The sequence below is a fragment of the Streptomyces sp. NPDC048389 genome (assembly GCF_040706335.1).
Taxonomy (GTDB): Bacteria; Actinomycetota; Actinomycetes; order Streptomycetales; family Streptomycetaceae; genus Streptomyces.
Map to the genome: position 1 here is coordinate 1 of NZ_JBEZKP010000047.1, position 57,671 is coordinate 57,671.

At 72.1% G+C, this 57,671-nt stretch carries 42 protein-coding genes and 1 pseudogene (1 of these 43 running past the window's edge); 25 read left to right on the forward strand and 18 right to left on the reverse strand.

Annotation, left to right across the window (positions count from 1 at the left end; translation table 11 throughout):
- Positions 1-124 precede the first annotated feature (124 nt).
- The 10 genes from AB0903_RS26165 to AB0903_RS26210 all read right to left on the reverse strand — a co-directional run bounded on the left by AB0903_RS26165 (position 125) and on the right by AB0903_RS26210 (position 11,398).
- Complete coding sequence (locus tag AB0903_RS26165; protein WP_366706784.1) at positions 125-1,651, reverse strand: ATP-binding cassette domain-containing protein; 1,527 nt, start codon at positions 1,649-1,651, stop codon at positions 125-127.
- The gene (locus AB0903_RS26170) at positions 1,648-2,433 is read right to left on the reverse strand and encodes an ABC transporter permease subunit (RefSeq protein WP_366706786.1); all 786 of its coding nucleotides are present in this window, start codon (positions 2,431-2,433) and stop codon (positions 1,648-1,650) included. The genes AB0903_RS26165 and AB0903_RS26170 overlap by 4 nt, the downstream gene beginning before the upstream one ends.
- Positions 2,430-3,383, reverse strand: a complete 954-nt coding sequence (locus AB0903_RS26175) for an ABC transporter permease (protein ID WP_366706788.1) — start codon at positions 3,381-3,383, stop codon at positions 2,430-2,432. Before AB0903_RS26175 ends, AB0903_RS26170 begins: the two co-directional genes overlap by 4 nt.
- The gene (locus AB0903_RS26180) at positions 3,380-4,984 is read right to left on the reverse strand and encodes an ABC transporter substrate-binding protein (protein WP_366706790.1); all 1,605 of its coding nucleotides are present in this window, start codon (positions 4,982-4,984) and stop codon (positions 3,380-3,382) included. The genes AB0903_RS26175 and AB0903_RS26180 overlap by 4 nt, the downstream gene beginning before the upstream one ends.
- A 68-nt stretch (positions 4,985-5,052) precedes the next feature.
- Complete coding sequence (locus AB0903_RS26185; protein WP_366706792.1) at positions 5,053-5,859, reverse strand: class I SAM-dependent methyltransferase; 807 nt, start codon at positions 5,857-5,859, stop codon at positions 5,053-5,055.
- An 11-nt stretch (positions 5,860-5,870) separates the two neighbouring features.
- Positions 5,871-7,130 carry an MFS transporter gene (locus tag AB0903_RS26190; protein ID WP_366706794.1) on the reverse strand — a complete coding sequence of 420 codons (1,260 nt, stop codon included), beginning with the start codon at positions 7,128-7,130 and terminating at the stop codon, positions 5,871-5,873.
- Positions 7,127-8,188, reverse strand: coding sequence for a dipeptide epimerase (locus tag AB0903_RS26195; RefSeq protein ID WP_366706796.1), 1,062 nt, complete (start codon positions 8,186-8,188; stop codon positions 7,127-7,129). The genes AB0903_RS26190 and AB0903_RS26195 overlap by 4 nt, the downstream gene beginning before the upstream one ends.
- Positions 8,185-9,282 carry a cysteine synthase family protein gene (locus AB0903_RS26200; protein WP_366706798.1) on the reverse strand — a complete coding sequence of 366 codons (1,098 nt, stop codon included), beginning with the start codon at positions 9,280-9,282 and terminating at the stop codon, positions 8,185-8,187. Before AB0903_RS26200 ends, AB0903_RS26195 begins: the two co-directional genes overlap by 4 nt.
- Positions 9,279-10,145, reverse strand: a complete 867-nt coding sequence (locus tag AB0903_RS26205; RefSeq protein ID WP_366706800.1) for a DUF364 domain-containing protein — start codon at positions 10,143-10,145, stop codon at positions 9,279-9,281. Before AB0903_RS26205 ends, AB0903_RS26200 begins: the two co-directional genes overlap by 4 nt.
- Positions 10,142-11,398, reverse strand: a complete 1,257-nt coding sequence (locus AB0903_RS26210; RefSeq protein WP_366706802.1) for an ATP-grasp domain-containing protein — start codon at positions 11,396-11,398, stop codon at positions 10,142-10,144. Before AB0903_RS26210 ends, AB0903_RS26205 begins: the two co-directional genes overlap by 4 nt.
- Positions 11,399-11,725: 327 nt before the next feature.
- Here AB0903_RS26210 and AB0903_RS26215 point away from each other — a divergent pair, with 327 nt between their 5' ends.
- Entirely contained in the window at positions 11,726-12,280 is a 555-nt protein-coding gene (locus AB0903_RS26215; RefSeq protein ID WP_366706804.1) for a GNAT family N-acetyltransferase, read from the forward strand.
- Positions 12,281-12,586: 306 nt separating this feature from the next.
- Here the strand turns inward: AB0903_RS26215 and AB0903_RS26220 are convergent, their stop codons facing one another.
- On the reverse strand, positions 12,587-14,473 hold the full coding sequence (locus AB0903_RS26220; protein ID WP_366706806.1) for an AMP-dependent synthetase/ligase: 1,887 nt from the start codon (positions 14,471-14,473) through the stop codon (positions 12,587-12,589).
- Positions 14,474-14,651: 178 nt separating this feature from the next.
- Entirely contained in the window at positions 14,652-15,626 is a 975-nt protein-coding gene (locus AB0903_RS26225; protein WP_366706808.1) for a helix-turn-helix transcriptional regulator, read from the reverse strand.
- A 223-nt stretch (positions 15,627-15,849) separates the two neighbouring features.
- On the opposite strand from AB0903_RS26225, the gene AB0903_RS26230 reads away from it, so the two are divergent.
- From AB0903_RS26230 to AB0903_RS26240, 3 genes are all read left to right on the forward strand, one after another.
- Positions 15,850-16,755 carry an NADP-dependent oxidoreductase gene (locus AB0903_RS26230; RefSeq protein ID WP_366706810.1) on the forward strand — a complete coding sequence of 302 codons (906 nt, stop codon included), beginning with the start codon at positions 15,850-15,852 and terminating at the stop codon, positions 16,753-16,755.
- A 767-nt stretch (positions 16,756-17,522) separates the two neighbouring features.
- Positions 17,523-18,866, forward strand: coding sequence for a jacalin-like lectin (locus tag AB0903_RS26235; protein WP_366706812.1), 1,344 nt, complete (start codon positions 17,523-17,525; stop codon positions 18,864-18,866).
- An 81-nt stretch (positions 18,867-18,947) separates the two neighbouring features.
- Entirely contained in the window at positions 18,948-19,499 is a 552-nt protein-coding gene (locus AB0903_RS26240; protein WP_366706814.1) for a retropepsin-like aspartic protease, read from the forward strand.
- Positions 19,500-19,789: 290 nt separating this feature from the next.
- Here AB0903_RS26240 and xdhC read toward each other — a convergent pair whose 3' ends face one another.
- From xdhC to AB0903_RS26255, 3 genes are read right to left on the reverse strand one after another with little or no spacing between them, the layout of a single operon-like run.
- The gene (gene xdhC, locus AB0903_RS26245; RefSeq protein WP_366706816.1) at positions 19,790-20,599 is read right to left on the reverse strand and encodes a xanthine dehydrogenase accessory protein XdhC; all 810 of its coding nucleotides are present in this window, start codon (positions 20,597-20,599) and stop codon (positions 19,790-19,792) included.
- A gap of 1 nt (position 20,600) precedes the next feature.
- Positions 20,601-23,045 carry a xanthine dehydrogenase molybdopterin binding subunit gene (gene xdhB, locus AB0903_RS26250; protein ID WP_366706818.1) on the reverse strand — a complete coding sequence of 815 codons (2,445 nt, stop codon included), beginning with the start codon at positions 23,043-23,045 and terminating at the stop codon, positions 20,601-20,603.
- Positions 23,042-24,505: an FAD binding domain-containing protein gene (locus AB0903_RS26255; protein WP_366706820.1), complete on the reverse strand. Its 1,464-nt coding sequence runs from the start codon at positions 24,503-24,505 to the stop codon at positions 23,042-23,044. Before AB0903_RS26255 ends, xdhB begins: the two co-directional genes overlap by 4 nt.
- A gap of 1,286 nt (positions 24,506-25,791) precedes the next feature.
- Here AB0903_RS26255 and AB0903_RS26260 point away from each other — a divergent pair.
- The 21 genes from AB0903_RS26260 (at position 25,792) to AB0903_RS26360 (ending at position 53,525) form a co-directional block, all read left to right on the forward strand.
- Entirely contained in the window at positions 25,792-27,270 is a 1,479-nt protein-coding gene (locus AB0903_RS26260) for a sugar transferase (protein ID WP_366706822.1), read from the forward strand.
- An 82-nt stretch (positions 27,271-27,352) separates the two neighbouring features.
- Positions 27,353-28,669 (forward strand): nucleotide sugar dehydrogenase, encoded by a 1,317-nt coding sequence (locus tag AB0903_RS26265; RefSeq protein ID WP_366706824.1) that lies wholly within the window; start codon positions 27,353-27,355, stop codon positions 28,667-28,669.
- On the forward strand, positions 28,659-29,954 hold the full coding sequence (locus tag AB0903_RS26270) for a glycosyltransferase family 4 protein (RefSeq protein ID WP_366706826.1): 1,296 nt from the start codon (positions 28,659-28,661) through the stop codon (positions 29,952-29,954). Before AB0903_RS26265 ends, AB0903_RS26270 begins: the two co-directional genes overlap by 11 nt.
- On the forward strand, positions 29,951-31,348 hold the full coding sequence (locus tag AB0903_RS26275; protein WP_366706828.1) for a Wzz/FepE/Etk N-terminal domain-containing protein: 1,398 nt from the start codon (positions 29,951-29,953) through the stop codon (positions 31,346-31,348). The genes AB0903_RS26270 and AB0903_RS26275 overlap by 4 nt, the downstream gene beginning before the upstream one ends.
- Positions 31,345-32,874, forward strand: coding sequence for a Wzz/FepE/Etk N-terminal domain-containing protein (locus AB0903_RS26280; RefSeq protein WP_366706830.1), 1,530 nt, complete (start codon positions 31,345-31,347; stop codon positions 32,872-32,874). Before AB0903_RS26275 ends, AB0903_RS26280 begins: the two co-directional genes overlap by 4 nt.
- Positions 32,875-32,877: 3 nt before the next feature.
- Positions 32,878-34,821: an asparagine synthase (glutamine-hydrolyzing) gene (asnB, locus tag AB0903_RS26285; protein ID WP_366706832.1), complete on the forward strand. Its 1,944-nt coding sequence runs from the start codon at positions 32,878-32,880 to the stop codon at positions 34,819-34,821.
- A 17-nt stretch (positions 34,822-34,838) separates the two neighbouring features.
- Positions 34,839-37,028, forward strand: coding sequence for a bi-domain-containing oxidoreductase (locus AB0903_RS26290; protein ID WP_366706834.1), 2,190 nt, complete (start codon positions 34,839-34,841; stop codon positions 37,026-37,028).
- Entirely contained in the window at positions 37,025-38,992 is a 1,968-nt protein-coding gene (locus AB0903_RS26295) for an alginate lyase family protein (RefSeq protein ID WP_366706836.1), read from the forward strand. Before AB0903_RS26290 ends, AB0903_RS26295 begins: the two co-directional genes overlap by 4 nt.
- Positions 38,993-39,000: 8 nt before the next feature.
- Positions 39,001-40,527, forward strand: coding sequence for a right-handed parallel beta-helix repeat-containing protein (locus AB0903_RS26300; RefSeq protein ID WP_366706838.1), 1,527 nt, complete (start codon positions 39,001-39,003; stop codon positions 40,525-40,527).
- Between the two features lies 1 nt (position 40,528).
- Positions 40,529-41,923 carry an O-antigen ligase domain-containing protein gene (locus AB0903_RS26305; protein ID WP_366706840.1) on the forward strand — a complete coding sequence of 465 codons (1,395 nt, stop codon included), beginning with the start codon at positions 40,529-40,531 and terminating at the stop codon, positions 41,921-41,923.
- 2 nt (positions 41,924-41,925) lie between these two features.
- Positions 41,926-43,137, forward strand: coding sequence for a glycosyltransferase (locus AB0903_RS26310; protein ID WP_366706842.1), 1,212 nt, complete (start codon positions 41,926-41,928; stop codon positions 43,135-43,137).
- Positions 43,134-44,369, forward strand: a complete 1,236-nt coding sequence (locus AB0903_RS26315; protein ID WP_366706844.1) for a class I SAM-dependent methyltransferase — start codon at positions 43,134-43,136, stop codon at positions 44,367-44,369. Before AB0903_RS26310 ends, AB0903_RS26315 begins: the two co-directional genes overlap by 4 nt.
- The gene (locus tag AB0903_RS26320; protein ID WP_366706846.1) at positions 44,366-45,172 is read left to right on the forward strand and encodes a glucose-1-phosphate cytidylyltransferase; all 807 of its coding nucleotides are present in this window, start codon (positions 44,366-44,368) and stop codon (positions 45,170-45,172) included. Before AB0903_RS26315 ends, AB0903_RS26320 begins: the two co-directional genes overlap by 4 nt.
- On the forward strand, positions 45,169-45,816 hold the full coding sequence (locus AB0903_RS26325; RefSeq protein ID WP_366706848.1) for a PIG-L deacetylase family protein: 648 nt from the start codon (positions 45,169-45,171) through the stop codon (positions 45,814-45,816). Before AB0903_RS26320 ends, AB0903_RS26325 begins: the two co-directional genes overlap by 4 nt.
- Positions 45,817-45,819: 3 nt before the next feature.
- The gene (locus AB0903_RS26330) at positions 45,820-46,854 is read left to right on the forward strand and encodes an NAD-dependent epimerase/dehydratase (protein WP_366706850.1); all 1,035 of its coding nucleotides are present in this window, start codon (positions 45,820-45,822) and stop codon (positions 46,852-46,854) included.
- 41 nt (positions 46,855-46,895) lie between these two features.
- Positions 46,896-48,149 (forward strand): DUF4910 domain-containing protein, encoded by a 1,254-nt coding sequence (locus tag AB0903_RS26335; protein ID WP_366706868.1) that lies wholly within the window; start codon positions 46,896-46,898, stop codon positions 48,147-48,149.
- A gap of 5 nt (positions 48,150-48,154) precedes the next feature.
- Entirely contained in the window at positions 48,155-49,465 is a 1,311-nt protein-coding gene (locus tag AB0903_RS26340; RefSeq protein WP_366706852.1) for a hypothetical protein, read from the forward strand.
- A complete protein-coding gene (locus tag AB0903_RS26345; RefSeq protein WP_366706854.1) occupies positions 49,462-50,409 on the forward strand; it encodes a glycosyltransferase family 2 protein in 948 nt (315 codons plus the stop codon). The genes AB0903_RS26340 and AB0903_RS26345 overlap by 4 nt, the downstream gene beginning before the upstream one ends.
- Positions 50,406-51,644: a polysaccharide pyruvyl transferase family protein gene (locus AB0903_RS26350; protein ID WP_366706856.1), complete on the forward strand. Its 1,239-nt coding sequence runs from the start codon at positions 50,406-50,408 to the stop codon at positions 51,642-51,644. Before AB0903_RS26345 ends, AB0903_RS26350 begins: the two co-directional genes overlap by 4 nt.
- Positions 51,641-52,192 (forward strand): dTDP-4-dehydrorhamnose 3,5-epimerase, encoded by a 552-nt coding sequence (gene rfbC, locus AB0903_RS26355; protein ID WP_366706858.1) that lies wholly within the window; start codon positions 51,641-51,643, stop codon positions 52,190-52,192. The genes AB0903_RS26350 and rfbC overlap by 4 nt, the downstream gene beginning before the upstream one ends.
- 7 nt (positions 52,193-52,199) lie before the next feature.
- Positions 52,200-53,525 (forward strand): glutamate-1-semialdehyde 2,1-aminomutase, encoded by a 1,326-nt coding sequence (locus tag AB0903_RS26360; protein ID WP_366706860.1) that lies wholly within the window; start codon positions 52,200-52,202, stop codon positions 53,523-53,525.
- Between the two features lie 91 nt (positions 53,526-53,616).
- Here the strand turns inward: AB0903_RS26360 and AB0903_RS26365 are convergent, their stop codons facing one another.
- From AB0903_RS26365 to AB0903_RS26375, 3 genes and pseudogenes are all read right to left on the reverse strand, one after another.
- Positions 53,617-54,300, reverse strand: a complete 684-nt coding sequence (locus tag AB0903_RS26365; RefSeq protein WP_366706862.1) for a phosphatase PAP2 family protein — start codon at positions 54,298-54,300, stop codon at positions 53,617-53,619.
- An 896-nt stretch (positions 54,301-55,196) separates the two neighbouring features.
- Positions 55,197-55,500: pseudogene (locus AB0903_RS26370) on the reverse strand (SDR family oxidoreductase); the annotation flags it as partial.
- 317 nt (positions 55,501-55,817) lie between these two features.
- Positions 55,818-57,671 carry the 3' portion of a glycoside hydrolase family 15 protein gene (locus tag AB0903_RS26375; RefSeq protein WP_366706864.1) on the reverse strand. 6 nt of this gene lie beyond the right edge of the window, so the window shows 1,854 of its 1,860 coding nt (coding positions 7-1,860); its start codon lies off the right edge, out of view; its stop codon occupies positions 55,818-55,820.

Consider the following 57,671-nt stretch of genomic DNA (forward strand, 5'->3'; position numbering starts at 1 on the left):
TCCCCGCTCCGGCTAACGCACCCCGAAACTCTTTCTACCTACTTTACTTCCCCCCCCCCCCCGCTGCCCCGCCGGCGCGGTTGCACCCCCCCCGGGCCCCCCTTCCGGTGGCAATCGACCGGCCTCAGGCGCGTGTCCTCTCCGTCAGCCGCGCCGACGTCTCCGTGAGGGAGACCGTGAACGGATGCCGCGGCGTGGTCAGCACCTCGCGGGCCGGCCCCTGCTCGACGAGTTCCCCGCCGTTCAGTACGGCGATACGCGTCGCCACGGCCGCCACGTCCAGGTCATGGGTGATCAGAACGACGGACAGCTCCGGCCGTTCGCCCCGCAGAGCGGTGAGCAGGTCCAGGAGGGCGCGCCGGGTCACCGCGTCGAGACCGGAGGTGATCTCGTCGCAGACCAGAACCCTCGGCCGTGCCAGCACGGCCCGGGCGAGCGCGGCCCGCTGGAGCTCACCGCCGGACAGCTCCCCCGGCCTGCGCCGCACCAGTTCCTCCGTCAGGCCGAGGCCGGTGAGGGTGTCCAGCGCCTCGGTCCGGGCATCGTCCGGGGCGGCACCGCGCAGCCGTACCGCCGTACGGGCCACCTGGCCCAGCACCGGGCGGTGCTCGTCGAAGGCGGCCCGCGCGTCCTGGAAGACGTACTGCACGGCCGCCAGTTGGTCGCGGGTGCGGGTGCGCAGACTGCGGGGCAGCGGGGTACCGTCCAGCAGGATGTCACCGTCGTGGTCGCGATGGAGTCCGGCCAGGCAGCGCGCGAGTGTGGTCTTGCCGCTGCCGGAACGGCCGACCACGGCAAGGCACTCCCCGGCGCCGAGCGTGAGGGCGTCGGCGCGCAGCACCACGGTCCGGTCGTGCCGGGCGGTGAGGTCACGTACCTCGAGGACGACGTCGCCCGGTCCGTCGCCTTCGCGCTCGGGCAACCGGGGCTCCGCGGACAGGAGTTCGCGGGTCCACGGGTGCCGCGGTGCGAGCCGGATCCGTTCCGCCGGACCCGACTCCACCACCTGGCCGCCGCGCATGACCAGGACGTCGTCGGCGAGAGCGCGTACGACGTCGAGGTCGTGGCTGAGCAGCACCACCGCGATGCCCTGCCGGGCGACCTCCGCCAGCTGGTCGACGATGCGCCGCTTCGTCAGCGCGTCCTGCCCGGTGGTCGGCTCGTCCGCGACCACCACCCTGGCTCCGAGCAGCAGTGCCTGCGCCAGCACGACACGCTGCTGCTGACCGCCGGAAAGCTGATGGGGGTAGCGCCGCAGCAGTTCCTCGCCCTCCGGGAGCTGAGCCAGACTCAGGGCGCGCACGATGCGTTCCCGGGCGGCGGCCCGGCGCTCGGCCCGAGGCAGTGTCCGGACCCGGGCACGGGCGATGTCGCGCAGCAGCGCGCCCACCCGGCGTGCGGGGTTGAGGACCGAGCCGGGGTGCTGGGGGACGTATCCGACAAGGCCCTCGGGCACACGGACGTCACCGGACAGCCGTGCGCCCGGCGGGTACTCGCCGAGCAGCGCGAGCCCCGTGGTGGTCTTGCCGCTGCCGGACGCGCCGACCAGCGCGGTGATCTTCCCCGGCACGACCGTCAGGTTCACTCCGTCGACGATCGCCCGGCCACCGATCTCGACCCGCAGACTCCTGATCTCGGCGACCGCGTTCATGTTCGCTTCCTCTTCTCCAGCAGGGCGTCGAAGAGCAGGTTGCCGCCCATGGTCAGGCCGACGATCAGCAGGGCGGGCACCACAACGGCCCAGGGCTGCACGAACAGGCCCGTGCGGTTGCGGTCCACCATCACGGCCCAGTCGGAGGCGTCCGGTGCCACACCGACCCCCAGGAACGCGGCGGTCGCCACCAGGTAGAGCACCCCGGTCAGCCGTACGCCCGCGTCGGCGGCGAGCGTCCGGGTGAGGGACCTGACGACATAGCCGACGGCCATGCGCCACCACGTCTCGCCCTGCATGCGCAGTGCCTCGACCGCCGGGCGCGACGCCACCTCGGCCGCCGCCGCCCGGACGATCCGGGCGGCGTCCGGGATGTTGACCAGCGCGACGAGCAGGGCGAGGCCGACCGGACCGGGAGTGAGAACCGAGGCCACGAGCAGGATCATCAGCAGCGACGGCACGGCCAGCAGCACGTCCAGCGGCCGCATCAGCACCTCCTCGAGCCATGTCCGGTCGGTGAGCGCGCTGATCAGCCCGAGGGGCAGCGCCACCAGGTAGGCGAGCAGTGTCGCCGCGAGCGCGACGAGCACCACCGAGCGCCCGCCGAGCAGGATCTCCCGCCACACGTCCCGTCCGGTGAAGTCCGTTCCGAGCCAGTGCCCGCCGCCGAGGGTGAACGACGCGGCGCGTGGCCCGGGTTCGCCCGCGAACAGCGGCCCCAGCAGGGCCAGGACGAGCGGCACACCCACGACGAGCGCGCCGAGCGCGAAGCGCGATCTCATGCAGCCGCCTCCGCCCGGGGAGCGAATCGGCGGGTGACCAGGTCGGCGCCGATGTTGAGGACGACTGTGGTCAGCCCGAAGAGCACCGCGAGGCCCTGCACCACGGGCACGTCACGCTCGGCGACCGCGTTGATCAGTACGGTGCCCAGTCCGGGGATCACGTACAGCGCCTCCACGACGATGACCCCGCCCAGCAGCCAGTCGATCGTGCGGGCCAGTTGCTGGGCGGCCGGCGCGACCGCGCCCGGCAGTGCGTGGGTGTACCGGACACGGGCGCCGGTGATTCCGTAGCGGCGGGCGTGGGCCACGTACGGCGAGGCCAGGGCCTCGATCATGCCGGCCCGTACGAGGCGGGCCATGGAGCACACCGGCCGGGACAGCAGGACGACGACGGGCAGCACCAGCGCTGCCGGGTGGGCGAGCAGGTCCGTTCCGTAGCCGACGGCGGTCGGCGGCAGCCAGCCCAGGCGCAGCGCGAACACCGTGATCAGCAGCACCCCGAACGCGAACTCCGGTACCGCGTAGACGCCCAGCGTCGTCGAGCTGACGAGCCGGTCCACGAGCCGCCCCTCGTGGCGGGCCGCCAGCACCCCGAGGCCCACCCCGACCGGCACCAGCAGGACCACCGTCAGCGCGGCGAGCAGCAGGGTCGGTCCGAGGCCGTCCGCGATGTACGTGGTGACGGGCCGCCCGGACGCCAGGGAGGTGCCGAAGTCGCCGTGCAGCAGTCCGGCCACCCAGTCCGCGAGCCTTTCGTGGGCGGGCCGGTCCAGATCCATGGCCTCGCGGATGGCGGCGATCCGCTCCGGGTCCGGCTGGTCGCCGGCGAGCGCCACGGCGGCGTCGCCCGGCAGCGCCTCGGTCAGGGCGAAGACGAGCAGCACGACGGCTGCCGTCTGGCCGAGACCGAGCAGCAGCCGCCGGGCGATCCAGGAGCGGAGTCCGCTCACGCCAGCCACACCTTGTCGAAGCGCGCCCAGTCGAGGGAGTTGGCGGGCGCCTTCGTCTCGACGCCGCGGACGTTGCGGGCGGTGCCGATGATCCAGTCGCCGAAGCCCCAGATCAGGAAGCCGCCTTCGGCATGCAGCCTGCGCTGCATACGCTCGTAGACGGTCGCGCGCTCCTTCTCGTCCTTGGTGGACTGGGCCTGCCGGTAGAGGGCGTCGAAGTCCTTGTGATGCCACTTGGTGGCGTTGGTGGTGGAGTCCGTGAGCAGCCGCTGGGAGATGTGGGCCTCGATGGGCATGGCGCCGGAGCGGTAGGAGCAGAGCGTGCCGGAATCCAGGATGTCCTTCCAGTAGCTGTCCTTGCTGCCGGTCTTGACCCTGATGGTGACACCGGCCTTCGCCGCCTGGTCGCGGAAGATGGTCGCGGCCTCGGTGAACCCGGCGGCGACGGGCGAGGTGTCGAGGGTGACCTCGAGCTTCTCCGCGCCGGCTTCCTTGAGCAGCGCCTTGGCCCGGTCGATGTCCTGCTCACGCTGGGGCAGGCCGGCGGCGTAGTACTCGTAGCCCTTGCCGAAGAGGTCGTTGCCGATTTCACCCGCGCCGGAGAGGGCGCCGTCGACCAGTTCCTTGCGGTCGGCGATGAGGAAGAACGCCTGGCGGACCCGCTTGTCGTCGAAGGGCGGCCGGTCGGTCTTCATGGCGAAGGACTGCATGGCGCTGTTCCGCAGGCGGACGATCTGGATCCGGTCCCCGCTCTCGTGCGCGCGGGCGGTGGTGGGGTTGAGTTCGTGGGCGTACTCCACCTGTCCGCCGAGGAGGGCGTTGACCCTGGCGGATTCCTCGTTGGCGACGACGAACTCCAGCTCGTCGAGGTGGGGGGCGCCGTCCCAGTAGGCGTCGTTGCGCTTGAACACGGCCGACCGGCCGGGCGCGAAGGACACGAAGCGGAACGGCCCGCTGCCCACGGGCTTGTCGTCGAAGTCCTGTGCGCCGTCGGGCACGATGTACGCGCCGAACGCGGCGAGCACGTTGGGGAACTCGGCGCTGGGACGCTTGAGGACGAACTCGACGGTGCGCGCGTCGAGGGCACGACTGGCCTTCAGGTCGATGGGCTCCAGCGACGCCTTGGCACGGAACGCCTTCTCGGGATCCGTGATGCGGCGGTAGCTGTAGAGGACGTCCTGGGCGGTGACGGGCTTGCCGTCGTGGAAGGCCGCCTCGCGCAGGGTGACCTTCCAGCGCGTCAGGCCGGCGTCGGGCTCCCATGACGTGGCCAGGCGCGGCTGGGCGGAGAGGTCCGGTCCGTAGTCGGCGAGCTTGTCGAAGAGTGCCTTGGCGCGGGCCACGTCGGCGAACAGGCTGCTCAGGTGCGGGTCGAGGGTCTCGCTGGCGCCCCCGCCGGCGAAGGCGGCGCGCAGCCGCCCTCCGCGCTGGGGCCTGCCGTCCCCCTTGGCCGCGGTGTCCGAGGGGTCGGAGGTGCCCGCGCAGCCGGTGAGCGTGAGGGCCCCGAGGCCGGCCACTCCACCGGCGGCGGCGAGGAAGCCGCGGCGGCGCAGCCCCGGGAAACGGGATTCGTTGACGGGAGAGACGGAGGTTTCCTGCATGGCGGTGTCCTTGCCGTACGAGCGGATATCTGGCCGTGGGGGGCGGCAGCGAGCGGGTGGGGGGGTGATCAGTGGTCGTGCCGGAGGCGGGCGACGAGGTGCAGCCGGTCCGCGTCGGCGGTCCCGGCGGGGAGGTCGCCCTCGCGCCACGGCGGGTCTGTGCGGGGGCCCGGCCGGTCGTACAGGCCGAGTACCTCGAAGCCGTGGGCGGTCAGGAAGTGGCGCAGCTCCTGCGGCAGCAGCAGCCGCCACGCGGAGCGCTGCTCGACCGGCGGGGACCCGTCGTCGGAGGTCCAGACCCGGACGCGGCGCAGCAGTTGGGCGCCCCGGTCCACGGACAGCGTGGTGGTGGAGCGGTAGGCGACGCCCTCCCAGGTGAAGCCGTTGACAGCGGGGGCGTCGAGGAGCTCCGTACGGCCGAGGAAGAAGGCGCCGTTGCGCATCTCCGCGACGAGGAGGCCGCCGGGCCGCAGGGAGCGGCGGCAGGAGTCGAGGAAGCCGTCGAGTTCGTCGTTGGTGTGGCAGTACAGCAGGGAGCTGTCAAGGCACACCACGGCGTCGAAGTCGTCCTCCTCGAGGTCGAAGCGGCGCAGGTCGGCGAGGACGTACCTGGGGCCGGGGTGATGGACGCGGGCGTATGCGAGCATCGCCTCCGACAGGTCGGCGCCCGTGACCGTGCGCCCCGCCCGGTGCAGGTAGGCGGCGTCACGGCCGGTGCCGCAGCCGGCGTCCAGGACCCCGGGCCCGGCTCCGTGGCGCCGCAGGCAGTCCTCGGCCCAGCGCCCGGCGAGCCGTTCCGGGTCGGGGAAGCGGGCCTCGTACAGGGCGGGGTTGTCCGTCAGCAGGTTGGCGCCGCCGGTGCCGTCGGTGTTCATCGGGTGTCTCCTCATGCTGTCGCCGCGACTGTGACGGGGCGGCCGGGCAGGGCACGCAGGCGGTGCAGCCAGGCGACGCCGGCCGCGGAGGTGAGCCCGAAGGCGACGCAGCAGGCCCAGGGCAGCCAGGGCGTCCCGCCCCGCTCGCCGGTGTCCATGGCCCAGCCGACGACCGTGTTGCCCACTGCCGCGGCGATGCCCGAGACCACGTAGAACACTCCGAAGTAGGTGCCGGTGAGTTCAGGGCGGCCGAATCGGGGAATCAGCTCCATCACGAACGGCTGGGCGACCATGACGCCCACGTAGAGGAGCAGCGCGCCGGCGAGCACGGGCAGCGCGCGGAGTACGGCCTCGCCGAGGCCACCGTGCGACGGTGCGCCGCCCGCCACGGCCATCGGCGGCAGGAACGAGAGTCCCATCAGCGCCAGCCCCACGGCGATCCAGCGCGCCCGGCTGCCCCGCGCCTTCAGCCTGCGTGTGATGCGCAGTTGCAGCCACAGGTTGGCGAGCGTGCCGGTGAGGAAGACGATGCCCGCCGCGCCGTCCCAGCCGGTGGCCCGGCGGGCCCCGTCGGGGAGGAGCAGGTACAGCTGGTTCTCCATGGTGAAGAGGCCGACCATGGCGAGGGCGAACGCCAGGAAGGCGCGGTTGCCGACCACCTCCCGCCAGTCGGCGAGGACGCTGTTCCCGCTCGGCGCGGGCTCGCGGCGCGGCAGCACCAGGGCCTGGGCGACGGTGAGCGCCGCGAAGATGCCGGCGGCGGTGAGCGCGGAGGCGCGGAAGTCGACCAGCAGCAGGGCGCTGCCGAGTAGCGGCCCGATCAGGGCGCCGGTGGTCGCGAACACGTTGAACAGGGCGAAAGCCTCGGCTTTGCGCTCCCCCGCCTCGAGCGCGAGGTAGGCCCGTACGGCGGGGTTGAAGAGCGCCCCGGCCAGCCCGCTGAGCACCGAGGCGGCGAGCAGCACCGCCAGTCCGTCGCCGAGCGCGAAGAGACCGAAGCCCACGGTGCGCAGAGCGCATCCGGCGATGATGACACCCCGTGCCCCGAGCCGGTCGGACGCCGAGCCGCCGATGAGGAAGAGCCCCTGCTGGCTGAGGTTGCGTACGCCGAGGACGATGCCGACGGCGGCCGCCGACATGCCCACGTTCTCCGTCAGATGGACGGCGAGATGCGGGATCAGGAGGTAGAAGCCGATGTTCACGCCGAGCTGGTTGACCAGGAGGAGGCGGATGGCGAGCGGGAAGCCGCGCAGCTCCCGCCATGTCCTCACGGCTGCCGCTCCGCGTCGTCGGCGCGGAGGTGGACGCCGAGGCCGGGGCTCCGGCTCACCCGTACGGTGCCGTCCGTGCCGCCGATGCCGGTCCACGGGTCGTGGGCGAGGAGCAGATGGCCGTCGAGGTCGGTCCAGCGGGCCCGGTCGGCGAGGTGGACGGCGGGGGCGATGCCCAGCGTGCTGGCGGTCAGGCAGCCGAGCATCAGGTGGGTGCCGGTGCCGGCGAGGAGTTTGGCGATGCGGAGGGCCGCGGTGACGCCGCCGCACTTGGCGAGCTTGACGTTGATGCCGTGGACGCGTCCGGCGAGCCGGCGGGCGTCCTCCGGGCCTACCGCGTCCTCGTCGGCGATGACGGGCAGCGGTGAGCGCTCGGCGAGCTTCGCGAGTGCCTCGGGGTCCCCGGGAGCCAGGGGCTGTTCGACGGCTTCGACACCCAGTTCCGCGAAGCGGGGCAGCAGCCGCGCCGCGTCCCGGGGCGTCCAGGCTCCGTTGGGGTCGAGGAGCAGCCGTACGTGCGGAGCCGCGGCGCGGACGGCCCGTACGCGTTCGAGGTCGTCGTGCGGGTCGGGGGTCCCGGCCTTGATCTTGAGGACCGTGAAGCCGTCCCGGGCGAGGCGGCCGGCCTGGGTGGCGGCCCGTTCCGGTGAGGTGATGCCGATGGTGCGGGCGGTCGCGGCGGACGGCGGTGCCGCGGTACCGAGGAGCCGGTGGACCGGGGCGTCCGCGCGCTTGCCGGCGAGGTCGAGCAGCGCCGACTCGACCGCGGCCGTCACGGCGGGCGGGACACCGTCCCGGCTCCACTCACCGGAGCGCAGGGCGCCGAGGGCGGTCTCCGGATCGGGGAAGCGCGCGAGGTCCAGGGCCGCTTCGCTCAGCAGCCCTCCGATGGTGTCGGTGTCGAGGCCGTAGTAGACGCTGCTGACGACTTCGCCGTACCCGCGCTGCCCCTCGTGCTCGACGGAGAGCCAGACGGCGTCGCGGGCCGCCATCGTGGAGCGGGATATGCGCAGGGGCTCGGTGAGTTCGAGGCGTACGGTGCGCCGGGTGGCCTTCACGGGCTCTCTTCCAGGATCGGCGGCGTGGCACGGCTCACCAGCGGATCGGTGACCGTCCGGCACCGGGCCCAGCCGGTGGCCTCCACGGCACGCGGGTGCGGGATCTCGACGGGACGGGCGGCCGCGGTGCCGAGGTCCAGGCCGTGGGCGGTGGTGAAGTCGTCGTCGTAGACGCTGCCGAGGTAGCGGTGCGGGCCGTCGGGGAAGACGGTGGCGACCACGGCTCCGGGGTGGACGCGGGCAGCCCAGGCGGCGACGAGCGCGACGGCGCCGGTGCTCCAGCCGCCGCTCACGAAGGCGCTCCTGGCCAGTCGCCGGCACGCGTCGACGGCCTCGGCCGGTCCGACCCAGTGGACCTCGTCGAACGCCTCGTAGGCGACGTTGCGCGGGTGGATGCTGCTGCCCAGACCGCGCATCAGCCGTGGTCTGGCCGGCTGGCCGAAGATCGTCGATCCGGTCGCGTCCACACCGATCAGCCGCAGCGCGGGCCAGTACCGGCGCAGCGGGGCGACGACTCCCGCGCTGTGCCCGCCGGTTCCCACACTGCACACCAGTACGTCCAGATGGTCGAGCTGGGTGGCGAGCTCCGCGGCGAGGGAGGCGTATCCGGCATTGTTGTCCGGGTTGTTGTACTGGTCGGGCCAGTACGCGTCCGGGAGCCGCTCCAGCAGTTCGCGCAGCCTTGCCAGCCGGGCGGCCTGCCAGCCGCCCTCGTCGGCGGGACGGTCGACCAGCTCCAGCCGCACACCGTACGCACGCAGCAACTGCCGCATGGACGGCTCCAGTTCGGCGTCGCCGACCAGGACGACCGGGTGCCCGAGCGCCTGGCCCGCGAAGGCGAGGCCGATACCGAGGGTGCCGGAGGTGGACTCCACGACCGGGGCGCCGGGCAGCAGTTCGCCCCGCTCCTCGGCCCCGAGCAGCATGGAGACGGCCGCCCGTGCCTTCATACCGCCGACACCGAGCCCTTCCAGCTTGGCCCAGAAGCCGGGCTGGGGACAGGGCAGGTCGGCGGTGACGCGTGCGAGCGGGGTCCGGCCGAGCAGGGCGAGCAGTTCCCGGTTGCCCGTGGGGCTGAGCACGGCCGCCGTCATGAGCCCGCTCCGCCGTAGCGGTGGACGGCTCCGGGACCGCCGTCGAGCCAGAAGAAGGGGTACGGCTCCGCACACACCGCGCTGACCCCCGCCCCGATGAGGCGCGGCAGCACCGCGCTGCCCGTCTGGGCGAACATCACCAGCGGCTTGCCGAGCCGCAGCGCGTGCTCGCGCAGGGGCTCGAAACTGCCGTTGCCCAGTGTCATGCCGGACGCGAGGAGGGCGTCGCAGCGGTCCAGGTGGGCGAGGGCGTCCGTGCGCACCGGCTCGCCCCACTCCGTGCTGCCTCCCTTGAGGTCGCAGGGGATGTAGGCCAGCCCCCGGGCTCTGAGTGCCTCCAGCAGCGAGTTCACCACTCCCACCACGAGCACGGTGCTGCCGGGAGCCGCGTCGAGCAGTTCGACGACGGCACCGGCGCGGGCCCTGGACTTCTCCAGGGAGGTCCCGGCGGGCAGTGGGAAGGCGCGTGCCCCGTTGGCGGGGCGGTGCGGGAGAGCGTGGGACAGATAGGCGTCGAGCGCCGCCACCCGCACCGGCGTCAGTTCGTGCTCCAGCAGCCGGGCGACGTCCGCCCCGACGCAGTCCTCGACCGCGTCGTCGGGCAGTTCACCCGGTTCGACCGCGCAGGACCCGACCGCTTCGGCGAGGCGCAGGCTCAGCACCTCGTTGCGGTAGCCGCCGCGGCGCCCGTCGTGCCGTACGCACTGACGCGTGGTGAACGCCACGGATATGCGCTCCGTACGCGGATCGGGGCCGAAGCCGCCACCGAGTACACGCTCGACGAGTTCGGCGTACGAGGAGGCGGCGGCCGTCGCGGCGGTGGTGGCGGCAGTGGCCGTCGCGTCGGTGGTGGCGGCGTTCATCGGCTCACGACCTTGGGCGAGAGCGCGGAGAGAAGGATTTCGGCACGGCCGCGGGCGCCGAGGCCGTCGGCGTCGCCGGCCATCACGTGCCCGAGGTACTCGTTGTTGCTGCCGGCGGCCTTGACCGTCCGGCCGGCCTCGGCCACCTGCAGCTCCAGCACATCCGGCGCGGCACGCACCTCGTCCGCGCCGTCGACACCCTCCAGCACTCCGCCGGTGTCCGGGACCAGGAACGCGATGGCGGCGCTGCGCAGCCCGGTGTCCTGCCGGCGCAGGTCCGGCTCACGGCCGAGGGCCACGTCGACACATGCCGCGGCCAGGTCGATGCCGGTGACGTGGCGGACGAGCTCGGTGATGCGGTTCCCGGCCGGGCGGGGATTGACCTCCACGACACGGGGGCCGTCGGCCGTCAGCTTGATCTCGGTGTGCGACACGGCCGTGTGCAGACCGAGCGCCCGCAGTGCCATCACTGCCGTTTCACGGGCGGCTTCGGCGTCCGCGGGGGTGAGCGCCGCCGGGAACATGTGCCCCGTCTCGATGAAGGCGGGCGCCCCGCCGATGCTCTTGTCGGTCACCCCGACCACGTGTACCGTGCCGCCGGACGAGACGGTCTCCACGCTGACTTCCGGACCGTCGAGGAGCTCTTCCAGCAGGACGACGGGGGCGCGCCGCTGTCCCCGCGCGTTGACGGGAAACTCGGCAAGGGCACGGAAGGCGCCAGCCAGTTGCTCCTCGTCGTCGACGCGTCGGACGTACATCCCGGCGCACAGGTCCACCGGCTTGAGGACGAGCGGGTAGCCGATGCGACGCGCCGCCCCCGATGCGTCGGCCCAGTCCCCGCAGACCGCGAAGCGCGGCCCCGGCACGCCCGCGTCGGCCAGGATGCGGCGCGTCGCGTCCTTGCGGCACGCGGCCTCCACCGCCTCAGGAGCGTTGCCGGGGAGCCCGAGCCGCCCGGCGATGCGAGCGGCCGTCGGCAGGTAGTAGTCGCAGGACGTGATCACACCGTCGAAGCCGAACGCGTCGTGGGCCCGGCCGACGAAACGCAGCACGGCCTCGGTGTCATTGGTGTCGGCCGTCAGTACATGGCGGGCGCCGAGCAGCGGGTGTGCGGTGCCCTCCGGCGCGGAGCGCAGGTAGTGGTGCAGGTCCCGGGTGAGGAAGGTGAACTCGTGGCCGGCCTCGCGGATCGCCCGTGGCAGCAGCCTGCTCATCGATCCGACCCAGCTTTCGACCATCAGCAGATGAGCCACGGCTTCCCCTTCTCGCACGGCAGTTGAGGGACCACACAGGCCGGCGGGCGCGCCCTGGGCGCGGCGCCTTGACCGCAGCGCACACTATCCATAATGGTTATCGTTGTCACTACTGTCACGGCTCCACTTCTCGCCATGCGAGACCGACACCCGCCGCGCCGACTCCGCCACACCTCTCCCCACTGCGGCCGCTCCTCCGCGGCGCGGGAGTCCCCGGAGCAGGCCGACGGGTGGGGCCGCAAGCAGGGCCGCGAGTACGCCACTTCGGTGGGCCGGACCGGCCGGCGGACCGCACCACGTCACCTTCCAGCGAAACGGACTTCCCCGATGACCGACGCACCGGACAACCCCTCGTACACCGTGCGGCCCGCCTCACCGGCCGACGTGGAGGGAGCGCGTCGCCTCATGCTCGACACCTTCTACCGGGAGTTCGACTACGGCTACGTACCCGCGTGGCACCGCGACGTCGTCGACATCACGGCCACCTACCTCGACAACCCCCGGCACCTGCTCCTGGTGGCGGTGCACGACGGCGAGGTCGTCGCCACCACCGGCGTACGCTCGGGAGGGCCGGTTCACCCGCCGCACCCCCGCTGGCTGGCGGAACGCTATCCCCCGGTGACGACGGCCCAGCTCGTGCGGGTGTACGTCCGGCCGGAACACCGCCGCCACGGCCTGGCGCGGAAGCTGGTGCGTCAGGCATGCGCCTTCGCCGCCACGACGCCCGGTTACGACAGCATCTACCTGCACACCAATGTCAACGTGGAAGGCGCGGAAGCCTTCTGGCGGAGTGTGGCCAAGGAAGTCTTCGATGCCCGTGCGACGGGCGAGCACGGCGCCGGAGTCGCCACCGTGCACTTCGAGATTCCCATGCCCCACTGACCGCGCGCCGACTGCGCACCGGGAGCCGCGCCCACCGCAGAGCGCCCCGCCGGGATGCCTCGTCCGGACCACCGCCCGCCGTGGCCCGCCGTCGCCCGTCGTGGCACGTCGCCACCCGCCGTGGCTCGTGGCGGCCACCCGGCGCCCGGGCAGCAAGCAGCCGTGTGCCCGACGCCGGCGACGAGGCCGGTGTCGGGCACACGGCAAAGACCGCGTCCTCATGCGCCCGCGCACCGCCGCCCGAGGAGAACGCGGCGCAGGGCGCAGCGTCCCGTACGGCTGCCGTACGTACCGGACGGAGGGAGATCAGGCTTCGCGGGAGCCCTCGTACATCGCTTCGATGGCCTCGGCGTACGTGCGCTCCACGACGGGGCGCTTGACCTTGAGGCTGGGGGTGAGTTCACCGTGCTCGACGTCGAGGTCGCGCGTCAGCACCGAGAACTTCTTGATGGTCTGCCACCGCTGCAGGTCGCCGTTGACCCGCTGGACGAAGCCGTCGATCAGCTCGTGGACCTGCGGCGAGGAGACGACGTCGGCGTAACTGCGGCCGCCGAGGCCGTGGGATGCCGCCCAGGGCATGATGACCGTCTCGTCGAGGGCGATCAGGGCGGTGCAGAAGTTGCGGCCGTTGCCGATGACCAGGATGTTGCTGACGAACGGGCAGACGGCCTTGAAGCGGCCCTCGATCTCGGTGGGCGCCACGTACTTGCCGCCCGAGGTCTTGAACACGTCCTTCTTGCGGTCGGTGATGCGGAGGAACCCGTCCCCGTCCACCTCACCGATGTCGCCGGTGCGGAACCAGCCGTCGCTCTCCAGGACCTCGGCGGTCTTCTCCGGAAGGTTGTGGTAGCCGCGCATGACACCGGGGCCTCTCAGGAGGACCTCGCCGTCCTGGGCGATACGGACCTCGGTACCGGGCAGTGGTTTGCCCACCGTTCCGACCCGGTAGCCCTCGGCGGGATTGACGGTGCAGGCGGCGCTGGTCTCCGTCAGGCCGTAGCCCTCGAAGACGTGCACGCCGGCGCCGGAGAAGAAATAGCCGATGTCCGCGGCGAGGGCGGCACTGCCGGAAACGCTGCCGCGCAGATTGCCTCCGAAGGCCGCGCGGATCTTGCCGTAGACCAGTTTGTCGGCGACGGCGTGCTGCACGGCGAGCGCCAGGGGCACCCGGCGTCTTCCCGTCGCCGCTGCGCTCTCCTGCCCGGTCCTGGCGTAGTCGCGGGCGACCTTCGCCGCCCAGAGGAAGATCTTGTACTTGGCGCCGCCCTCGGCTCTCGCTCTGCCCGCGATGCCGTTGTAGACCTTCTCGAAGATCCGCGGCGCGGACGCCATCACGGTGGGCCGGACCGCGGGCAGATTGGTGATGATGCGGTCGACGCGCCCGTCCACCGCCATCACATGACCGGTCCTGATCTGGCCGGAGATCAGCGCCTTGCCGAAGACGTGGGACAGGGGCAGCCACAGGAACTGCACATCGTCGGAGCGCAGCAGCCCGCTGACCTCCTGTGCGACGCCCTGGTACGACCAGCAGTCGTGAACCAGGCGCACGCCCTTGGGCGGGCCGGTCGTGCCGGAGGTGTAGATCAGGGTGGCGAGGTGCTCCGGCTCAATGGCCCGGACCGCCTGCTCGATCGCGTCCGGGTGCTCTTCCAGATACGCGGTTCCGCGCTTCTCCAACTCAGCGAGGGACAGCACCTCCAGCCCCGCCACCTGCGGGCTGTCCGCCCCGGGATCGAAGAGGATCGCGTGGTCGAGGTCGGGCAGGCGGTCGGCGTTGGCGACCACCTTGGCCAGCTGGGCGGCATCTTCGACGAAGATCGCCCGGCTGCCGGAGTCGGAGAGGATGTACACCGTCTCATCGGCGTTGGTGCTGGGGTAGACGGCGGTGGCGGCGGCTCCCGCGCACATCGCGCCCAGGTCGGCCAGGATCCACTCCACCCGGGTGGAGGAGGAGATCGCCACCCGCTCCTCGCGCCGCACGCCGAGGGCGAGCAGCCCGGCCGCGATCGCCGTGACACGCTCGGCGGTCTGCGCCCATGTCAGCGAGCGCCACTGCACGGCGCCGGAGTCACCGTCGCCGACAGGCACGGGGTAACGGTAAGCCTCGGCCCCGGGTGTGGCCTCGACCCTTGAGAGGAACAGGTGCGCCACGGAAACCGGGCGGCTTTCAAGAAGGGACTGCGCGGAACTCACATTGACCTCCGGGCCCAGGTGCGCCCATCAACGACTTGTTAACTGACCGGTAACTGGAAAGTAGGGGTGAGACTAGACGCAAGTCCGCCGACGTGTAAGGGCTGAGGACACCGAAGGGAGCCGAACTTTCACTTCGCGCGCCGCCCTGCCGCGTACGCCCGCCGGCCAGGCGGGCGGTTCAGGAACGCGGGGCGTGGCCGCGCCGGGACGCGCGCGGCGCCGAGCCGGTGGCCGACGTGTGGCCGGCGGGCGGCGCAGTCCAACTGCCGAGCAGCCGCAGCGCGTCGTCCGCACGCGGGTCCGGCGCGGTGAAAACGACCAGCGACCGGCCCTCGTCCCCGGGCAGCGACAGGGTCTCGTACGCCAGCTCGAAACCGCCCACCAGCGGGTGCCGGAAGCTCTTGGTGCCGTAGGACTTCTCCCGTACCTCCTGTGCCGCCCACAGCGCCCGGAACTCCGGGCTGCGGCGGCTCAGTTCCGTCACGACCCGGCCCAGCCGCGCGTCCCCGGGACGGCGGCCGGCCGAGAGGCGCAGGAATCCCACGGTCTGCCGCGCCACGTCGTCCCACTGCGGGTAGAGGTCGCGGGCGGAGGGGTCGAGGAAGACGTGACGCGCGAGGTTCGACCGCCCGGACTCGGCTCCACCGAGGCCGCCGACGAGGGCGCGGGCCAGGTCGTTTGCGGCAAGGACGTCCATCGCGGGCCCCAGGAGATACGAGGGAACGGCTCCCACGGCGGCGAGAAGACGATGCAGGTCCTCCCGTACGGCCACGCCCTGAAGGGCTTCGGCGCCACCGGGGTCGGCGCCCTCGGAGTCCGCGTGATCCGCGGTGCCCCCGGGGCGGGCGGCTCCCGCAAAGGGGGCAGCCCTGCGGACGGCCCCGCGCGCGAGGTCGTACAGGTGCGTCCGCTCGGTCGGACCGAGGCGCAGTACCCGTGCCAGCGCGTCCAGCACGGCGTCTGACGGGTTGCGGGCGCGGCCCTGCTCGAGACGCGTGTAGTACACGACACTGACTCCCGCGAGTTCGGCCACCTCCTCCCGGCGCAGCCCCGCGACCCGGCGCCGGCCGATGGCGGGAAGACCGGCGGCCCCGGGGGACACCCGGGAACGCCGCGACTTCAGAAAGGCACCGAGCTCACTGGCTGCGTTCATGCGCGCCAGTATGCGCCGAGGCGGCGCCCGGCAGCCTGTCCCCGTCAGTACCCCCCTTGCGACCTGCGCGTTCCTGCCCTGCCCCGACCTGGTACTCGCGGAGTAATGGTTCCGCGCCCACCGTGCCGCGACGGTGGACCCGGGTGCGGATCCGCACCTCGCCGCCCGGCGTCACGGCGTTCCGGGTGGCACACGGACTGGCGATACGACAGGAGCGGCTTCGATGCGCGCGGTGGTTTTCTCCCGATACGGGGACGAGAGCGTCCTGGAACTCACGGAACGGCCCGAGCCGGCTCCGGCGGACGGAGACGTGCTGGTGGAGGTCAGGGCAGCAGGTGTGAATCCGGTCGACTGGAAGCACCGCGAAGGGGCCGTACGCAGCGACCGGCCCTTCCCGCTGGGAATGGGCTGGGACGTCTCGGGTGTGGTGCGAAGCACCGTGCCGGGCGGCCCGGCGGTCGGTGAGGCCGTGTACGGCATGCTGCCGCTGCCGTACGGAGGCGCCTACCAGGAGCTGTGCGTCCTGCCCGCGTCCGCCGTGGCGCCCAAGCCGGCCCGCCTCTCCCACGAGGAGGCCGCCGCCGTGCCCCTGGCCGCCCTGACGGCCTGGCAGGCGCTCGAGACGGCGGGGGTCACGGCCGGCCTGCGCGTCCTGGTGCACGCGGGCGCGGGCGGCGTCGGGCACTTCGCCGTGCAATTCGCCCGGCACCGCGGGGCACACGTCACCGCCACCGCCTCCGCCCGCAACCTGGAGTTCCTCCGCAGGCTCGGCGTCGACGAGCCGGTGGACCGCGCGACGGCGGACCTGGCCTCCGGGGAGCCGTTCGACGTCGTCCTGGACACCGTCGGCGGCCCGGTGCAGCACGCGTCGTGGCGGCTGCTGCGCCCCGGTGGCACGCTCGTCACCCTGCCGGAACCGGTGGACGAAGCGCACCGCATCCCCGGCGTCACGGCCCGCCGCATCATCGTCACTCCCGACGGCGAAGCACTGCGCACGATCGGCGAGCTGATCGACTCCGGCGCCGTGCACGTCGAGGTCCAGTCGGTCCTCCCGCTGCAGGAGGCCGCGGAGGCACACCGGGTGAGCAGCGAGGGCAGGGTGCGCGGAAAGCTGGTCCTCCGTCTGTGACGGAACCGGTCCCGCCGCCACAAGGCCCCGGTCGCCCTGGCTGCCCACGCTTGTGACCCCCGATTCCGTTCCGATTCCCGGTCCCCGGCTGCGAATCCCGGCCCGGCGCGGGCTCCGGCCCGGCCGGCCCGGGCTCCAGCTCGGCGCGGCCGGCTCGGCCGGCTCGGCTCCGGTGAGTGTGCGGACGGCCTTGCTGATCGCTTCCTGGCGTCTTCGGTGCAGCGCTCTTCAGTTGTGCGTCGTGACGGCAGGCGCAGCTGACGGCAGGCGCAGCTGGCGGCAGGCGCAGCTGGCGGCAGAGCGGCCGCAAGGTCTCGGATGATCTCGGTCCTCATGGGCCTGCGGGAATGCGCAGCTTCGCTGCTTCGGCCCCGCCTGCCGTGTCCGCCGCGGCGCCGGCGGTGGCCCGGCCGGCAGTCGGCGGACGGCCGCACCGCCCTGCGGGGCGTCCGCCTTTGACCGGCCGGGGCAGCGGGCTGCCCGTTCCCCCATGGAGAAGACGTCGGCGTCCACCCGGGCACGTCCGCACCGGCCGGTCCGGCAACCGTCCCGGGTGAGGTCGAGGGCGCCGGAGTGCACGGGGCGGATATGCCGGCCGTGAGAGGCGGCGGAAACGTCGCCGGCCCGGTGGCGGGGGGTGGCCTCCCACCGGTGACACGTACGCGCGAGTGCTCGAAGTCCAACCTTTTCGCTACTGTTCACACAGTCAGAGATTGTCATGCTCGCGGCACACCACAGACTCGCGCACTCCTCCGGAGGCCCCCACCATGCGCACACTGCTCGTCCGTTTCGGCGTCCTGGCCTCGGCCGCCGTAGCCCTCACCGGGTCGCTGTCCCCTGCCGCGACCGCCGGTCCGGCGCCGGCGCCGGCCGCTTTCGCATCCGGCACCTTCAACGTCCTCACCTACAACGTGGCCGGGCTTCCCGAAGGGCTCAGCTCCGGCAGTCCCGCCACCAACACGCCCCTGATCAGCCCCCGTCTCGGCGCGTACGACATCGTCAACGTCCAGGAGGACTTCAACTACCACGCCGCCCTCTACGCCGGTGACGACCATCCCCACCGCACCGCCACCAGCGGCGGCGCGGGCTTCGGAGACGGCCTCAACACCCTTTCGGACGTGCCCTTCGAGGACTTCGTGCGAATCCGCTGGAACGCCTGCACCGGCACGGACTGCCTGACGCCCAAGGGCTTCACGCTCGCCCGTGTACGGCTCGCCGAAGGCGTCTTCGCCGACCTGTACAACGTCCACACGAACGCCGACACGACGGACGCCGCCCTCGCCGCCCGCCGGGCCAACATCAACCAGTTGTCCGCGTTCATCAGGACCCACTCCGAGGGCAACGCGGTGGTCGTCATGGGAGACACCAACACCCGCTACACCCGCACCGGCGACAACATCCGCACCCTCGCCCTCGAGAACGGCCTCACCGACGCCTGGGTGCGGCTGGTCCGCGGCGGCTCCGCGCCGCCCGCCGGGAGCGACGCGCTGGTCTGCGACCAGGCCGCGCCGACCGACTCCTGCGAGGTCGTCGACAAGATCCTCTACCGAGGCGGCCCGCTCGTCGGCCTCACCGCGACCCGCTACCACAACGAGTGGGCGTCGTTCCTCGACCCCGCAGGCAAGCACCTGTCCGACCACTATCCGCACTCCGCCGTCCTCGACTGGCGGCTGCCCGCCGACCGGCGCGCGAGCGACTTCTTCGGCGGCCCGCACGGCACCGCCTTCAACGACGCCGCCCACCTGCCCGCCGCACCCTCCCCCCGCACCCTGACGCTGCGCGGCGGATCCCGGCTCGACGCCGTCTCGCTCACCCACGACGGCGGTACGGTGCTCGCCCACGGTGGTACGGGCGGCACCGCGACATCCCTCACCCTCGCGCCCGGCGAGCACCTGGCCTCCGTGACGCTGACCAAGGGGCGGAAGGACGGCAGGACCCGGATCTTCTCCGCCGCCCTGACCACCGACCGGGGGCGGACGCTCTCGGCCGGTTCGGCCACGTCGGACAGGGTCACCTTCACCGCACCCGCCGGCTGGCGGCTCGTCGGCTTCACGGGGCGCTCCGGCGCCGAGGTCGACAAGCTCGGAGTCATCTACGCGCCGCTCCCCTGACGCGCCGGCCGACTTCCGGGCATGCCCGCCGCCGACCGGCGGACGAGGGTTCGATGGTGCCGGGGCGGGCACACCGGTCACATGGGCACGCGGAACGGCATCGCACCCCCCGTCCGGCACCGGTGGATGAGCCGGTTCGGGGCGGCGCTCCTCTCCGCCCTCCTTCTCACCGGCTGCGTTCTCTACAGCGACCGCGACGAGCGAGACGCGCCGCGGCCCTCCCCCGGAGCCGGACGTGAAGTGCCGCTGAGGGTCCTGGAGCAGGGTGACGCGACGCTGGCGTTCGTCCCGGTGAGCTTGGAGGGCGAGGGCCCCTTCATGTTCGCCCTGGACACCGGTGCCTCCGCCAGCGTCGTCAGTGAGGACGTCGCCGACCGCGTCGGTCTGGAGCGCACCGGCGAGCGTCGTTCGGTGAGCGGGATCCTCGGCACCGGGCAGGTTCCCGTCGCACGGGTGGAGCAGTGGGCCGTCGGTGACGTACGTATCGACCCCGGCGAGGTCACGATCCTCGACCTCGGCCCTCCCAGGGGCGGCGGCGGGATTCAGGGCCTGCTCGGCTCGGACGTGCTCAGCGACTTCGGTTCGATCACCATCGACTACGACAACGGGGTCCTCAGAATCCCCGCGACGTGACGATGCCACCCGCGCCGGGAGCCGGCAGCCGGGCCTCCGCCGCCCACGGTGAGCGAACCCGTCCCTGCTCGACGTCCGCGACCCGGCTTTCGCTCATCAACCGGTCCGGGTACCGCCCGCGGTCCTGCGTCCTGCGCTCCACCGGCCTCACGCGCGGCCCCTGGGTGTCCCAGCCGGGCGCCCGGGACCGGCGGTTCCCGGGAACGGTCCAGGTCGGGGTCATGCGAAAAGGGTGCCCCGCATGTGTGCGTTCGCACGCACGCGGGGCACCCCTGTCGGCCCGGTGGGAGTCAGTCCCCCTCGGTCTCGAACGTGCGCAGCAGGTCGGCAGCGACGCTCACGGCAATGGTCGCCGGTTCCTTACCGGTGATGTCGGCCAGCCCGATCGGGGTCTTGATCCGGTCGACGGTGGCCTCGTCGTGACCGCCCTCGGTGACCAGGCGTTTGCGGAACCGCATCCACTTGGCCGCCGACCCGATGAGCCCGATGGAGCCGAGACGGGGTGTGCGCAGGGCGGCGTCGCACAGGGCGGCGTCCTCGGCGTGATCATGGGTCATGATCAGGACATGGGTGCCGGGCGGCAACTCCTCCAGCACCTCCTCGGGCAGCAGCGGCGTGTGGTGCACATGCACCTGCGCCACCGCGTCTGCCAATACGTCGAGCCGCTGCTTGCTGAGGATGTCGGAGCGGCTGTCGATCAGATGGAGGTCGAGGTCCTGACGTGCCAGGACGCGCGCCAGTTCCAGCCCGACGTGCCCGACGCCGAAGATCGCCACCGCCCGTACCACGGGCAGTGGTTCGAGCAGTACCGAAACCGTGCCGCCGCAGCACTGCACGCCGTGCTGGTTGATCACCTTGTCGTTCAGGGCGAAATCGATCAGTTCGGGCTCCGGCCTGGACGCGGCGATCATCTCCCGGGCCCGGTCGATCGAGACGGCCTCGATATTGCCGCCACCGATCGAGCCCCATGTCTCGGTCTGCCCCACGACGAGCTTCGCACCGGCCTCGCGCGGAGCATGGCCGCGCACGGTCGCCACGGTCACCAGCACGCCGGACTCCCGGCGTGCTCGCAACCGTGCGACCGCGGCGACCCACGTCATGTCAGGCACCGCTCAGCGCTTCTGCGTCGGTTCGGATCTTGCCGTCGGCGTGCCCGTTTCCAACGTGGCCATGGGTGGCGAGCCCGTTGCGGGCATCACCGTTCCCCGTGGCTTCGCCCTGGCGAGCCGCCTGGATCGCCCAGTACACCGCCTCCGGTGTCGCGGGTGAGGCCAACTCGACACCGACCCCGCTCGGCCCGAACGCGGCGGCAGCCTGCCGCAACGCCTCTCGCACGCAGAAGGCCAGCATCAGCGGAGGCTCACCCACCGCCTTGGACCCGAACACCGCACCCTCTTCCGTGGCGTTCTCCAGAAGAGTGACGTGGAACTCCTCCGGCATCTCCGAGAAACTCGGCAGCTTGTAGGTGCTGGCGGCCTGCGTCAGCAGCCGGCCGCGGTTCGGCCCGTCACCGGCGTCCCATCGCAGGTCCTCGAGCGTCAGCCAGCCCGCGCCCTGCACGAAACCGCCCTCGACCTGTCCGATGTCGATCATCGGGGACAGGCTGTCGCCGACATCGTGCACGATGTCCACCCGCCGGATGCGGTACGCGCCGGTGAAGCCGTCCACCTCCACCTCGGCCGCGGCGGCGCCGTAGGAGAAGTACTTGAACGGCGAGCCACGGAACGTCTTCACGTCCCAGTGCAGACCCTCGGTCCGGTAGAAACCGGCCGCCGACAGCTGCACCCGCTGGAAGTACGCGGTGCGCACCAGGTCGTCCCAGGCCAGCTCCCTGTCGCTGCCCAGGACGCGCGCGACGCCCTCGACGATGCGCACGTCCGACGCGTTCGCCCCGAGCTGGGTGCCGGCCACCCGCAGCAGCCGCTCCCGCAGCTGCTCGCAGGCGTTCTTCACCGCCGCACCGTTGAGATCGGCTCCGGAACTGGCGGCGGTGGCAGAGGTGTTGGGGACCTTGTCGGTCCGCGTGGGGGCCAGCCGCACCTTGTGCAGCGGGATGCCCAGCGTGGTCGCGGCCACCTGCAGCATCTTCGTGTGCAGGCCCTGCCCCATCTCGGTGCCGCCGTGGGTGATCAGGACCGAGCCGTCCTTGTAGATCAGCACCAGCGCGCCGCCCTGGTTGAAGGCGGTGAGGTTGAACGAGATGCCGAACTTGATCCCGGTGATCGCGAGCGCCCGCTTGGTGTGCGGGTGCGCGGCGTTGAAGGCCGCGATCTCGCGCTTGCGATCGGCGATGCCGCCGTGCTCCTGCACCTGCTGCCACGTGGTGGAGATCCGTTCGGCCTGGGTGACCGGCTGTCCGTACGGCGTGGTCTGGCCCTGCCCCGGCTGGTAGAAGTTGCGCTCCCGCAACTCCGTCGGGTCCACGCCGAGCAGTGGCGCGCACCGGCCCAGGATGTCCTCGATCACCAGCATGCCCTGGGGGCCCCCGAAGCCGCGGAAGGCCGTGTTGGAGACCTTGTTGGTCCTGGCGATGCGACCGGCGACGCGCGCGTTCGGAATCCAGTAGGTGTTGTCGATGTGGCACAGCGCGCGGGCCACCACCGGCTCGGACAGGTCGAGGCTCCAGCCGCCGTCCGCGGTCAGGGTGGCGTCGAGTGCCTGGATGCGGCCGTCGGCGTCGAACCCGATCTTCCACGCGGCGTGGAACCCGTGGCGCTTGCCGGACATGGTCAGGTCCTGCGTGCGGTTGAGCCGCACCCGGACCGGGCGCCCGGTCAGCTTGGCGCCGAGCGCCGCGATGGCCGCGAAACCGTGCGGCTGCATCTCCTTGCCGCCGAAGCCGCCACCCATCCGCAGGCACTGCACGGTCACCTCATGGCTGTGCAGGCCGAGCACGTGCGCGACGATCTCCTGCGTCTCCGAGGGGTGCTGGGTGCTGCTCTGGATGAACAACTGCCCGTTCTCGTCGACGAGGGCCAGGGCCGCGTGCGTCTCGAGGTAGAAGTGCTCCTGGTCGGAGAACTGGAACTCGCCGGTGAACACGTGCGCGGAGTCGGCGAAGCCCGCGTCGATGTCGCCGGTCGCCATCACGGGCCGCGCGCCGTGGAAGCTCTCGGCCTCGATCGCCTCCCGCAGCGTGATCAGGGAGGGTTGTTCGTCGAGTTCCACCTCGACGGCAGCCGCACCGAGCCGGGCAGCCTCCAGGGTCTCGCCGAGCACCCACGCGACCGCATGACCGTGGAACATGACTTCGTCGGGGAAGAGCGGTTCGTCATGCTTCATCCCGGCGTCGTTGACGCCGGGCACGTCGGCAACGGTCAGCACGCGGACCACACCGGGCACGACGAGCGCGGGCTCGGTGCGCAGCGCGGTGATCCTGCCGTGGGCCTTCATGACCTGCACCGGGTAGGCGTGCAGCACGCCCCTGGTGCGGTGGATCAGGTCGTCGGTGTAGAGCGCGGTGCCGGTGACGTGCAGGCCGGCGCTCTCGTGCGGCATCGTGACGCCGACGGTGGGCTTCTCGGGGCGCTCGGACAAATGACTCATGACGACACCGCCTCGGTGGTTTGCGCGTACAGCTTCAGCAGGCTCTGCCCCAGCATCGCGGACCGGTAGACGGCGCTGGCGCGATGATCGTTCATCGGGGTGCCTTCGCCCCGCAGCACCCGGGCCGCGGCCTCGGCGGTCTCCGCGGTCCACGGCTCGCCCTCCAGGGCCGCCTCGGTGGCGCGGGAGCGGATCGGGGTGGCGGCCACGCCGCCCAGGCCGATGCGCGCCTTGCGGACGATCCCGTCCTCGATGTCGAGCGCGAAGGCGACTGCCACGCTGGAGATGTCGTCGAAGCGCCGCTTGGCGATCTTGTGGAAGGCCACGACCGGCGACAGCGGCAGGGGGACGTGTACCGCCCGGATCAGCTCACCGGGACGGCGCACGCTCTGCCGGTAGCCGGTGAAGTAGTCCGCCAGCGGGACCTCGCGCTCACCGTCCGCGTCGGCGAGCACCACGGACGCCTCGAGGGCGAGCAGCACCGGTGGGCTGTCGCCGATCGGAGAGCCGGTACCCAGGTTGCCACCGAGGGTCGCACCGTTGCGGATGAGCCGGGATGCGAACTGCGGGAACAGCTCCGCCAGCAGGGGGACGGCGCCGTCGAGGCGGCGTTCGATCTCGGTGAGCGTCAGCGCCGCCCCGATCTCGATGTGGTCGGATCCGACGCGCAGCTCCCGCAGTTCGGGCAGCCGGTCGACGGCGACCACGCAATCCGCCCGGCGGGAACGGATGTTCACTTCCACGCCCCAGTCGGTGGAGCCGGCGACCACCACCGCGTCGGGCCGCTCACGCAGCAGCTGCAACGTCTCGGCCAGGGTGCTCTTCCGCAGGAACGCACTGTCGTCCTGGGCGTATTCGGTGGCGACCGGTGCGGGCGGCGCCTGCTCGCGACGCTGCGCCAGCGGGTCCTCGTCGGCGGGTGTGCCGACGGCGAACGCGGCGTCGCGAATCGGGCGATAGCCGGTGCAGCGGCACAGGTTCCCACTCAGCGCGTGCAGATCGAAACCGTTCGGACCGTGCTCGGCGTCGGCGCTGTCAACCGCGTCCGCGTGCGGGCAGCGGTCGGGCCGGTAGTACTCGGCGGCCATGCTGCAGACGAATCCCGGCGTGCAGTAGCCGCACTGGGAGCCGCCACGGACCGCCATCTCCTCCTGCACCGGATGCAGGGCGGGAGGCGTGCCGGGCTCGCCGGCGGTGGCGAGACCTTCGGAGGTGATGATCTCCTGGCCGTCGAGCGCCGCGACCGGGACCAGGCAGGCGTTGACCGCCACCCAGTCGGTGGGCTTGTTCACCCCGGGACGGGCCACCAGGACCGAACAGGCGCCGCATTCACCCTCGGCGCAGCCCTCCTTGGTGCCGGTGAGTCCACGCTCGCGCAGAAAGTCCAGCACCGTGGTGTGGGGCGCAGCCGGTGAAATCGGTGCTTCTTTTCCGTTGACCGTGATCCGCGCCGCTACCATGACGGGCCTCCGCTTCGGTGCGCGATCGGTCGATTCAGCATGTTCGCCAATTTCCGGCAGCTTTCTGTGTTCAGCGGCGCCACGTGACAAGACCGGGCGCGGCGCGGCACGCGACAGCGGCGTGCCATGAGGTGGTGAAGGGAAAACTGGAATGTGCCGCGGACGGGCACATCAGAGGGGAATGCGCCGCGGAGGGCACATCGAAGCGGATGTGCCACGGACCGGGCACATCAGGACGGCGCGATCAGCAGCCGTGAGCGATACGACCCGGAACCCAGACCGTGCTGTGGGCGAGGCGACTCAGATCAGAGCTGGTGTACATCCGCTGGTCGCCTCCTCTCGGTCGTTATGGGTGGACGTTGACCGCAAGTTAGTGGCTGGCGCCACGGAGGTCAAGAGGTCGCCCGGCGACTCCGGAGAACCGAGCGGATTCGCGGCCGGTGCGCCGCCGCGGGTGCGCCGCATCCAGAGGCCGCCCACCGCGGCCTCGACCCGGCCCTCCCACTCCTCCGCGGCCTCGACCCGGCCCTCGCGGTGGCGCCGGGACTGTCCCACGCCCCGGACGGCAGCGCGCCGACAGGCACCGCAGCGGTTCACGGCATCGCAGGTGGGCTCGCGGAGTAGGCGCTCGACCCGTCGGGGCAGGTCCCACAGCGCAGCCGCCCGCAGCGCCTGATCGTATGAGCCGGTGGCGCGCACCGGGAGATCGAGGCGCCGGTGCTGCCGGCTCCGGGCACCCGATGGCGTTCACCGGCCTCGGGCACGGCGGCCGGGCCCGACGGCGTGAACGCCCTGCGGGGCGGGCGCCGGCGCGGGTTGCCGGCGAAGCCGGCCCGGTGATCGGTGCATCCGGCCACAAAGCTTGAACACGAATCACACACGCCCTCTCTACATACCGGCCCCGATGCTCTAGATTGACCGTGCTTCAGCCGTTCGGACACGAGGCGACCATTAATGATCAGTAGGTCCGGCGCTACGAAAAGCCAGCAGTCGCGTCCCCGGCGCCAGACGTGGGGGTGATCTGGAGCCCGAGAGAGGGCCTCGGGTGCGGGGAGCACCCGAGGTTTCGACGGTTCCCACGCACCTCGAGAGTCCGGCAGGACGTGCGAGTCCGCTGCAGCCGGGGTGGGTTGTTTCGAGTAGCACTGAGATGGCCGGGATGTCATGCGCGGGGGGCGGGGGCCTCCCGCGGGGAGGAACAGCGCGGCGCGGGGGGCGGGGGTGCCTCCCGGGGGCAAGCGGTGTGAGGCGCACACGTCGAACCACTGACGACCTGGGGGGGTCCTGTGCAGCAGGGGGAATTAGTCGACCCGTTTCCGTCGGCGAGCGGGCGTCTGGCGAATGGGGCGATCAGCCGGCCCGCTGTCGACTGGGAACAGCGGTACCGCCGTATCGTGATCGCCAGCGATACCGCGGCCACCGCCTTCGTGGTGGCGTCCATCGGCAACTTCTTCGGGGCCCGGGACGCGGCCAACTGGCACGAGAAGTGGGGAATTCTCGCGTTCGGCACCGAGCTGCTGGTGCTCGGAGCGCTTGCGGTGAGCCGGTCGTGGGCTCCGGCCGTGCTCGGCCAGGGGGCCGAGGAGTTCCGCCGGCTCGGACGATCACTGTTCACGGCGACCGTCGTACTGGCGCTCGGCGGGATCGCCCTCACCTCGCGCAACATCAAGCTCTGGATCTTCGTCGCGATCCCCGCGATCGCGCTCGTCACCATGACCGTGCGGTATCTGCTCCGTCTCTGGCTGCACAAACAGCGTAAGGAAGGGCGGTGCCTGAGACCGGTGCTCGCTGCCGGGAGCCCGGCCACCGTGCGCGACCTGATCACCCGGACCCGCAAGTTCCCGCACCTCGGCTGGCGGGTGGAGGCGGTGTGCACGCCGGACGGTCTCGGGCTCGACGGTGACCAACTGGACGGAGTACCGGTCGTCGGCCGGCTGTCGGACGCCGCGGGCCACGTCCGCCACGACGGCTACCGTGTCGTCGCGGTCACACCGGACCCGCACTGGTCACCGGACCGGCTGCAGCGACTGGCGTGGAACCTCGAAGGCAGCGATGCCGAGATGGTCGTGGCCCCCGTGCTGATGGAGGTGGCCGGCCCGCGGCTGCACGTCGACGCGGTGCTCGGGATCCCGCTGCTGAGGGTCAGCATGCCGAGTTTCACCGGGGGCCGCCGGGCGATCAAAGAGGTCGTCGACCGGATGGGCGCGGTGGTCCTGCTGGTGCTGTTCGCGCCGCTGATGGTGCTCGTCGGGCTGCTCGTACTGGCGGACAGCCGGGGCGGGGCGCTGTACCGCCAGCGCAGGGTCGGCAAGGACGGCCGCGAGTTCACCATCTTCAAGTTCCGCACCATGGTCGCCGGAGCCCACGGGGCACGTGCCGGGCTCGCCGACCGCAACGAGGGCGCCGGCCTGCTGTTCAAGCTCCGCCGGGACCCGCGGGTGACCCGGGTGGGAGCAGTGCTGCGCCGGTACTCGATCGACGAACTCCCGCAGCTTTTCAACGTGCTCGCCGGTTCGATGTCGCTCGTCGGTCCGCGGCCTCCGTTGCCGGAGGAGTTTGCCGCGTACGGCCCGGACATCCGGCGGCGGCTGCTGGTCAAGCCCGGACTCACCGGCTTGTGGCAGATCAGTGGACGCAGCGACCTTCCGTGGGAGGAGGCGGTCCGCCTCGACCTGCGGTACGTGGAGGACTGGTCCCTCGCCCTGGACGCAGTGATCTTGTGGAAGACGCTGCGTGCGGTGATCCACGGGCAGGGGGCGTACTGATGCGCGGGGGACTGCGGCTCACTGGTCCCGCCGGCGCGCGGACCGCAGGTCACAAGGGCCTGCCTGGGGGGAAGGACGCGTCATGAGAGTCAGCGTTTTCGGGCTCGGATACGTGGGCTGCGTGTCGGCCGCGTGCCTGGCCAGCATGGGTCACGAGGTCATCGGGGTGGACGTGAACCCGGTGAAGGTCGACCTGGTCAACGACGGGAAGGCCCCGGTGGTCGAGGAGCGGATCGGCGAGCTCATCGCCGAGGTCGTGCGGACCGGAGCGTTACGCGCCACCGGCGACGTCCGCGAGGCGATCACGGGCAGCGAGGTTTCGTTGGTCTGCGTGGGCACGCCGTCGGAGCCCAACGGCAGCCTGTGCACCACCTATCTGGAGCGGGTCACCGAGGAGATCGGCGCCGCACTGGCAGAGCGGGGCGGTCGGCAGACCGTCGTGTTCCGCAGCACCATGCTCCCGGGCACCTGTCTGAACCTGCTCGTACCGATCCTGGAGAAATACGTCGGCGGCACGGCCGGGGCGGACTTCGGCGTCGCGGTCAACCCGGAGTTCCTGCGCGAGGGCACGAGCGTGCGGGACTTCTTCGACCCGCCCAAGACCGTCATCGGCCAGCTCGACCCGGCAAGCGGCGACGCGGTGGCGGCGCTGTACGACGGCTTGCCCGGCGAGGTGTTCCGGGTGCCGGTTCCGACGGCCGAGGCGATCAAATACGCGGACAACGCCTTCCACGGCCTCAAGATCGGCTTCGCGAACGAGCTGGGCGCGGTGTGCCAGGCGCTCGGGGTGGACTCGCACCAGGTCATGGACGTGTTCCTGGCCGACCGCAAGCTGAACATCAGCCCCGCCTACCTGCGGCCCGGCTTCGCCTTCGGCGGTTCCTGCCTGCCCAAGGACCTGCGCAGCCTGGTCCACGCGGCCCAGCGCGCCGACGTCTCCGTACCCATCCTCGCCCACGTGCTGTCCTCCAACTCCGCACATCTGCAACGCGCGGTGGAGCTGGTCGAGCGTACCGGCAAGCGCCGGGTCGGCCTGTTCGGCCTGTCCTTCAAACCCGGCACCGACGACCTCCGCGAAAGCCCGCTCGTCGAGCTGGCGGAGAGGCTCTTCGGCAAGGGCTACGACCTGCGGATCCACGACGCCAACGTGAGCCTCTCCCGGCTGATCGGCGCGAACCGCGAGTACATCGAGACCCGGCTGCCGCACCTCGCGCAGCTGCTCGAAGACTCCGTCGACGAGGTGCTCGAGCACGCCGAGGTGTGCCTGGTGGGGACCAGGGACCCGGCCGTGCTGTCGGCGCTGCCCCATGGCGGCGGCCCGGTGATCGTCGACCTCATCCACCTTCCCGACGCCGAGGCGCGCCGGGCCGAACCGGGGTACATGGGCCTTGCTTGGTGACACGTCTTTCGGTGGCACGTCTTTCGGTGACACGACCGGCGGCGACCGGTCGGGCCGGCGCGTGCTGATCCTGGTGGAGAACCTGTCGGTGCCGTTCGACCGGCGCGTGTGGCAGGAGTGCACGACGCTGCGCGACGCGGGCTGGGAGGTGCACGTCATCTGTCCCCGGGGGGAGAAGCGGGACACGGAGCCGGAGGCGGAGATCGACGGGGTGCGGATCCACCGCTACCCGTTGCGCGCGGCCACCGGAGGACCGGCCGGCTACCTGCGGGAGTACGGATCGGCGCTGTGGCATACGGCCCGGCTGGCCCGCAGGGTCGGCCCGGTCGACGTGGTCCACGCCTGCAACCCGCCCGACCTGCTGTTCCTGCCGGCGCTGTGGCTGAAGCGGCGCGGCGCGCGGTTCGTCTTCGACCAGCACGACCTGGCGCCCGAGCTGTACCTCTCCCGGTTCGGCCGCGGCAAGGACCTGCTCTACCGCGCCGTGTGCGTGCTGGAACGGCTGACCTACCGGGCGGCGGACGTCGTGATCGCCACGAACGAGAGCTACCGGGACGTCGCGGTGCGCCGTGGCGGTCGACGCCCCGAGGATGTCTTCGTGGTGCGCAGCGCGCCCCAGATCGACCGGTTCCAATCTGTGCCGCCCGAGGCGGAGTTGAAGCGCGGCAAGCCCCATCTGCTGTGCTACCTCGGCGTCATGGGCCCTCAGGACGGCGTCGACTACGCCCTGCGGGCCCTCGCGAAGCTGCGCGACGAGTTCGGGCGGACCGACTGGCACGCGGTGTTCGTCGGCGCCGGCGACGCCTTCGACGCGATGGTGGAGCTGTCCCGGCGGCTCGGGCTCTGTGAACAGGTGCGATTCACCGGGCGCATTCCGGACGCCGACCTGGTGCGCTACCTGTCCACCGCGGACGTGTGTCTTTCCCCCGACCCGCGCAATCCGCTCAACGACGTCTCGACCATGAACAAGGTCCTGGAGTACATGGCGATGGGCCGGCCGATCGTCTCGTTCGACCTCCGGGAGGCGCGAGTCTCCGCCGGTGACGCCGCCGTCTACGCCCCCGCGGACGACGAGGCAAAGTTCGCGGGGCTCATCGCGCTGCTCCTTGACGATCCGGAGAAGCGGGCCCGGATGGGCAAGATCGGCCAGGAGCGGATCAGCGGGCGGCTTTCCTGGCGGAACTCGCAGGCGTCGCTGCTCGCCGCCTATGCCGCGGCGTGCCGTGACCACACTCCTGTGTCGGAGGGTCGCCGGGTCCGCGCGGGGAAGAGGCCGCGCCGTTGAGCGATGACACGATCCGTCTGGTCACCATCGGGCGGATTCTCCGTCGGAGGTGGCGGCTGCTCGCCGTACTCGCCGTGGTGGGCGCACTCGTCGGCCACGGCGCCTCGGTGGTGTTCCCGCCGCGTTACACGGCGTCGGCATCCGTCCTGCTGCCGGGGCAGTGGGGGGAGCGCGAGCTGCTGACTCAGGTGGACATCGCGACCAGTTCGACGGTGGTCGACCGCGCGGCAGCCGAACTCGGCCGGACGGACGCCGGCGGCGCCGAGCCGCGGGATCGAGTGACCGCCAAGGCCGCCGACGGGAACATCATCAAGATCTCGGGGACGGCCGACACCCCGGAGCACGCACAGCAGCTCTCCGACCGGGTGGCCGAGCAGTTCGTCGAATTCGCCGCGCGGATCGCAGGCGGCAGCACCGACCCCGGAGCGGCCACGGGGCCCGAGGCGCTGCGGCAGAAGGTGGAGGAAACGAACCGCCGCATCACCGACCTGGCCAATGCGGCCGATCCGGGGCGGACCGTGGAGAGCGTGCAGGCGCGCTCCTCGCTCGAGAAGCTGCGCACCTCGCTGGAGGAGGCCATGGCCAAGCTGGACGAGGCCGACCCGGCGACCAGCAAGGCCGGCATGGTCGTCATGGGGCCGGCCGCGCGGCCGACCGGCGAGGCGCCGCCGACGAGGACGCAGCTCATCGTCGCCGGGGCACTGCTGTTCTTCCTGCTCGCGGTCATCGGCCATCTCGTCGACGCACGGGTGAATCGCCGGCTGCGCACCGGACCGGAGATCGCCGCGGCGCTGGGCTCGGCGCTGCTCGGCACGGTGGACGTGCCTGACGACCGGCGCGCGCACCGGCCACAAGACGGCGGGCCACGGGCCCGGTTCCGCCGACTCCTCGGCATCGACACGCGGTGGGACGTACCGACCCCGCCGGCCTCCGGCGACGAGGCCGGCAGACGGATCCGCTACGGGCGGGTGTGCGCTCGCGTCCGGGACCTGCTGCCGGGCTCCGGGCGGCTGCTGGTCGTCGTACCGGACGGCGACGAGACCGCCCGCCGGGCCGCGGGGCGGCTCGTCTCCGAGGCGGAGAGCGATCCTTCCGCAGGCTCTTCGAGCGGGGGAAACCCGATGCTGCGGGTGGTGGAGGTTTCGGTGGACCGGCCGATGGTGCCGGACCGCGACTGCGAGTCCGGTGCCCTGGTCGTCCTCAGCGCGGGCAGCTGGACCGCGGAGGAGCTCGCCGGCATCGCCGAGGCGTGTACGGACGGCGGGCACGAGGTCGTCGGCATCGTCGTCGCCGGTACGGTCCGGGCCCGTCCGGCGCGGTCTTCCGGCCGTTCACCGGATGCCGCCACGCCGGCGCTCGCGGTGCGCGACCGGGCGACGGGGGGTTCGGCGTGACCACGAGCAACACGCCGGAGTCGTCGGCCGCCGCTCCGCTCCTCGACCTGCAGGCGCTGGTGGTGGCGGTGCGCAGGCGCCGCAGCCTCTGGGGCGGCATGGCGCTGCTGGGACTGCTGGCCGGCGCGGCGGTGGCGGTCCTGATGCCACCGCCGCCGAGCGCGATGACCAAGGTGCTGGTCGCGCACAAGGAGGACCAGCCGAACGACACCGGAACGCTGATCCGTACCGATGTCGAGTTGCTGCAGACCACGCGGATCGCCGACCAGGCCCTGCGGGCCCTCAAGTCCCCCGAGGACCCGGAGGACTTCATGCGGGACTACCGGGGCACCGGCCTGACCAACAACCTGCTGCGGATCGACGTGACCGGTGACAGCGGCGCGGAGGCGGCGGCCCGGGCCAAGGCGCTGGCCGACGCGTTCGTCGCGGACCATGTGCGGCGGATGCGGGAAGCCGCGGAGGCCGAGGCCAAGGCCCTGCGCGACCAGCGTGACCGCATGCGGGACGAGCTCGCCCAGGTCAACGAGGCGATCGGGGACCGGTCGCCGGAGAGCGACCCGGAAGCGTCGGCGAGCATCGAGTCGCTCTTCGCCCGCCGGGCCGAACTCACCTCGCGGATCGCCGATTTCGACCAGCGCGCCGCGGAGGCGCGCACCGGCACGCCCAAGGTCGTCGCCGGCACGCAGATCGTGGACGCCCCGCGTGCGGTGCGGCACTCCCTGCCCAAGGCCGCTGTCACCAACTCCGCGATCGGGCTCGTCCTCGGGCTCGTCCTCGGGCTCGCGCTGGCCGCGGTCGGCACGGTGGTGGCGGACCGCCCGGTGTTGCGCCGGGACATCGCGGCGAACGTGGGCGCCTCGGTCATCGCGGAGCTGCGCCGCGCGTCCTTGCGGTCGGGCAGGCCGTGGCAGCGCCGACGGACCCGGGTGGCACGGGCAAGGCTCGCCTCGACCCTCGCCCGCGCCGTGCGCGGCTCCGCGGAACCGGTGTCGCTGCTGGAACTGGGCTGTGCGCGCAGCACGAGCGCGATCGCCCTGGACCTCGCCTCGGCACTGGCGCCGGAGGGGCCGGTGGTCGTCGTCGACGGTCTGCCGGGCCCGCAGCTCGCGGGCCGCCGCCCGAAGCCGGGAGGCCCGACCGTGGTCGGCGGCGGGCGAGACCCGGCCGCGTCGCATCAGGAGCGCCGGCTCGGCGTCGGCTCGGTGGCGCCCGGCACGGCGTGGACCGACCTCAAGTACCTCGGTACCCGGACCGTGCTCGTCGTGCGTGCCGGGCACGGCAGCGCCGCATGGCTGCACACCGTGGCGCGGCAGCTCGCGGACCAGCGCATCGCGGTGATCGGTGTGGTGCTGATCGACCCCGATCCGCGTGACAGGACCGACGGCACGCTGTGGGACGGGCTGCACACCGCACTGCGCGGGCGGAGCGAACAAACGGCTCAGCGGAACGGGACGAGCCGGCTGCGGGCGGAGCCGCTGCCGGTGGGGACCGCACGGGTCCCGGACAACGACCAGGAGGCACGGTAGGACATGTGTGGCATCACAGGTACTTACCGATGGCCGGACGGGAAGCCGGTGACCGACCGGCTCACCGACACCCTCGCCCACCGCGGTCCGGACGGGGCGGGCCGGTACGGCCATCGGATCGGTGACGGCGGTGACGGAGAAGTGCACCTCGGGCACCGCCGGCTCGCCATCATCGACCTGTCCGAGACCGGCGCCCAGCCGATGGTCTCTGACGGCCTCGCCCTGACGTACAACGGCGAGCTGTACAACGCGCCCGAGCTGCGTGCCGAGCTGGCAGCCGCCGGGGTGCGCTTCCGCGGTACCTCCGACACCGAGGTGCTGCTAAAGGCATGGCGGCACTGGGGCACGGACTGCCTGCCCCGGCTGCGCGGCATGTTCGCGTTCGGGATCTTCGATGAGCGCACCGGTGAACTGGTGCTGGCACGAGATCAGTTGGGCATCAAGCCGCTGTTCCTGCTCCGGCGCGGGACGGGCCTGGTATTCGCCTCCGAGCTGAAGGCACTCGCCACGGCGACCGGCGGAGCCCTGGAGGTGGACCACGCGGCACTGGTGGCCTCCCTGCTGTACTACTGGGTGCCGGACTCACGGTGCGCGTTCCGTGAGGCGGAGAAGCTGCCGCCGGGGAGCTGGCTGAGATGCCGGCCCGACGGCCGGGTGGAGCGCGGCCGGTTCTGGAACCTGAAGGACGTCGCCGCCGAGGGACGGGAGCGGGCGCGGGCCGGTGAGCTGCCGGACCTGGCCGCCATCGTCGAGGAGTCGACCCGGCGGCACATGCTCTCCGACGTACCCGTGGCGACCTTTCTCTCCGGCGGCCTCGACTCCAGCTACCTGACCGCGCTGGCGTCCCGCCACCAACCCGGGATCTCCGCCTACACGATCGGATTCCGCGCCGAGGACGCCAAGTTCGAGGCGATGCCGGACGACCTGCGCTACGCCCGGCAGGTGGCCGAGCGGTTCGGCGTCGACCTGCATGAGATCGAGATCGCCCCCGACGTGCTCGACCTGCTGCCGCGGATGACGTACCACCTGGACGAGCCGATCGGCGACCCCGCCGCGATCAACACGTTCCTGATCTGCTCGGCGGCCCGGGAGGCCGGGGTCAAGGTGATGCTCTCGGGGATGGGCGCCGACGAGTTGTTCGCCGGGTACCGCAAGCACCTGGCCAACCTGCTCGCGCTGCGCTACCAGCGGGTCCCGCGGCCCTTGCGGCACGGCCTGTCCAGGGCCGTGGAGAGGCTGCCGGTCGCCACGTCCCGCCGGGGGTACCGGTCGGTGCGCTTCGCGAAGCGGTTCCTCTCCTTCGCCGATCTGCCGGAGGAGACCGCGTTCCGGCGCAGCTACACCATGTACGACCGAGAGGAGCTGCTCGCCCTGGTCGATCCGGACCTGGCCGGGACGGTCGAGGACGTGCTGACCGAGCACGCGGACATCTACCAGGACAACGACCTCGACGACTTCGTCAACCGCATGTGCCTGGGCGACGCCCGGATGTTCCTGCCGGGCCTGAACCTCGCGTACACGGACCGGTCGAGCATGGCCGCGTCGACCGAGGTGCGGGTGCCGTATGTGGACGTCGAGGTGGTCAGGGCGGCGTTCGCCGTACCCGGCGATCGCAAGATCGTCGGACGGCAGGGCAAGGCCGTCCTCAAGGAGGCGGCCGGATCGATCCTGCCCCGGGAGATCGTGTACCGGCCCAAGGGCCTGTTCAGCGCTCCGCTGCGCGCCTGGATGAGCCGGGATCTGGCACCGCTGGTGCGCGAGGTGGTGAACGACGGCGAGCTCGTCCGTTCCGGTTTCCTGCGACGCGACGCGCTTCAGCGGCTCGTCGCCGAGGACGCCGCAGGGCAGCGGGACTTCTCCAAGCATCTGTGGCATGTGCTGACTCTCGAGTACTGGTATCGCGACGCGACCTCAGGGTCCGGCCGGAGCGCTCGGCCAACGGCTTAGGAATCAGAGGAGTTCGGGTGAAACAGGTTGTGCAGAACTACAAGAGCGGCGAGCTGACGGTGCTCGACGTGCCGGCGCCGGGGTGCAAGCCGGGCGGTGTGCTGGTCCGCAGCGCCTACTCGCTGATATCCACCGGGACCGAGCTCATGAAGGTGTCCGAGGCCGGCATGTCGATGCTGGGCAAGGCCCGCTCCCGACCCGACCAGGTGGCCAAGGTCGTGCAGAGCGTGGCCACCAACGGGGTACCCGCCACCTACCGCAAGGTGATGGGCAAGCTGGACTCCTACACGCCGCTGGGCTACTCGCTGTGCGGGGTGGTCGAGCAGGTCGGCGCCGGGATCGACGATGTGGCGGTCGGCGACCTCGTGGCCTGCGCGGGCAACGAGCACGCGTTGCACGCAGAGCTGAACTGGGTGCCGAAGAACCTCTACGCCCGGGTACCGGACGGCCTCGCGCCCCGGCTCGCCGCCTTCGGCACCGTCGGATCGATCGCGCTGCAGGGCGTCCGCCAAGGCGAGTCACAGCTCGGCGACGTGGCACTGGTCATCGGCCTCGGGCTGATCGGGCAGCTGGTGGTGCAGCTCCTCGCCGCGTCCGGAGTCCGCGTCGTCGGCGTCGACCCGGACCCGGCCCGCTGCGAACTCGCCGAGCGTCTGGGCGCCGCAGCCTGCGGCGATCCCGCGTCCGCGGCCGTGGAAGCCGCCGTCGCCGAGCTCACCGGCGGTCACGGCGTGGACCGGGTGTACCTGGCCGCCGGTGGCGGCAGCAACCAGCCCGTCGAGCTGGCCGCACGGCTCTGCCGGGACCGCGGCCGGGTCGTCGACATCGGCAAGTGCCGCCTGGACCTGCCGTGGAACGCGTACTACGAGAAGGAGCTCGACGTCCGGTTCTCCCGCAGTTACGGCCCCGGGCGCTACGACCCGGAGTACGAGCTCGAGGGCCGGGACTACCCGATCGGCTACGTGCGCTGGACCGAGCGCCGCAACCTGGCATGCTTCCTCGATCTCCTCGCCCGCGGCAGCGTCGACGTGGAGCCCCTGGTCTCGCACATCGCGGAGTTCGATGACGCCGTCGAGACGTACCGGAGCTTGAAGGACGGCGACCTGAAGGCCGTGGCGGTGCTGTTCCGATACCCCGGACAACCGCGGGAAGCGCAGGCCCCGGCGGTGGCCCTGCCCGAGGTGAAGCGACGCGGCGGCGAAGCGTCCACCCCGGCCCGAGCCGCCAGGACGCCGGTGCGGCTGGCATTCGTCGGCGCGGGAAACTACGCGACATCGATGCTGCTGCCGCATCTGGCCCAGCGCGACGGCGTCAGGCTTTCGACCGTCGTCACCACGACGGCGCTGTCCGCGGCCAACGCGAAGCGGAAGTTCGGCTTCGCCGAGGCGACCACCGATCTCGACGCCGTGCTCGGCGACCCGTCCGTCGACGCGGTGTTCGTGGTCACCCGGCACAACTCGCACGCCGAACTGACCCGCAAGGCACTGCTGGCCGGAAAGACCGTGTTCGTGGAGAAGCCCCTGGCCCTCACCGAGGACGAACTGGCCGGCGTGCTCGCGGCGGTCGAGGAGTCCGGCAACGACCGGCTGCAGGTGGGCTTCAACCGCCGGTTCGCGCCGCTGCTGCAGGAGGCCGCGAAGCGGTTCGGCGCCCGGAGCGGCCCGGCGAGCCTCCGCTACCTGGTCAACGCGGGCCGCCTCGAACACGGCAGCTGGTACCTCCGACAGGACACCGAGGGCTCGCGGTTCGCCGGCGAGGGCGGACACTTCATCGACACGGCGAGCCGGCTGCTCGAGGCCGACCCGGTGTCGGTGTACGCGGCCGCCACGTCCGGCAACGAGGACCTGCAGGTCGTGCTGCGCTACCCGGACGGTTCCACCGCCACCATCAGCTACGTCACCACCGGCCCGGCCGACTTCCCCAAGGAGACGCTGGACCTGGTGGCGGACGGCCGTGCGCTGCGGCTCGACGACTTCGTCCGTGCCACCGTTTACAACGGCCACCGCAAGCGATGGGTCAGTTCGCGGCTGCCCAGGGCCCGGGACAAGGGCCAGTCCGCGGAGCTGGCCGCGTTCGTCAAGGCCGTGCGGACCGGCGGGCCGATGCCGGTGCCGCTGGAGTCGCTGGTCGCCACCACGGCGGCCACCCTCGCCGTGCAGACCGGCCTGGCGGGCGGTGCCCCGGTGACGCTGGCGAGGCCGCGATGACCACGAGCACGGGCTGGTACCTGCGCCGGCTGTCCCGGATGGGACCGCGGGAGGTCGCGGGCCGGGTGGGCGACGCGGTGCGCAGGCGCCGGTGGCGGTCGGCTCGGCCGGACTGCCCGAGCGTGACCGGCGCCCGGTTCACCGCCGTACTGCCCGCCGGGACGATCGCCGCGATCCCTCCGGACGCCGCGAAACGTCTCATCGCCGAGGCGGACCGGCTGATGGACGGGCACGCCGAGTACTTCGGGGTGGTCCGCGACGACCTGGCCGACCCGGACTGGTGGTACGACCCGAAGACCGGGCGCCGGGCTCCGTGGGGCTACGCCTTCGACGTGCCGTACCGGAACGAGGACGCGGTCGGGGACATCAAGCAGATCTGGGAGCCGTCCCGGCACCAGTACCTCACCGTGCTCGCCGCCGCCTACGCGATCACCGGGAACGAGCGGTACGCCGAGCGCGTGGCCGAGCACCTGCGGTCGTGGTGGGCGGCCAATCCACCGCTGCGGGGTGTGCACTGGATCAGCGGCATCGAGCTGGGCATCCGGCTGCTGTCCTGGGTGTGGATCCGCCGACTGCTCGACGGCTGGCCGGGCGCGGCCGGGCTGTTCGAGGGCAACCCGGCCGCGCTGAACCAGATCTGGCACCATCAGCGCTGGCTGGCCGCCTTCCCCAGCCGGGGGTCCTCGGCGAACAACCACGCCGTCGCCGAGGCCGCCGGACAGTTCGCGGCGGCCTGCGCGTTCGGGTGGTTCCCCTCCTCGGGGCGTTGGCGAGCCGACGCGCTGCGGTCGCTGGAGCGGCACCTGCGCGGCAACACCTTCGCCTCCGGCCTCAACCGCGAGCTGGCCACCGAGTACCACGGCCTCGTGCTGGAACTCGGCCTGGCCGCGGTAGCCGAGGCGGATGCCGCCGACGTACCGGTCCCCGTGTCCGTCCGGCTGGTGCTGCTGCGGATGACCGACGCGCTCGCGGCCGTCGTGGACAGCCGGTTACGGCCGCCGCGCCAGGGCGACGCGGACGACGGGCACGGTCTGGTCCTGGACGGCGCGGGTACCGACCGCTGGGCCTCGCTTCTGGCCACCGGAGAGGCCGTGTTCGGTCGGCTCGCCTGGTGGCCGGCGGTGACCGGCACCGATGTCCGCACCCCGCTGCTGGCCGCGCTCATCCGGCCGTTCACGCAGAACGGAACCGGACCGGCCGCGACCCGGCCGGCGAGCCGACCGGCTCATTTCGCCGACGCGGGCATGACCATCCTGCGCGGTCCGAACGAGATCTGGTGCCGCTGCGACGGCGGTCCGCACGGTTTCCTGTCCATCGCCGCGCATGCCCACGCGGACGCGCTGTCGGTGGAGGTCCGGCACGACGGAGTCGACGTGCTCGCCGACCCGGGGACGTACTGCTACCACGGGCAGCCCGAGTGGCGGCAGTACTTCCGGTCGACCCTCGGCCACAACACCCTGCAGTTGGACGGCGGTGACCAGTCGGTCTCCGGCGGCCCGTTTCTGTGGACCCGGCATGCCCGCAGCCGCGTCCTGACCGCGGACGCGTCCGTCGCCTCCGCCGGGGGGACGGCCCGCTGGTGTGCCGAGCACGACGGCTACCAGCGCTCCGTGCACCGCCGCCGGGTGGAGCTGACGGCCGCGAGCCGGGAGCTGAAGGTGGTTGACGAGGTGCGCGGCACGAACCGGGCCGTGCGGCTGGCGTTCCATCTCGGCCCGGCGATCGCAGCGGACCTGGTGGGGAACCGGGCCGTGCTCACCTGGACCCGGGACGGCGAGGGGCGCTCCGCGGTGCTCGACCTGCCCGGGCAGCTGAGCTGGCGGGCGCATCGCGGCGAGAGTGACCCGCCGCTGGGCTGGTACTCCGCCGGATTCGGGCGCAAGGAACCCGCCACCACGCTGGTCGGCACCGGCTTCGCCGACGGCGCGGAGGGCTTCACCACCGTACTCAGGTTCCGCGGTTAGGGGGGCGCGTGGGGATCAAGAGGCGGCACTGGGCGTTGGCGGCGGCACCGCTGGCGCTGGCCCTGCCGGCGGCGACCGGCTGCGAGAGCACGAGCACGCCGGGCGCCGGGGCACAGCCGACCGCTGCGCCGTCCCCGCCCGTGGCCCGGGTGTGCGCCGAGCCCGCGGCCGGGCCGGCGAAGGCACCGGCGGGCGCGGTGACCGTCGACCCCGCGGTGGTCGGCGACCTGGCGGCGAAGACCGGGAGCAACCCCCCGAAGACCACGTTCTGGCTTCGGCCGGGCAAGCACAGGCTCGACCCGCACCGCTACGCCCAGGTCATCCCCAAGGAGGGAAACCGCTACCTCGGTGCGCCGGGCGCGGTGCTCGACGGCCGGAAGAAGAACCAGTACGCGTTCGGCGGCAGTGCCCGCGATGTCACCATCCGCCACCTGACCGTGCAGCGGTTCGTCGCACCGCCGGACGAGGGCGTGGTCAACCATGACTCGGCCGACGGGTGGGTGATCGAGCACTCGACGATCCAGGACAACTCCGGTGCCGGGCTGATGGCCGGTGCCCGCCAGCGGGTCCGCGCCAGCTGTCTTCGCGGCAACGGCCAGTACGGCATGAACGCGTACAAGGCGGGCGGCCGTATCAGCGACCTTGTGGTCGAGGGCAACGAGATCGTCGGCAACAACACCGACGACTGGGAACGGCGGCGGAAGGGCTGCGGCTGCACCGGAGGCGTCAAGTTCTGGGCCGTCGACGGCGCCGACGTGCGCGGCAACTGGGTGCACGACAACCGCGGGACGGGGTTGTGGGCGGACACCAACAACAACGACTTCCGTATCGAGAACAACGTGCTCGAAGCCAACGACGGCGCCGCCCTGATCTACGAGACCAGCTACAACGCGGTCATCCGGAACAACACGATCCGGCGGAACAACTGGGTCGAGGGCCGCAGGAAGGCCGACCGCGGCGACACCTTCCCGTTCGCGACCGTGTACCTGTCCGAGTCCGGCGGCGAACCCCGGATCGAAGCCCGCACCGACAAGATCGAGATCTACCGGAACGTGCTGGAGAACAACTGGTCCGGGATCACCCTGTGGGAGAACGCCGACCGCTTCTGCAACAGCCCGGCCAACACCTCGTCCGGTGACTGCACCTTGCTGGTGCGGGACACCGACCGCTGCGCGAAGCCGGCGATCGCCGAGCCACCGCTCTACACCGACTGCCGGTGGAAGACGCAGCGGGTGGACATCCACGGCAACCGTTTCGTGCTGGACAAGTCCGTCGTCAAGTGCACGGTGAGGTGCGACCGCATGGCGGTGCTGGCCAACTACGGCACCTATCCGGACTGGTCGCCGTACCGGGGCGAGCGGGTGGCCGAGGCGATCACCCGCAAGCAGCACAACCGCTGGCACGACAACGTCTACCTCGGACCATGGACATTCGTCGCCCACGACCCGAGCCGGGTGCTCACCTTCGGGGAGTGGCAGGGCCCGCCGTACCGGCAGGACGCGGGCAGCACCTTCCGCGCACGGGCCGGTGGTTGACATGGACCCGGACATGCGACCCGGCCGGCCGCCGGGCGGACCGGACACGGCGGGCACGCGGCACCTTGCCGCACCACGCCCAGACATCGCACCACGTCCAGACACCGCACCACGTCCAGACACCGCACCACGTCCAGACACCGCACCACGTCCAGACACCGCACCACGCGCTGATGCCGCACCGAAGATCGTCGGGACGGTCTGGGGGTTGCTGGTCCTCAACACGCTCGGCTCCGCCGGGGCGAAGACCATCGTCCCGCTCCCCCGCTCCCTCATCCAGATGGTCACCATGGGCGCGCTGGTCGCCGCGTTCACGCTGGCGCTCGCGGTCAATCCCCGGCTGCGCATCCGGGGCAGCGCCTTCGTGTTCCTGCTGACCCTGCTGCTGGTGCCGAGCGTGATCTCCAGCCTGAGCCTGGAGTCCGGGTTCGGCGCGCTGTTCCGCTGCGCCCGGCTGGCTCTCTTCGTCGGCACGCTGTGGCTGCTCAGCCGCTGGTGGAACGGCGGCCTGATGTTCGTCCGGCACCACATCCGGATGTACTTCGCGGTGCTCGGATCGGTAGCCGTCGGCCTGGTCGTCTCACCGGGCGCGGCCATGCCCGAGCTCTACGGCGGACGCCTCGTCGGCGCGTTGTGGCCACTCACCCCGCCGCAGATCGGACAGTACGCGGCGGTGATCATCGGGCTCACCGTGCTGCTCGTACTGGGCCGCCGGACCGACAGGGCCGGTGCCGCGGTGGTCATCGCGCCTTCACTCGTCCTGCTCGCGCTGACCCATACCCGGACGGCCACGCTCGGCCTGTCCATCGGGCTGGCGTTGGCGATCGGCTCGCTCATCCTGACCAGCGCCGCCGCCCGCCGGTTCTTCACCTGGGCGGTGCTGTGTGCCACGGCGGCCGCGGTGGGGTTCGGCTCCGCGCTCCAGGGGTGGTTCCTGCGCGGACAGAGCCAGGAGCACTTCACCAGCCTCACCGGCCGGGCCAAGGTCTGGGACGCCCTGCTGGCAGCGCCCCGAACGACCGCGGAGAAGGTGTTCGGCACGGGCCTGGGCGACAAGTCGTTCGACGGGCTGCCGATCGACAACAGCTGGCTGGCCGTCTACCAGGAACAGGGACTGATCGGCGTCACCGTGGTGGCGGCGGCCGTCATCGTGCTGGGCGGCGTCGCGTTGCTGCGGCCACCGTCGCTGCAGAGGGCCTGCGCGATCTTCCTGATCAGCTATTGCGCGATCGCGTCGTACACCGAGGCAGGTCTTGGCGACGCCTCGCCGTACCTGCTGCATCTGGCCGTGGCCGCCTCGCTGCTGGCGGCGCCTGCCGCGGCCACTCCCCCGGCGACGCCCGACGTCTCCGGACAACGCGTCCCGCGATGGGCCCGGAGAACGGAGGTGACCTGAGCATGCACGTCCTCGTGGTGCACAACCGCTACGCCTCGGCGCAGCCGAGTGGCGAGAACAAGGTCGTCGACCAGGAGGTCGAGCTGCTGCGAGCGGCCGGCCACCGCGTCGAGGTGTTCGAGCGGCGCAGCGACGACATCGCCACCCGCTCCCTCCTCGCCAAGGCCGCGGTGCCGCTCCTCGTGCCGTGGAACCCGGCGGTCCGCAGGGAGCTCGCCGCCCGGCTGCGCACGGAGCGGCCGGACGTGGTGCACGTCCACAACGTCTTCCCGCTGCTGTCGCCCGCGGTGCTGGCCGCCTGCGCCGACGCCGGCGTGCCCGCCGTCGCCACGCTGCACAACTACACCCAGGTCTGCCCGCCCGGCACACTGCAGCGGGACGGACGGCCGTGCACCGAGTGCGTCGGACCGGCGGCGCCGCTGCCCGCCGTCCGGCACGGCTGCTACCGGAACTCCCGCCTTGCGACGGTACCGCTCGCGGTCAGCCTGTCGGTCAACCGACGGCGGTGGTGGTCCGGCGTCCAGCGGTTCCTCTGCATCTCCGCGGCGCAGCGCGATGTCCTGGTACGGGCCGGCATGCCGGCCGAGCGGCTGGCGGTGAAGCACAACTTCGTGCCCGACCCGGACGACCGCCGGTCGGGCGACGGCGAGCATCTGCTCCATCTCGGCCGACTCGCGGAGGCCAAGGGCGTGCGGCTGCTCATGGCCGCGTGGGACGAGATCGCCGCGGACGGCGGTGTCGGTGTGCCGCTCGTGGTCGCCGGCGCGGGGCCGTTGGAGCGGGAGGTGACCGCCTGGGCGGCGGGCCGCGACGACGTGCGGTACGTCGGCCTGTTGGACCCCGCGGAGTGCCGGAAGGCCGTCGCGCGGTCGGTCGCCGTGGTGGCGCCGTCGACGTGGCTGGAGACGTTCGGCCTGGTGGTCGTGGAGGCGATGGCGGCCGGGGTCCCGGCCGTCGCCGCCGGGCACGGCGCCTTCGTCGAACTCGTCGAGGACGGCGTGACCGGGCTGCTGCACCGGCCCGGCGCGCCCGCCTCGCTCGCGGCCTGCATACGCCGGATCGCGGCCGAGCCGGCCGCCAACCGGGAGATGGGCCGGGCGGCCCGGCGCCGTTACGAGCAGGGGTTCAGCCCGGCCGTGGGCCTGGAGCGCCTGGTGGAGGAGTACCGGACCGCGATCGCGGGTCGGACGGAATCAATGGGGGGCAGTAGATGACACGATGCCGACTCTGCGGCTCGGAGGCGATGGCGAGCGTCGTCGACCTCGGGGCGACGCCACCGTGTGAGAGCTTTCTCGCCGCGGACCGACTGGACCGGCCGGAACCGGCGTACCCGCTGCACCTGCGGGTCTGCACCGACTGCTGGCTGGCGCAGATCCCGCCGCTGATCACACCGGAGGAGACGTTCAAGGAGTACGCGTACTTCTCGTCGTACTCGACCTCCTGGGTGGAGCACGCGCGCACGTTCGTCGCCGGTGCCGTGGATCGCCTCGGTCTCGGCCCCGACGCCTTCGTGGTCGAGGTCGCGAGCAACGACGGGTACTTGCTGAGGCACGTGGTGGACCGCGGCATCCGCTGCCTGGGCATCGAGCCCTCGGTGAACGTCGGCGCCGCGGCCAGGGAGGCGGGGGTGCCCACGCTCACGGAGTTCCTGAGCCCGGAGACCGGCTCGGCCGTCCGCGCCGAGCACGGCCCGGCGGACCTGGTCGTGGCCAACAACGTGTACGCGCACATCCCCGACGTGATCGGGTTCACCCGGGGGCTGCGCGCCCTGGTCGCCGACGACGGCTGGGTCTCCGTCGAGGTGCAGCACCTGCTGACCCTGATCGAGGAGAACCAGTACGACACGATCTACCACGAGCACTTCCAGTACTACACGGTCGCCTCCGCGAGGCGGGCCCTCGCGAGCGGCGGACTCGCGCTCGTGGACGTCGAGTTGCTGCCCACGCACGGCGGCTCCGTCCGGCTGTGGGCCCGGCCGACCGAGGCGGCCGGCGAGCCGACCTCGCGGGTGGCCGAGGTACTGGACCGCGAGAAGGCCGCCGGGCTCCAGGAGCTGTCCGGGTACACGGAGTTCTCCGCCCGGGTCGCCAAGGTGCGCCGGGACCTCCTGAAGTTCCTCATCGAGGCGGCCGAGCGCGGCGAGACGGTCGTCGGCTACGGCGCCCCGGGCAAGGGCAACACGCTGCTCAACCACTGCGGCATCCGGCCCGACCTGCTCCGGTACACGGTCGACCGCAACCCCTACAAGCACGGCAGGTACACCCCGGGCACCCGCATCCCGATCCTGTCGCCCGAACAGATCGGCATCGACGAACCGGACTACGTGCTCGTCCTCCCGTGGAACCTGCGGGCCGAGTTGGTCGAGCAGCTGTCGTTCGTGCACGCCTGGGGCGGCCGGCTGGTCTTTCCCATCCCGGAACTGAGCATTGTCGAGGTCAAGTCATGAAAGTCGTTCTGTTCTGCGGCGGTTACGGCATGCGGATGCGCAACGGGGCCTCCGACGACGTGCCCAAGCCGATGGCGATGGTCGGCCCGCGACCGCTGATCTGGCATGTCATGCGCTACTACGCGTACTTCGGGCACACGGAGTTCATCCTGTGTCTCGGGTACGGGGCCCACCACATCAAGGACTTCTTCCTCAACTACGAGGAGACGACGTCCAACGACTTCGTGCTCCGCAACGGCCGGACCGAGCTGCTGTCCTCCGACATCGCCGACTGGACGATCACGTTCGCGCAGACCGGCGTCGAGTCACCGATCGGGGAGCGGTTACGCCGGGTGCGGCACCACCTGGACGGCGACGAGATGTTCCTCGCCAACTACGCCGACGTGCTCACCGACGCCCCGCTGCCGGAGATGATCGACGAATTCGCCCGGCGGGACGCCGGGGCGTCCATGATGGTGGTGCCGCCGCAGTCCTCGTTCCACTGCGTGGACCTGGGCGAGGACGGCCTGGTGGGGGGTATCACCGCGGTGAGCGAACTGCCGCTGTGGGAGAACGGCGGCTACTTCGTACTCCGCCAGGAGGTCTTCGACCACATACCGGAGGGCGGGGACCTGGTCGCCGACGGATGCGCCCGACTGGCCAAGCACGGCCGGCTGGTGGCGCACCGGCACCGCGGCTTCTGGAAGCCGACCGACACCGTGAAGGAACGGGCCGCGCTCGACGCCGCCTACGCCCGGGGCGACCGCCCGTGGGCCGTATGGGAACGGGACGATGCGGGAGCCGGCGCGGGAGCGAGGGCGTGATCCGGCTCGGGGCCGGGCGCCCGGACCGGATCGTCGCGATGGGAGCGCACTGCGACGACATCGCCATCGGCGCCGGCGGCACGCTGCTGACGATGTGCCTCGCGCGGCCGGGTATCCGCGTCGACGCGCTGGTCCTCTCCGGCGGTGGCAGCGAACGGGAACAGGAGGAGCAGGCCGCGCTCGCCGCCTTCTGCCCGGACGCCGACCTGCGGCTGACCGTGCTCAAGCTGCCGGACGGCCGGCTGCCGGCGCACTGGGAGGAGGCCAAGGCCGCGGTCGAGGAGCTGCGCGAGCAGACGGAACCGGATCTGGTGCTGGCCCCGCGTACCGACGACGCGCACCAGGATCACCGCGGCTTGGCGAAGCTGGTACCCACCGCGTTCCGCGACCACCTCGTGCTCGGCTACGAGATCGTCAAGTGGGACGGCGATCTCGGCCGTCCGGCGGCGTACCAGCCGCTCTCGCCTCGGATCGCCGAAGAGAAGGTGCGGCTGCTGCAGGAGCACTACCCCTCGCAGCGGCACCGGCCCTGGTACGACCGGGATGCCTTCCTCGGTCTTGCGCGGATCCGCGGCATCGAATGCCACGAGCGCTACGCCGAGGCGTTCGCCGTCACCAAACTCACTCTCAACCTGGGGGGTTGAACCTTGCGCGTACTGCTCACCGGACACCAGGGCTACCTGGGCACCGTGATGGCCCCGGTCCTTGCCGCCGCCGGACACGAGGTCGTCGGACTCGACGCCGGCCTGTTCGCCGACTGCGTGCTGGGCCCGCCGCCCGCGGACCCGTCGGGGCACCGGGTGGACCTGCGCGATCTCACGGCCCAACACGTGGCCGGGGTGGACGCCGTGATCCACCTGGCCGCCCTGTCCAACGACCCGCTGGGATCGCTGGCGCCGGAGCTCACCTACGACATCAACCACCACGCGTCCGTACGGCTGGCCCGGCTGGCCCGCGACGCCGGAGTGCGGCGCTTCCTCTACGCGTCGACCTGCTCGGTCTACGGTGCCGCCGGCGGCAGTGACTCGGCGGACCTGGTGACCGAGGACGCCCCGCTGCGCCCTGTGACCCCGTACGCGGAGTCCAAGGTGCGCGTGGAGGACGACCTGCACGCCCTGGCCGACGGCGACTTCAGCCCGGTGTTCATGCGCAATGCCACCGCCTTCGGCTACTCACCCCGGCTGCGCGCCGACATCGTGCTGAACAACCTGGTGGGCCACGCGCTGTTGTCCGGCGAGGTCCTCGTGCTCTCCGACGGCACCCCCTGGCGCCCGCTGGTGCACGCCGCCGACATCGCACGGGCCTTCACTGCCGCGCTGACCGCGCCACGGGAAGCGGTGCACGACCGGGCGTTCAACATCGGCAGCGAGATCAACAACGTCACGGTCGCGGAGATCGCCGGGCAGGTCGCCGAGGCGGTGTCCGGCTCGCGGGTCGTGATCACCGGGGAGACCGGTGCCGACCCGCGGTCGTACCGGGTGGACTTCTCCCGGTTCCGCGCCGCGGTGCCCGGCTTCGACTGCGAGTGGACGGTGAAGCGGGGCGCGCTGGAACTCGCCGACGCCTACCGGGAACACGGGCTGACCCGGGAGGGCTTCGAGCAGCGCTTCACCCGGCTCGCCGTGCTGCGCGCGGCGTCCGACGCGGGCGCCGTCGACGAGACCCTGCGGTGGCGCCGGTGACCGCGGCCGGCGACCAGCCGACGAACCCGCCCGGCGAGGGGATGTACGCGCTGGTGGAGCGGCTCTACCCGCTGTGCCGGAGCATCACCGGCGACGGTGTGCGCGCCACCCTGGACATCGTCGGCGAGTACGTTCCGCTGCAGGTGCACGAAGTGCCGAGCGGGACGCAGGTGCTCGACTGGACGGTGCCCAAGGAGTGGAACATCCGGGACGCGTACATCGCCGACGCCTCCGGCAACCGTGTCGTCGACTTCGCCGCGTCCAGCCTGCACGTACTCGGCTACAGCGTGCCGGTGTCGGCGACCATGCCGCTGGCCGAGCTGCGCGGGCACCTGCACACCCTGCCGGACCACCCTGCCTGGGTGCCGTACCGCACCAGTTACTACAAGCCGGAATGGGGGTTCTGCCTGGCCCAGGAGACGCTGGACGCGCTGCCGGACGGCGACTACGAGGTGCGCATCGACTCCACCCTCGCGGACGGCCACCTCACCTACGCCGAGCATGTGATTGCCGGTCAGGTCCCCGACGAGGTGATCGTCTCCTGCCACGTCTGCCACCCGTCGCTGGCCAACGACAACCTGGCCGGCATCGCGGTGGCGACGTTCCTGGCCAGGGAGCTGGCGGAGCAGACGCCCTACTACACCTACCGGTTCCTGTTCGCGCCCGGCACCATCGGGGCGATCACCTGGCTGGCCCGCAACGCGGAGCGCATCGAGCGGGTCAAGCACGGGCTGGTGCTGGCCTGCGCCGGCGACCCGGGCCGGCTGACGTACAAGCGGAGCAGGCGCGGCGACGCGGAGATCGACCGGGTGATGCGGCACGTGCTGGCCGCCTCCGACCGCCCGCACCACGTCCGCGAGTTCACCCCGTACGGCTACGACGAGCGGCAGTTCTGCTCGCCCGGATTCGATCTCGGTGTGGGCTCGCTCAGCCGGACCCCGTACGCCGGCTACCCCGAGTACCACACCTCGGCGGACAACCTGGACTTCGTCTCTCCGGAGGCGATGGCGGACACGCTCGCCGTCTGCCGCGAGGCATTCGCCGTCCTTGACCGCAACCGTCGGTACCTCAATCTGAGCCCCTACGGCGAGCCACAGCTGGGCCGGCGCGGGTTGTACGACTCGCTCGGCGGTCGCAGCGACGCGCAGCAGGCCCAGATGGCCATGCTCTGGGTGCTCAGCCTCTCCGACGGCGAGCACGGCCTGCTGGATGTCGCCGAGCGGTCCGGGCTGCCGTTCGACACCGTCGCCGCGGCGGCCGACGCCCTGCACGGCGCCGGGCTGATCAAGGCATGACGCCGATGGCCACCGAGGGGGAGAATCCGCAGACGACGGCGCCGCCGGCCGGGCCCGCCCGACAAACGGCCAGGCGGGCAATCGTCGGCCGGCTGTCATGGGGGCTGGCCGACCAGGCGGCCTCCAGCATGACCAACTTCGCGGTGGGGATCTACGTGGCCCGCTCGCTGGGGCTGACCGCGTTCGGTGTGTTCAGCCTGGCCTGGGTGACCTACGGCGTGGTGCTCAGCGTCTCCCGAGGGCTGGCCACCGACCCGCTCGTGGTGCGCTTCAGCGGTGTGCCGGACGTCTCCTGGCGCGGGGCGGTGGCCCGGTCCTCGGGTACCACCCTCGGCGTGGGTAGCGCCGTCGGCGCGGCGTGTCTGGTGGCCGGCGTTGCCCTCGGCGGTCCCGTGGGGCCCGCGTTCGCCTGCCTCGGGGTCGTGCTGCCGGGGCTGCTGCTGCAGGATGCCTGGCGGTACTCGTTCTTCGCGGCGGGAACCGGGCGGAAGGCGTTCGTCAACGACCTCGTGTGGGGTGCCGCGCTCGTCCCGGCCATGGTGGTGGCGGCCCGCGTGGGCAGCGTGGCCGCCTTCGTGCTCGCCTGGGGCGCATCCGCCGCGGTGGCCGCGGTGTACGGGTGCTTCCAGTCCGGGGTCCGGCCCCGCATGAGCGGAGCGCGCGAATGGGTGCGCGAGCACCGGGACCTCGGCTGCCGGTACCTGGTCGAGAACACGTGCGTCAGCGGCGCGAGCCAACTGCGGGCGTACGGGCTCGGCGCGATCGTCGGGATCGGCGCGGTGGGCGTGGTCCGGGGTGCCGAGCTGCTGCTCGGCCCGTTCCTCGCTGTGCTGATGGGGCTGTCGCTGGTCACCGTCGCGGAGGCGGCACGGGTGCTGCGGCGGGCCCCGCACCGGCTGGGCACGTTCTGCCTCCTGCTGGGCGGCGCGCAGGCCGCCGCCGCGCTGCTCTGGGGGGCGGCACTGCTGCTGGTGCCGGACCGGGGCGGCGAGTTCGTGCTCGGCGACGTCTGGCACGCCGCCTCTGAGCTCATCGTGCCGGCCACGCTCGGCGTCGCGGGCGCCGGCCTCGGCACCGGCGCGGCGGCCGGGCTGCGCGCGCTCGGCGCGGCCCGGCGCAGCCTGCGCAGCCAGCTGTTCGCCTCCACCTGCTATGTCGGCGGCGGGCTCGGCGGGGCCGCCGCGGCCGGCACGGTCGGCTCGGCCTGGGGCGTCGCCGCCGCGACCGTCTGCGGCTCGGCCGTGTGGTGGGTGCACCTGCGGTCCGCCCTGCGCGAGCGCCGCCAAGACTCCATCCCAGAAGTGAGGACGCCATGACCGCCCATCCCCGGCTGAGCATCGGCCTGCCCGTCTACAACGGCGAGGAGTACCTCGCCGAGGCGCTCGACGCCCTGCTCGGCCAGACCTACGAGGACTTCGAGCTGGTCGTCTCCGACAACGCCTCGACCGACGGGACCCAGGACATCTGCCGTACGTACGCCGCGCGGGATTCGCGCATCAGGTACCTCCGGCTGCCGCGGAACATCGGCGCCGCACCGAATCACCACCACGTGTTCACCGAGTGCCGCGGCGAACTGTTCAAGTGGGCCTCGCACGACGACCTGTACGCCCGGGACCTGCTGCGGCGCTGCGTGGAGGCGCTGGACGAGCGGCCGGACGTGATCCTCGCGCACTCGGGCCAGGCGGTCATCGACGGCGACAGCCGGGTGAAGGTCCCGTACGAGTACGGGCTCGCCACCGACTCGCCGCACGCGCCGGAGCGCTTCCGCAGTCTGCTGTTCGAGCCCGGTGGCGACGACTTCTACGGAGTGATGCGGGCCGACGTGCTGCGCCGGGTGAAGCCGCACGACAGCTATCACCACGCGGACCGCACGTTCGTCGCCGAGATCGTCCTGCACGGGCCCTTCCACCAGGTGCCGGAGCTGCTGTACTTCCGCCGCGACCACCCGACCCGCGCCGAGCGGGCGAACCCGGGCAAGCGCTCCCGGTGCGTCAACCTGGACCCGCGCCGGGCAGGCCCGCTGCACCCGACGCCCCGGCTCCTCGCCGAGTACGTCTGGGGTTTCGTCGCGGCGATCCGGCGGGCGCCGTTGTCCCCGGCCGACCGGCGCGCGTGCTACCGCCACCTGGTCGCATGGATGGCCCACCGGATCCGGCCGGGCACCGGCGAGCGGGTCGAGGACCGTGCCCCGGTCGACCCGGGCAGCCTCACGGTCTCCGTCGACGCCCTCGTCGCCGGTCGTGAGGGGAGGCAGGCATGACGTCTGCGAGCGAGGCTCCAGTGCGCGTCGGAGTGTTCGGCCTGCTCGGCTCCGGCAACCTCGGCAACGACGGGTCGCTCGAGGCCGTGCTCGGGTACCTGCGCGCCGAGCACCCGGAGGCGGTCGTGGACGCGCTGTGCGGCGGACCCGAGGCCGTCGCGACCCGGTACCGGATCCCCGCGACGCGGCTGCACTGGTACCGCGGGGAGTACCGGACCGCGTCGCGTGCGGGCGCGATCGCGGCGAAGGGTCTGGGAAAGCTCGTCGACGCTTTCCGCACCGCTGCCTGGGTGCGCCGGCACGACGTGGTGATCGTGCCGGGCATGGGCGTCCTGGAGGCCACGCTGCCCCTGCGGCCGTGGGGCTTCCCGTACGCGCTGTTCCTGCTCTGCGCATCCGGCCGGCTGTTCGGCACCCGGGTCGCGCTGGTCGGCGTGGGTGCCGCCGCGATCGGCCGGCGGCCGACCCGAGCCCTGATGCGCTGGTCGGCGCGGCTGGCCGCGTACCGGTCGTACCGGGACGACCAGTCCCGCGACGCGATGCGGGCGATGGGCGTGGACACCGCGCGCGACGAGGTCTACCAGGACCTCGCGTTCGCCCTGCCGACGCTGCCTGCGAGCGCGCCCTCGGGCCCGCCGGGCCGAGTCTGCGTCGGCGTCATGGCCTTCCACGGCGGCAACGACGACCGCTCCCGGGCCGAGGAGATCCACCGGCGCTACCTCGACGGGACGACCCGCTTCGTCCGCGCGCTGGTCGAGGACGGCAGGCCGGTCCGGCTGCTCACCGGCGACGAGGGCGACGTGCCGGTGGTCTCCGCGATCCTCGACGCGGTGGACTCGCCGCTGGTCACCGCCGCCGAGGCGGCCTCGCTGGCCGACCTGATGAAGGAGATGGCGGCTGCCGACACCGTGGTGGCGACCCGGTACCACAACCTGGTCTGCGCGCTGAAGGCCGGCACGCCGACGCTCGCCCTCAGCTATGCGGCGAAGAGCGACGCGCTCATGGACCGGATGGGGCTGGGCGCGTACTGCCACCCGGCCCGCGAGGTGGACGCCGACCGGCTGCTGGCGCAGTTCCGGGCGCTGGAGCAGCGATCGGCGCAGCTGCGGCGGACCCTCGCCGAGCGGAACCTGGTCGCGGCCCGGCAACTCCGGGACCAGTTCACCGCCTTGACCGCTGCCCTGTTCCCGACGACCGACCACGCCCACGCGCGCACTCGGCAGGAGACTCCATGAAAGCGACCGAAGTCCCGGAGATCGCGGGCGCGTACCTCTTCGAGCCGACGCCGTACGCCGACGAGCGTGGCTTCTTCTGCCGCACTTTCGACGCCGAGGTGGTCCGCTCGGTGGGACTCGATCCGGACGCCTTCGTCCAGGACAGCCTGTCCCGCTCGGTCCGGGGCGTACTGCGCGGCCTGCACCTGCGCTCCGGCGCCGGCGAGGCCAAGCTGGTGCGGTGCTCGTACGGGAGCGTCTTCGACGTCGCCGTGGACCTGCGGACGGACTCCCCGACATACCGCAACCGGGCCTTCTTCGAGCTGTCCGACGAGACGCAGACGACCCTGTACATCCCGGCGGGGTGCGCGCACGGCTTCCAGGCTCTGACCGAGACCGCCGACGTCTCGTACCGGATCGACCGCCCGCACGATCCGGCCGAGGACGTGACGATCGCCTTCGACGATCCGGAGCTCGCCATTCCCTGGCCGCTGCCGGTCACATCGACGTCCCAGCGGGACCGGGAGGCGCCGAGCCTCGCCGAGGTCCTGCAGCACACAGAGAGTTGAGGCCGACGTGGACACAGAAGAACTCCTCCTGCCCCGGTCGCGGATGGCGAACGAGCGGCTGCACGCCCTGATCCCCGGAGGCGCGCACACCTACGCCAAGGGCGACGACCAGTACCCCGAGAACCTGGCCCCGGTCATCAGCCACGGCCGCGGCGCCCACGTGTGGGACATCGACGGCAACCGATACGTCGAGTACGGCTCCGGCCTGCGGTCGGTCAGCCTCGGCCACGCCCACCCGCGCGTGATCGAGGCGGTGCGGCGGGAACTCGACCGCGGCAGCAACTTCGTCCGGCCGTCCATCGTGGAGGTCGAAGCCGCGGAACACTTCCTGGCCACGGTGCCGACCGCCGAGATGGTGAAGTTCGCGAAGAACGGCTCCGACGCCTCCACCGCCGCGGTGCGCCTCGCCCGCGCCGCCACGGGGCGCTCGCGGGTGGCCATCTGCGCAGACCATCCGTTCTTCTCCGTCGACGACTGGTTCATCGGCACCACGCCGATGTCCGCCGGTGTTCCGGCGGCGACCAACGAGCTGACCGTGGCGTTCCCTTACGGGGACCTGGCCGCCACGGAGGAGCTGCTCGCCCGGTACCGGGACGAGGTCGCCTGCCTGATCCTCGAACCCGCCACCCACACCGAGCCGCCGCCCGGGTACCTCGCCGGCCTGCGCGAACTGGCCGACCGGCACGGCTGCGTACTGGTCTTCGATGAGATGATCACCGGCTTCCGCTGGTCCGAGGCGGGCGCCCAGGGCCTGTACGGCGTCGTGCCCGACCTCTCCACGTTCGGCAAGGCTCTGGGCAACGGATTCGCCGTCTCCGCGCTGGCCGGGCGCCGCGATCTGATGGAGCGCGGCGGACTGCGTCACTCCGGCGACCGGGTGTTCCTGCTGTCCACCACGCACGGTGCGGAAACGCACTCCCTGGCAGCCGCGATGGCCGTGCTCACCACCTACGCCGAAGAGGGCGTCACCGCGCGGTTGCACACCCTCGGCGAGCGGTTGGCCGCCGGTGTCCGCGACGCCGCGGCCGGCATGGGCGTCGGCGACCACATCGTCGTCCGGGGCCGGGCCAGCAACCTGGTGTTCGCCACCCTCGACGAGAACCGTCAGCCGTCGCAGCGGTACCGCACCCTGTTCCTGCGCCGGCTCCTCGCGGGCGGAGTGCTGGCCCCGTCGTTCGTGGTGAGCAGCGCGCTCAGCGAGGCCGACATCGACCACACCCTCGAGGTGGTGGCCCAGGCATGTGCGGTGTACCGGAAGGCACTGGACGCCGCTGATCCCACTCCCTGGCTGGGCGGTCGACCGGTCAGGCCCGTGTTCCGCCGCTCGGCCTGACGTGACGCGCCGTCAGCGGCATTCCCGCCGGCCGGCGTCGGGCATCCGGTCGGCTGGCCCGGCCGACCGCTCGACCTGACGTGACCTGCCGTCAGCGACGTTCCCGCCGACCGGCGTCGGGTGTCCGGTCGGCCGGCTCGCCGGCCGACCGATCGACCAGCCACGCGGTCGCCGGTACCACCGCCAGCGCGGTGCACCAGCCGCCGATGACGTCGGTCGGGTAGTGCGCGTCCAAAGCGATCTGCGCCCAGCCCATGGCGGCGCCGGCGACCAGCGCCGCGGCGAGCACGAGCAACGTGCCGACTCTCCTGCCGAGGCCGAACCGTTCGGTCGCGACCAGCGCCGCCACGAGGGCCAGCGCGGTGAGGAAGGCGGTGTGCCCGCTCGGATAGGCGAGGTTGCCGTCGCCGTGGATGGTGCGTCCCACCAGGGGCTTGAGCAGCGTCGTCGTCCCCACGGTCAGGCCGGCACCGGCAACGACCAGCACCGCCGCACGTGGACGCCGAAGCAGCAGGCACCCTGCCACGGCGGCCACGACCAGCATCGCCGCTCCTGCGGGCTCCCCCCAGAAGTCCGTGGCCAGTGCGACGTTCCGCCACGACGGCCGCACACCCTGAACCACCGACCGGATCCACCCGTCCACCCTGCCGGGCTTGTCGTGGCCGGCGTACAAGACCCCGAGCACGACGACCACCAGCGCGGCAAGGGCCGCCATCGGCCCGAGCGACGGGCGCAGCGACGGGGACAGCACCGCGGGCGCCGGCCGGCCGGTCACTCGCCCACCCCGTCCGGTCGTGCTGTGGTGCTTCGCCGTCCTCGGCAGGCGGTGTCCCGGGCCTTGCCCTGTTGAAGCAGGGTGAGGGTGCGGCGTACCGCACGAGGAGCCAACCGGCCGCCCGACCGGCGGTCGGGGCCCGCGCCGCGCGCATCGCGTTTCGGGCTCTGGTCGCCGGCTGCGGCTGCAACCCCGACCGAAGCCCGTACGTCATCACCGACCTCGACCGCAGCGCGACCCCCCGCGTGGTGGCCGTCGACCCGGGAGCCCCGCTCATGACCGGGACGGGGAAGCACCCGCGCACCGTCGCAGACCATCCGGCAGATGCGATGCACCTCTCCCCCTCTCGTCGGAACCGACGCCGTGCCACCCGCCACTACCGCGATGCCGCGCTTCGAGAACTGCCCCCTGCCGCCCGCCGACATGGCCGGGATCGCCGGCTGCGCGGGCTGCGTACGACTGGACCGAGCAAGACCGCGAACACGTCGCAGCGAACTGGTCGTGCCCGCTTCCAGGCCCGCTCCGGCCAGCGATCCAACGCCACTGACGCCGGTCGACGCGACCTTCGGCTTCTGCCGGCGCCTACTCCCCGCCGGCGAGTCCCCCGTCGTGCCCGCCCCGGCCCGCTCGGGAGCCACCAGCCTGTGCGGCCCCGAACTCGCCGGCCTGTCCAGCACCCTGGTCAGGGGCATCGGAACCGTCTCCACGTGCCACCCTAGCCAACAATTCGGTCGCGGCAAACCGCCGTTGGCCGCGCTCCGCCCGGAGAGGTTCGCCTCACTTGCCGGCCAACCGACCTTCACGATCAGCCGAGAACCGCGGTGGGATCGCCGGTGTGCCAGACGCTGTCGATGCGGGCCGCGGAAGACCGAGCGGCCACCGTCGCGGGCCTCGGGGAGCCGGGAGCCGCCAGTGGCGTCGACAACCTGCCCGGTCACCCGTCGGGCGTCGTCGGAGGCGAGGACGGCGACCCATCGGCCGCATCTCCGGGGCGGCCGACCCGCCCGAGGGCCGAGAGTTGCGCCGCGGACTGCTCGGCGGCTTCGTTGCCGCGCAGCCAGGAGGCGTTCATGTCGGTGTCCGACGCCCGGGGCCACCGAGTTCACGTGATGCCGCGCTCCCCGAGGGTCTTGGCGAAGGTGAAGGTGAAGGTGTGGATGGCCCCGTGGTCATGGCGTACGCGATGATGCCGGTCAGTGCGCCCGTCGTCCGTGGCCGCACGCGATGGCTGCCCGCGAGATGCGGTAGCGAACACCGGGTTCCCCGCAGTGCGCCTTCCGACTCCTCCCCGGCGGCACGGAGCCGGCCTGCTGCCGCTCCGCGACCGCCACGTCGCCGCAGGGCGCGCACGGGCCTGTGGAACGCCCTGCCCGCGTCTCCTGGGCCGCGTCCGTCTCCTCACCGGGGTGCTACCGGCCCGTACCGGGAATCCGGTGGGGCCACTCCCGCTCCCCCGATCCTTTCGTGCAGCGGCGCAAGGACACTTCGAACGCGTTCCTTCGCGGTCGGCACCGTGTTCAGTGCGCCGGACCGGAGTCGTGGCCGGGCAGCGCGCCGCCGGCCCGGTCAACGGCCGCCGCCGCGTTGATCAGTCCCACGTGGCTGAACGCCTGCGGGAAGTTGCCGAGCAGCTCACCGGTTCGCGGGTCGATCTCCTCGGCGAGCAGCCCCAGGTCGTTGGCGAAACCGGCGACGCGGTCGAAGAGGGCTTTCGCCCGTTCGGGGCGGCCTGCCTCGGCGAGGGCGGAGGCGAGCCAGAACGAGCAGAGCACGAAGGTGCCCTCGCTGCCTTCGAGTCCGTCGATGTTCCGGTCACCGGTCAGCCGGTAGCGCAGTACCAGGCCGTCGTCGGTGAGCTCGCGGGCGATCGCCTCGATGGTCGCGTTCATGCGTGCGTCGGTAGCGGGCAGGAAGCCGTACAGCGGCATGAGGAGGGCGGCGGCGTCGAGTTCGTCGGAGTCGAACGCCTGGGCGTAGGCGCCGCGCCGTTCGCTCCAGCCTCGTTCGAGCACCGCCTGACGGATGCGGTCCCGCTCGGCCGCCCAGGCTCCCGGACGCGCGTGTTCGCCCAGGCGCGGGGCCAGTTTCACCGCACGGTCGAGTGCCACCCAGCACAGCACCTTCGACGACAGGTGATGACGCGGTTCGTCGCGCATCTCCCACATCCCGGCGTCGGGTTCCCGCCAGCGGCGCGCCGCCGTGTCGGCCAGGCCGGCGGCGAAGCGCTGGATCTCCGGATGCAGTTCCCCGAGCCGCTCACGGTAGAGGTGCAGCGCGTTCAGCAGTTCTCCGTAGACGTCGAGCTGGGTCTGCGCCCACGCCGCGTTGCCGATCCTGACCGGGCGGGAGTCCCGCCATCCGCGCAAGTGCGGCAGCAGGCGCTCGGTCAGGTCGTGCTCGCCGCCAACCCCGTACATGATCTGCAGCGACGAGTCCGTCCCGGCGGTCCCGCCGGCGGAACTCGTCATGAAGGAGACGAAGTCGGCCGCCTCGTCCGGGCACGAACCGTGGTAAAGCGCTTCCAGGGTCAGGCTGGCATCGCGGATCCAGGCGTAGCGATAGTCCCAGTTGCGCGCCCCTCCCACCGACTCGGGCAGGGAGGTCGTCGGGGCGGCCACGATGGCGCCGGTCGGGCGGTAGGTGAGTCCCTTGAGGACCCGGGACGACAGGAGGACCAGGTCGCGGTGCGGCCCCTGGTAGATGTCGTGCTCCGCCTCCCACGACCGCCACGCTTCGACGGTGTCCTCGATCCGCTCCGCCACCCGCTCTGGGGCGGTAGGTTCCGGCGGTGCCACTTCCGGGGGCGCCCACACGAGGGAGAACCCGAACCGCTGCCCGGCCGCCACGCGCACTCTCGCCCGTACGCACGCCTCGCCGGCCTCGCCCGCCTCCAGGGGAACGGGAGTGCGTACGGCGATCTGGTTCGGGCCGCCGAAGGTGCGCACCCCGCCGTCGGTGACGCGCATGAGTGGCCGCACCAGCCCGTATTCGGGGCGGGGCACCAGCTCGACGTCGAGCGCGACCTCGCCGTGTACTCCCTCGACGTCACGCAGCAGTTCGTGCGGTGGCGACATGCCCAGCTCGTGGCCCCGTTGCCCTTCCGCAACGGCGAGCGCGTCGCGCAGCCGCGCCACGCCGGTCGCGGTGGTGAACGTCGTTTCGATCACCAGAGTGCCCGGCAGATAGCGGCGCACCACCTCGAACCGGCCCGCAGGTGTGATCGACCAGTGCCCGGCTTCGGGGTCGAGCAGGCGCGCGAAGAGCGCGGGGCTGTCGAAGCGCGGCACACACATCCAGTCGATCGATCCCCGGCGATCGACCAGGGCGGCGGAGTTGCCGTCGGCGAGCAGCCCGTAATCGGCGATCCGAGA

Bases quoted from the DNA above. Each gene is read 5' to 3' on its own strand.
- rfbC (WP_366706858.1), top strand. From the start codon at position 51,641: ATGAAAGCGACCGAAGTCCCGGAGATCGCGGGCGCGTACCTCTTCGAG.
- AB0903_RS26235 (WP_366706812.1), top strand. From the start codon at position 17,523: ATGCGCACACTGCTCGTCCGTTTCGGCGTCCTGGCCTCGGCCGCCGTA.
- AB0903_RS26200 (WP_366706798.1), bottom strand. From the start codon at position 9,282: ATGACGGCGGCCGTGCTCAGCCCCACGGGCAACCGGGAACTGCTCGCC.
- AB0903_RS26170 (WP_366706786.1), bottom strand. From the start codon at position 2,433: ATGAGATCGCGCTTCGCGCTCGGCGCGCTCGTCGTGGGTGTGCCGCTC.
- AB0903_RS26340 (WP_366706852.1), top strand. From the start codon at position 48,155: ATGGCCACCGAGGGGGAGAATCCGCAGACGACGGCGCCGCCGGCCGGG.
- AB0903_RS26350 (WP_366706856.1), top strand. From the start codon at position 50,406: ATGACGTCTGCGAGCGAGGCTCCAGTGCGCGTCGGAGTGTTCGGCCTG.
- AB0903_RS26305 (WP_366706840.1), top strand. From the start codon at position 40,529: ATGGACCCGGACATGCGACCCGGCCGGCCGCCGGGCGGACCGGACACG.
- AB0903_RS26165 (WP_366706784.1), bottom strand. From the start codon at position 1,651: ATGAACGCGGTCGCCGAGATCAGGAGTCTGCGGGTCGAGATCGGTGGC.
- AB0903_RS26180 (WP_366706790.1), bottom strand. From the start codon at position 4,984: ATGCAGGAAACCTCCGTCTCTCCCGTCAACGAATCCCGTTTCCCGGGG.
- AB0903_RS26215 (WP_366706804.1), top strand. From the start codon at position 11,726: ATGACCGACGCACCGGACAACCCCTCGTACACCGTGCGGCCCGCCTCA.
- xdhB (WP_366706818.1), bottom strand. From the start codon at position 23,045: ATGAGTCATTTGTCCGAGCGCCCCGAGAAGCCCACCGTCGGCGTCACG.
- AB0903_RS26240 (WP_366706814.1), top strand. From the start codon at position 18,948: ATGGGCACGCGGAACGGCATCGCACCCCCCGTCCGGCACCGGTGGATG.
- xdhC (WP_366706816.1), bottom strand. From the start codon at position 20,599: ATGACGTGGGTCGCCGCGGTCGCACGGTTGCGAGCACGCCGGGAGTCC.
- AB0903_RS26320 (WP_366706846.1), top strand. From the start codon at position 44,366: ATGAAAGTCGTTCTGTTCTGCGGCGGTTACGGCATGCGGATGCGCAAC.
- AB0903_RS26185 (WP_366706792.1), bottom strand. From the start codon at position 5,859: ATGAACACCGACGGCACCGGCGGCGCCAACCTGCTGACGGACAACCCC.
- AB0903_RS26205 (WP_366706800.1), bottom strand. From the start codon at position 10,145: ATGAACGCCGCCACCACCGACGCGACGGCCACTGCCGCCACCACCGCC.
- AB0903_RS26265 (WP_366706824.1), top strand. From the start codon at position 27,353: ATGAGAGTCAGCGTTTTCGGGCTCGGATACGTGGGCTGCGTGTCGGCC.
- AB0903_RS26310 (WP_366706842.1), top strand. From the start codon at position 41,926: ATGCACGTCCTCGTGGTGCACAACCGCTACGCCTCGGCGCAGCCGAGT.
- AB0903_RS26225 (WP_366706808.1), bottom strand. From the start codon at position 15,626: ATGAACGCAGCCAGTGAGCTCGGTGCCTTTCTGAAGTCGCGGCGTTCC.
- AB0903_RS26345 (WP_366706854.1), top strand. From the start codon at position 49,462: ATGACCGCCCATCCCCGGCTGAGCATCGGCCTGCCCGTCTACAACGGC.
- AB0903_RS26230 (WP_366706810.1), top strand. From the start codon at position 15,850: ATGCGCGCGGTGGTTTTCTCCCGATACGGGGACGAGAGCGTCCTGGAA.
- asnB (WP_366706832.1), top strand. From the start codon at position 32,878: ATGTGTGGCATCACAGGTACTTACCGATGGCCGGACGGGAAGCCGGTG.
- AB0903_RS26315 (WP_366706844.1), top strand. From the start codon at position 43,134: ATGACACGATGCCGACTCTGCGGCTCGGAGGCGATGGCGAGCGTCGTC.
- AB0903_RS26255 (WP_366706820.1), bottom strand. From the start codon at position 24,505: ATGGTAGCGGCGCGGATCACGGTCAACGGAAAAGAAGCACCGATTTCA.
- AB0903_RS26335 (WP_366706868.1), top strand. From the start codon at position 46,896: ATGTACGCGCTGGTGGAGCGGCTCTACCCGCTGTGCCGGAGCATCACC.
- AB0903_RS26295 (WP_366706836.1), top strand. From the start codon at position 37,025: ATGACCACGAGCACGGGCTGGTACCTGCGCCGGCTGTCCCGGATGGGA.